This window comes from Micromonospora sp. RP3T (assembly GCF_003027925.1).
Lineage (GTDB): Bacteria > Actinomycetota > Actinomycetes > Mycobacteriales > Micromonosporaceae > Micromonospora.
This window is the reverse complement of record NZ_PYPS01000011.1, coordinates 115,343-173,013: the sequence shown is the minus strand read 5'-3', so window position 1 is coordinate 173,013 and position 57,671 is coordinate 115,343. Positions and strand designations below refer to the sequence as shown.

General features: G+C 73.2%; 52 protein-coding genes (2 of these 52 running past the window's edge). 25 read left to right on the top strand and 27 right to left on the bottom strand.

What is annotated here, in order from left to right:
* On the bottom strand, positions 1 to 690 hold the 5' end (the start) of the coding sequence (locus tag C8054_RS11875) for a peptide MFS transporter (protein ID WP_107156841.1). It extends 792 nt beyond the left edge of the window; only the first 690 of its 1,482 coding nucleotides appear in the window; the start codon lies at positions 688 to 690; its stop codon lies beyond the left edge, outside the window.
* A gap of 198 nt (positions 691 to 888) precedes the next feature.
* Between C8054_RS11875 and C8054_RS11870 the strand changes: the two genes are divergently transcribed.
* Positions 889 to 1,230: an RNA polymerase-binding protein RbpA gene (locus C8054_RS11870; protein WP_007460094.1), complete on the top strand. Its 342-nt coding sequence runs from the start codon at positions 889 to 891 to the stop codon at positions 1,228 to 1,230.
* Between the two features lie 69 nt (positions 1,231 to 1,299).
* Here the strand turns inward: C8054_RS11870 and C8054_RS11865 are convergent, their stop codons facing one another.
* From C8054_RS11865 to C8054_RS11825, 9 genes are all read right to left on the bottom strand, one after another.
* Positions 1,300 to 1,818 (bottom strand): FxsA family protein, encoded by a 519-nt coding sequence (locus tag C8054_RS11865; RefSeq protein WP_107156822.1) that lies wholly within the window; start codon positions 1,816 to 1,818, stop codon positions 1,300 to 1,302.
* A gap of 55 nt (positions 1,819 to 1,873) precedes the next feature.
* A complete protein-coding gene (locus tag C8054_RS11860) occupies positions 1,874 to 2,650 on the bottom strand; it encodes a polyprenol monophosphomannose synthase (RefSeq protein WP_107156821.1) in 777 nt (258 codons plus the stop codon).
* Between the two features lie 22 nt (positions 2,651 to 2,672).
* Complete coding sequence (gene lnt / locus C8054_RS11855) at positions 2,673 to 4,220, bottom strand: apolipoprotein N-acyltransferase (RefSeq protein WP_233219600.1); 1,548 nt, start codon at positions 4,218 to 4,220, stop codon at positions 2,673 to 2,675.
* A gap of 553 nt (positions 4,221 to 4,773) precedes the next feature.
* Positions 4,774 to 6,108, bottom strand: coding sequence for a glutamate mutase L (locus C8054_RS11850; RefSeq protein WP_107156820.1), 1,335 nt, complete (start codon positions 6,106 to 6,108; stop codon positions 4,774 to 4,776).
* Between the two features lie 46 nt (positions 6,109 to 6,154).
* Positions 6,155 to 6,553, bottom strand: coding sequence for a hotdog domain-containing protein (locus C8054_RS11845; RefSeq protein WP_107156819.1), 399 nt, complete (start codon positions 6,551 to 6,553; stop codon positions 6,155 to 6,157).
* Positions 6,550 to 7,308 (bottom strand): OAM dimerization domain-containing protein, encoded by a 759-nt coding sequence (locus C8054_RS11840; protein WP_107156818.1) that lies wholly within the window; start codon positions 7,306 to 7,308, stop codon positions 6,550 to 6,552. Before C8054_RS11840 ends, C8054_RS11845 begins: the two co-directional genes overlap by 4 nt.
* Positions 7,305 to 8,864: a lysine 5,6-aminomutase subunit alpha gene (locus C8054_RS11835; protein ID WP_107156817.1), complete on the bottom strand. Its 1,560-nt coding sequence runs from the start codon at positions 8,862 to 8,864 to the stop codon at positions 7,305 to 7,307. Before C8054_RS11835 ends, C8054_RS11840 begins: the two co-directional genes overlap by 4 nt.
* The gene (locus tag C8054_RS11830; RefSeq protein ID WP_107156839.1) at positions 8,861 to 10,432 is read right to left on the bottom strand and encodes an amidohydrolase; all 1,572 of its coding nucleotides are present in this window, start codon (positions 10,430 to 10,432) and stop codon (positions 8,861 to 8,863) included. The genes C8054_RS11835 and C8054_RS11830 overlap by 4 nt, the downstream gene beginning before the upstream one ends.
* 4 nt (positions 10,433 to 10,436) lie before the next feature.
* Entirely contained in the window at positions 10,437 to 11,486 is a 1,050-nt protein-coding gene (locus C8054_RS11825; RefSeq protein WP_199199709.1) for a zinc-binding alcohol dehydrogenase, read from the bottom strand.
* Positions 11,487 to 11,641: 155 nt separating this feature from the next.
* Here C8054_RS11825 and C8054_RS11820 point away from each other — a divergent pair, with 155 nt between their 5' ends.
* A complete protein-coding gene (locus C8054_RS11820) occupies positions 11,642 to 13,048 on the top strand; it encodes a KamA family radical SAM protein (RefSeq protein ID WP_107156815.1) in 1,407 nt (468 codons plus the stop codon).
* A 63-nt stretch (positions 13,049 to 13,111) separates the two neighbouring features.
* Here C8054_RS11820 and C8054_RS11815 read toward each other — a convergent pair whose 3' ends face one another.
* Positions 13,112 to 13,306, bottom strand: a complete 195-nt coding sequence (locus tag C8054_RS11815) for a CsbD family protein (RefSeq protein WP_091057359.1) — start codon at positions 13,304 to 13,306, stop codon at positions 13,112 to 13,114.
* A gap of 157 nt (positions 13,307 to 13,463) precedes the next feature.
* On the opposite strand from C8054_RS11815, the gene C8054_RS11810 reads away from it, so the two are divergent.
* Positions 13,464 to 14,075, top strand: coding sequence for a histidine phosphatase family protein (locus C8054_RS11810; protein WP_107156814.1), 612 nt, complete (start codon positions 13,464 to 13,466; stop codon positions 14,073 to 14,075).
* On the opposite strand, the gene C8054_RS11805 is transcribed toward C8054_RS11810, so the two are convergent.
* Genes C8054_RS11805 through C8054_RS11795 form a run of 3 tightly spaced genes read right to left on the bottom strand, consistent with a single transcriptional unit; the run spans position 14,005 to position 15,938 of the window.
* On the bottom strand, positions 14,005 to 14,511 hold the full coding sequence (locus C8054_RS11805; protein ID WP_107156813.1) for an Lrp/AsnC family transcriptional regulator: 507 nt from the start codon (positions 14,509 to 14,511) through the stop codon (positions 14,005 to 14,007). The two genes, C8054_RS11810 and C8054_RS11805, sit on opposite strands and share 71 nt — an antisense overlap.
* 59 nt (positions 14,512 to 14,570) lie before the next feature.
* Positions 14,571 to 14,786, bottom strand: coding sequence for a DUF433 domain-containing protein (locus tag C8054_RS11800; RefSeq protein ID WP_107156812.1), 216 nt, complete (start codon positions 14,784 to 14,786; stop codon positions 14,571 to 14,573).
* A gap of 9 nt (positions 14,787 to 14,795) precedes the next feature.
* The gene (locus C8054_RS11795) at positions 14,796 to 15,938 is read right to left on the bottom strand and encodes an acyl-CoA dehydrogenase family protein (RefSeq protein ID WP_107156811.1); all 1,143 of its coding nucleotides are present in this window, start codon (positions 15,936 to 15,938) and stop codon (positions 14,796 to 14,798) included.
* Positions 15,939 to 16,184: 246 nt separating this feature from the next.
* Between C8054_RS11795 and C8054_RS11790 the strand changes: the two genes are divergently transcribed.
* The 15 genes from C8054_RS11790 (at position 16,185) to C8054_RS11720 (ending at position 35,419) form a co-directional block, all read left to right on the top strand.
* Positions 16,185 to 16,655: a hypothetical protein gene (locus C8054_RS11790; RefSeq protein ID WP_199199707.1), complete on the top strand. Its 471-nt coding sequence runs from the start codon at positions 16,185 to 16,187 to the stop codon at positions 16,653 to 16,655.
* Positions 16,655 to 18,052 carry a hypothetical protein gene (locus tag C8054_RS11785; RefSeq protein WP_107156809.1) on the top strand — a complete coding sequence of 466 codons (1,398 nt, stop codon included), beginning with the start codon at positions 16,655 to 16,657 and terminating at the stop codon, positions 18,050 to 18,052. The genes C8054_RS11790 and C8054_RS11785 overlap by 1 nt, the downstream gene beginning before the upstream one ends.
* Positions 18,049 to 19,368 (top strand): VWA domain-containing protein, encoded by a 1,320-nt coding sequence (locus C8054_RS11780; protein ID WP_107156808.1) that lies wholly within the window; start codon positions 18,049 to 18,051, stop codon positions 19,366 to 19,368. Before C8054_RS11785 ends, C8054_RS11780 begins: the two co-directional genes overlap by 4 nt.
* A 13-nt stretch (positions 19,369 to 19,381) precedes the next feature.
* Entirely contained in the window at positions 19,382 to 20,494 is a 1,113-nt protein-coding gene (locus C8054_RS11775; protein WP_107156807.1) for an AAA family ATPase, read from the top strand.
* Complete coding sequence (locus C8054_RS11770) at positions 20,491 to 23,295, top strand: DUF5682 family protein (protein WP_107156806.1); 2,805 nt, start codon at positions 20,491 to 20,493, stop codon at positions 23,293 to 23,295. Before C8054_RS11775 ends, C8054_RS11770 begins: the two co-directional genes overlap by 4 nt.
* 107 nt (positions 23,296 to 23,402) lie before the next feature.
* Positions 23,403 to 23,783 carry a YccF domain-containing protein gene (locus tag C8054_RS11765; protein WP_199199704.1) on the top strand — a complete coding sequence of 127 codons (381 nt, stop codon included), beginning with the start codon at positions 23,403 to 23,405 and terminating at the stop codon, positions 23,781 to 23,783.
* Positions 23,784 to 23,966: 183 nt separating this feature from the next.
* Positions 23,967 to 24,737, top strand: a complete 771-nt coding sequence (locus C8054_RS11760; RefSeq protein ID WP_199199702.1) for an FkbM family methyltransferase — start codon at positions 23,967 to 23,969, stop codon at positions 24,735 to 24,737.
* A 225-nt stretch (positions 24,738 to 24,962) separates the two neighbouring features.
* Entirely contained in the window at positions 24,963 to 25,964 is a 1,002-nt protein-coding gene (locus C8054_RS11755) for a LacI family DNA-binding transcriptional regulator (RefSeq protein ID WP_107156804.1), read from the top strand.
* A 122-nt stretch (positions 25,965 to 26,086) separates the two neighbouring features.
* Positions 26,087 to 27,766 carry an ABC transporter substrate-binding protein gene (locus tag C8054_RS11750; protein ID WP_107156803.1) on the top strand — a complete coding sequence of 560 codons (1,680 nt, stop codon included), beginning with the start codon at positions 26,087 to 26,089 and terminating at the stop codon, positions 27,764 to 27,766.
* A gap of 92 nt (positions 27,767 to 27,858) precedes the next feature.
* Positions 27,859 to 28,950: an ABC transporter ATP-binding protein gene (locus C8054_RS11745; RefSeq protein WP_107156802.1), complete on the top strand. Its 1,092-nt coding sequence runs from the start codon at positions 27,859 to 27,861 to the stop codon at positions 28,948 to 28,950.
* Positions 28,947 to 29,924, top strand: coding sequence for an ABC transporter permease (locus C8054_RS11740; RefSeq protein ID WP_107156801.1), 978 nt, complete (start codon positions 28,947 to 28,949; stop codon positions 29,922 to 29,924). The genes C8054_RS11745 and C8054_RS11740 overlap by 4 nt, the downstream gene beginning before the upstream one ends.
* Positions 29,925 to 29,927: 3 nt before the next feature.
* Positions 29,928 to 30,962, top strand: a complete 1,035-nt coding sequence (locus C8054_RS11735) for an ABC transporter permease (protein ID WP_199199700.1) — start codon at positions 29,928 to 29,930, stop codon at positions 30,960 to 30,962.
* Positions 30,959 to 31,966 carry an ABC transporter ATP-binding protein gene (locus C8054_RS11730; protein WP_107156800.1) on the top strand — a complete coding sequence of 336 codons (1,008 nt, stop codon included), beginning with the start codon at positions 30,959 to 30,961 and terminating at the stop codon, positions 31,964 to 31,966. Before C8054_RS11735 ends, C8054_RS11730 begins: the two co-directional genes overlap by 4 nt.
* 34 nt (positions 31,967 to 32,000) lie before the next feature.
* Entirely contained in the window at positions 32,001 to 33,410 is a 1,410-nt protein-coding gene (locus C8054_RS11725; protein ID WP_107156799.1) for a GH1 family beta-glucosidase, read from the top strand.
* Positions 33,411 to 33,535: 125 nt separating this feature from the next.
* A complete protein-coding gene (locus C8054_RS11720; RefSeq protein ID WP_306766813.1) occupies positions 33,536 to 35,419 on the top strand; it encodes a ricin-type beta-trefoil lectin domain protein in 1,884 nt (627 codons plus the stop codon).
* A 68-nt stretch (positions 35,420 to 35,487) separates the two neighbouring features.
* On the opposite strand, the gene C8054_RS11715 is transcribed toward C8054_RS11720, so the two are convergent.
* Complete coding sequence (locus C8054_RS11715; protein ID WP_107156797.1) at positions 35,488 to 36,729, bottom strand: ROK family transcriptional regulator; 1,242 nt, start codon at positions 36,727 to 36,729, stop codon at positions 35,488 to 35,490.
* 117 nt (positions 36,730 to 36,846) lie between these two features.
* Here C8054_RS11715 and C8054_RS11710 point away from each other — a divergent pair, with 117 nt between their 5' ends.
* The 3 genes from C8054_RS11710 to C8054_RS11700 all read left to right on the top strand — a co-directional run bounded on the left by C8054_RS11710 (position 36,847) and on the right by C8054_RS11700 (position 40,702).
* A complete protein-coding gene (locus C8054_RS11710; RefSeq protein WP_107156796.1) occupies positions 36,847 to 38,208 on the top strand; it encodes a glycosyl hydrolase family 18 protein in 1,362 nt (453 codons plus the stop codon).
* Between the two features lie 224 nt (positions 38,209 to 38,432).
* Positions 38,433 to 39,836 (top strand): Si-specific NAD(P)(+) transhydrogenase, encoded by a 1,404-nt coding sequence (gene sthA / locus C8054_RS11705; protein ID WP_107156795.1) that lies wholly within the window; start codon positions 38,433 to 38,435, stop codon positions 39,834 to 39,836.
* A 5-nt stretch (positions 39,837 to 39,841) separates the two neighbouring features.
* On the top strand, positions 39,842 to 40,702 hold the full coding sequence (locus C8054_RS11700; RefSeq protein WP_233219596.1) for a class I SAM-dependent methyltransferase: 861 nt from the start codon (positions 39,842 to 39,844) through the stop codon (positions 40,700 to 40,702).
* 131 nt (positions 40,703 to 40,833) lie between these two features.
* Here C8054_RS11700 and C8054_RS11695 read toward each other — a convergent pair whose 3' ends face one another.
* The 6 genes from C8054_RS11695 to C8054_RS11670 all read right to left on the bottom strand — a co-directional run bounded on the left by C8054_RS11695 (position 40,834) and on the right by C8054_RS11670 (position 48,205).
* A complete protein-coding gene (locus C8054_RS11695) occupies positions 40,834 to 42,621 on the bottom strand; it encodes a gamma-glutamyltransferase family protein (RefSeq protein WP_107156793.1) in 1,788 nt (595 codons plus the stop codon).
* 36 nt (positions 42,622 to 42,657) lie between these two features.
* On the bottom strand, positions 42,658 to 43,695 hold the full coding sequence (locus tag C8054_RS11690) for an ABC transporter ATP-binding protein (protein ID WP_233219595.1): 1,038 nt from the start codon (positions 43,693 to 43,695) through the stop codon (positions 42,658 to 42,660).
* The gene (locus tag C8054_RS11685; RefSeq protein WP_107156836.1) at positions 43,692 to 44,672 is read right to left on the bottom strand and encodes an ABC transporter ATP-binding protein; all 981 of its coding nucleotides are present in this window, start codon (positions 44,670 to 44,672) and stop codon (positions 43,692 to 43,694) included. The genes C8054_RS11690 and C8054_RS11685 overlap by 4 nt, the downstream gene beginning before the upstream one ends.
* 167 nt (positions 44,673 to 44,839) lie before the next feature.
* Positions 44,840 to 45,721: an ABC transporter permease gene (locus C8054_RS11680; protein ID WP_107156792.1), complete on the bottom strand. Its 882-nt coding sequence runs from the start codon at positions 45,719 to 45,721 to the stop codon at positions 44,840 to 44,842.
* Entirely contained in the window at positions 45,718 to 46,662 is a 945-nt protein-coding gene (locus C8054_RS11675; RefSeq protein ID WP_107156791.1) for an ABC transporter permease, read from the bottom strand. The genes C8054_RS11680 and C8054_RS11675 overlap by 4 nt, the downstream gene beginning before the upstream one ends.
* 1 nt (position 46,663) lies before the next feature.
* Positions 46,664 to 48,205: an ABC transporter substrate-binding protein gene (locus C8054_RS11670; protein WP_107156790.1), complete on the bottom strand. Its 1,542-nt coding sequence runs from the start codon at positions 48,203 to 48,205 to the stop codon at positions 46,664 to 46,666.
* Positions 48,206 to 48,373: 168 nt separating this feature from the next.
* Here C8054_RS11670 and C8054_RS11665 point away from each other — a divergent pair, with 168 nt between their 5' ends.
* The gene (locus C8054_RS11665) at positions 48,374 to 50,002 is read left to right on the top strand and encodes an acyl-CoA dehydrogenase family protein (RefSeq protein ID WP_107156789.1); all 1,629 of its coding nucleotides are present in this window, start codon (positions 48,374 to 48,376) and stop codon (positions 50,000 to 50,002) included.
* Between the two features lie 2 nt (positions 50,003 to 50,004).
* A complete protein-coding gene (locus tag C8054_RS11660; RefSeq protein WP_107156788.1) occupies positions 50,005 to 50,826 on the top strand; it encodes an MOSC domain-containing protein in 822 nt (273 codons plus the stop codon).
* A gap of 91 nt (positions 50,827 to 50,917) precedes the next feature.
* Here C8054_RS11660 and C8054_RS11655 read toward each other — a convergent pair whose 3' ends face one another.
* Positions 50,918 to 51,478 carry a GNAT family N-acetyltransferase gene (locus tag C8054_RS11655; RefSeq protein ID WP_107156787.1) on the bottom strand — a complete coding sequence of 187 codons (561 nt, stop codon included), beginning with the start codon at positions 51,476 to 51,478 and terminating at the stop codon, positions 50,918 to 50,920.
* Positions 51,479 to 51,511: 33 nt separating this feature from the next.
* Here C8054_RS11655 and C8054_RS11650 point away from each other — a divergent pair, with 33 nt between their 5' ends.
* Complete coding sequence (locus C8054_RS11650; protein WP_107156786.1) at positions 51,512 to 52,729, top strand: MalY/PatB family protein; 1,218 nt, start codon at positions 51,512 to 51,514, stop codon at positions 52,727 to 52,729.
* An 18-nt stretch (positions 52,730 to 52,747) separates the two neighbouring features.
* On the opposite strand, the gene C8054_RS11645 is transcribed toward C8054_RS11650, so the two are convergent.
* Positions 52,748 to 53,332, bottom strand: a complete 585-nt coding sequence (locus C8054_RS11645) for a DUF664 domain-containing protein (RefSeq protein WP_107156785.1) — start codon at positions 53,330 to 53,332, stop codon at positions 52,748 to 52,750.
* Positions 53,333 to 53,421: 89 nt separating this feature from the next.
* On the opposite strand from C8054_RS11645, the gene C8054_RS11640 reads away from it, so the two are divergent.
* Positions 53,422 to 54,423, top strand: coding sequence for a YafY family protein (locus C8054_RS11640; RefSeq protein ID WP_306766812.1), 1,002 nt, complete (start codon positions 53,422 to 53,424; stop codon positions 54,421 to 54,423).
* A gap of 36 nt (positions 54,424 to 54,459) precedes the next feature.
* Here the strand turns inward: C8054_RS11640 and C8054_RS11635 are convergent, their stop codons facing one another.
* From C8054_RS11635 to C8054_RS11620, 4 genes are all read right to left on the bottom strand, one after another.
* A complete protein-coding gene (locus C8054_RS11635) occupies positions 54,460 to 54,771 on the bottom strand; it encodes an NIPSNAP family protein (RefSeq protein ID WP_107156783.1) in 312 nt (103 codons plus the stop codon).
* 23 nt (positions 54,772 to 54,794) lie between these two features.
* Entirely contained in the window at positions 54,795 to 55,601 is an 807-nt protein-coding gene (locus tag C8054_RS11630) for a TetR/AcrR family transcriptional regulator (protein ID WP_107156782.1), read from the bottom strand.
* Between the two features lie 100 nt (positions 55,602 to 55,701).
* Positions 55,702 to 57,003 carry an SWIM zinc finger family protein gene (locus C8054_RS11625; protein WP_107156781.1) on the bottom strand — a complete coding sequence of 434 codons (1,302 nt, stop codon included), beginning with the start codon at positions 57,001 to 57,003 and terminating at the stop codon, positions 55,702 to 55,704.
* On the bottom strand, positions 57,000 to 57,671 hold the final stretch of the coding sequence (locus tag C8054_RS11620) for a DEAD/DEAH box helicase (RefSeq protein WP_107156780.1). Its footprint extends 2,118 nt past the window's final position; 672 of the gene's 2,790 nt are visible here — the last part of the coding sequence; its start codon lies beyond the right edge, outside the window; it ends in the stop codon at positions 57,000 to 57,002. Before C8054_RS11620 ends, C8054_RS11625 begins: the two co-directional genes overlap by 4 nt.

Genomic DNA, 57,671 nt, shown 5'->3' with positions numbered 1-57,671 from the left:
GCGGGTCAGCGCCCGCCGCCGGTCGGCGCCGAGCAGCGGGTCGGCGGGGCGGGCGCCGGCGTCGCCCAGGTTACGGCGGCCGAGCACGTACTGCGCCACGCCGAAGGTCATGCCGACCGCGGCCGCGCCGAACCCCAGATGCCAGTTGATCTTCTCGCCGAGGAAGCCGGTGACCAGCGGCGCGATGAACGCGCCCAGGTTGATGCCCATGTAGAAGATCGAGAAGCCGGCGTCGCGGCGCGGCGAGTCCCGCTCGTACAGGTCACCGACCATGGTGGAGATGTTGGGTTTGAGCAGGCCGGTGCCGAGCACGATCAACGCCATGCCGGCGAACACGCTCCACCCGGTGGGCACCGCCATCACGTAGTGACCGGCAGCGATCACCACGCCGCCCCACAGCACGCTGCGCCGCGCCCCGAGCAGCCGGTCGGCGACCCAGCCGCCGGGCAGCGCCATCAGGTAGACCATCGCGTTGTACGTGCCGTACACGGCGTTGGCGGTGGACTCGCCGATGCCGAGACCGCCGTCGGCGACCGTCGCGGTCAGGTACAGCACCAGGATGGCCCGCATGCCGTAGAAACTGAACCGCTCCCACATCTCGGTGAGGAAGAGGGTGGACAGCGCCCGCGGGTGACCGAAGAAGGTCCGACCCGCGGGCGGTCGGGCCCCGACCTGCGCGTCACTGCTCATCGTCACCTCCGGCACGCGTGGTGGGTAACATCCCCGGTGACGGGCGAAACACTCCAGCCGATTCGGGCGGCTGCCCCGGCCGGTTACCCTTGACGTTCCCGACCCGCGGACGGCCCGACCGACGCGGGTGGGGAATGGGCGGGCGGTGACCGGCCGTTACACCTGAGGACCAGCACCACGAACGAGGGGAAGTCGATCATGGGCGAGCGTATGCTGCGCGGTAGCCGGCTGGGCGCGGTCAGCTACGAATCCGACCGCAACACGGAGCTCGCGCCGCGTCAGACCCGCGAGTACCTGTGCGCCAAGGGCCACCAGTTCGAGGTGCCGTTCGCCGTCGACGCGGAGGTCCCCACGACCTGGGAGTGCAAGTTCGACGGCAGCGTCGCCCGGCTGGTCGACGGCAACGAGCCGGAGCAGAAGAAGGCCAAGCCGCCGCGCACCCACTGGGACATGCTGCTGGAGCGGCGCTCCATCGCCGAGCTGGAGGACATCCTCGCCGAGCGGCTCCAGGAGGTCCGCACCCGCCGCGGGCGCGCCTGAGCACCGACAACGTCGAAACGCCCCCGGGGATCACCTCCCCGGGGGCGTTTCGTCACGTCTGGGCCGTTCTCAGCGGTCCACGATCTCACCCTCGATGGCCGGTCCCGGCCGCGGCGACTGCCCGGCCGGCGGCGACTGCGGCGACGGCGCGGGCTGCGGCGCACCCGGGTACACCCGCACCCGACGCGGACCGAACAGGTCACCGGCGACCATCGACGACACCCGCCGCTCCGCGCTACGGCGCACCCCACCACCGGCGAGGCGCCGCAGCGGCGGCACCAGCAGCAGCAGCCCCACCAGGCCGCTGACCAGCCCCGGCAACGCCAACAACAGCGCACCCGCCAACCCCACCAGGCCGTCGGTCACCTGCGGCCCCGGCGGCTGACCGGCCTGCGCGGCCGCCCGGAACCGCCGCCACGCCCGCATGCCCTCCCGGCGCAGCAGCACCAGACCCAGCAGCGACGCCGCGAACACCAGCAGCAGCGCCGCGCCGAACCCGACGGCCCGCCCGACCAGGACGAAAACGGCCAGCTCCAGCAACGTCAGCAGCAGCAGAGCCAACGGTACGAATTTCAGTCCTCGGCGCATCTCACCTCATCGGCCGCAAGTGTCGTCACGCCCCTCCAGCATGACACGCCCCCGCTCACGGCCACCGGGCCAACGCGTCCGGGCGGCCCCGCACCGCCGCCCGACGGTCCCGCACCCCCCACCGGGTGACCCGCCACAACGCCTCCGCCACGATCATCGGACTCATCTTGCTGTCGCCGTGTTCCCGCTCGGCGAACGTGATCGGCACCTCCACGATGCGCACCCCGGCGCGGTGCGCCAGCCGGGACAACTCCACCTGGAACGCGTACCCCTGCGACCGCACCGACCCCAGGTCGATGGCGTCCAGCACCGCCGAGCGGTACACCCGGTAACCGCCGGTGGCGTCGCTGACCGGCATGCCCAACGCCACCCGCGCGTACAGGTTGCCGACCCGCGACAACAGCAGCCGCCGCCACGGCCAGTTCACCACCCGCGCGCCGCGCGTCCACCGCGAGCCGATCACCACGTCGGCGTCGCGGGCGGCGGCCAGCAACGCCGGCAGGTCCTCCGGGGCGTGCGACCCGTCGGCGTCCATCTCCACCACCGCGTCGTAGCCGCGCTCCCGCGCCCACCCGAACCCGGCCAGGTAGGCCGCGCCGAGACCGTCCTTGCCGGGCCGGTGCAGCACGTGCACCTGCGGATCGACGCCGCAGATCGCCTCCGCGATGCCGCCGGTGCCGTCGGGGCTGTTGTCGTCGGCGACGAGCACGTCCACCGCGGGCGCCGCCGCGCGGACCCGGGCGACGATCCGCCGCACGTTGTCCGCCTCGTTGTAGGTGGGGATGACCACCAGGACCCGCCCCACCCCGGGATGGCCGGCTTGCGCACCCACCGTCGTACCGCCTCTCCTCGGCTCAGCCGGGGACGACCTCCCGGCGTCGACGCGCCACGGCCGCACCGAGCAGGGCCGCGACCGCGAACGCCGCGAACGCCGCCTCCGGCCACGCCCCGACCACGGTGGCCGGGGTACGCCCGTCCCCGAGTCGCATCTGCCGCACCACGACCTCGGCGGTGTTGAACCCGGTGGCACCGTCTACCCGCCCGTCCGGGGAAACGAACCCGGACACCCCCACCGTGGAGGCCATCAACGCGGCACGGCCGTGCTCGACGGCCCGCAACCGCACCATCGCCAACTGCTGGCGGGCCTCCGCCACGTCGAACGTGGCGTTGTTGGTCTGCACCACCAGCAGTTGCGCGCCGCCGGTGACGGTGTCCCGCACGATGCCGTCGTAGGCGACCTCGAAACAGATCACGTCGCCGAGCGTGGCCACCCCGGCGTCGAGCACCCCCGGCCGGTCACCGGGGACGAAATCGGACCGCACCCGGTCGACCTCGGCGCTGACCTTCCGGGCGATCGCCCGCAGCGGCACGTACTCGGCGAACGGCACCGGATGCCGCTTCGTGTACACCTGGCCCAGGTCGGGGCCGCTGCCGGGCCGCCACAGCAGGCCGGCGTTGCGGACCTGACCGGGGCCGGGACCCAGCAGCACGGCGCCGACCAGGATCGGCGCGCCGATCGCGTCGGCGGCCTGCGAGATGCGGTAACCGGCGCCCGGGTTACGCAGCGGGTCGATGTCGCTGGAGTTCTCCGGCCACACCACCAGGTCGGGACGCTGCGCCTCGCCGCGACCCACCCGCCCGGCCAACTCGACGGTGGCGTCGACGTGGTTGTTGAGCACCGCCTGCCGCTGGGCGTTGAAGTCCAGCCCGAGACGCGGCACGTTGCCCTGCACGATCGCCACGGTGACGGTGTTCCCGCCGCCGCGTACCCCGACCGGGACGGCCGCCCCGACGGCCAGCAACGCCACCAGCACGGCGGTCAGCGCGGCGACCGGCCGCCACCGCCCCGCCGGACGGCGCCAGTCCCGCCACGCCACGGCCAGCAGCAGCCCACCGGCGAACGCCACGGCGAACGTGACGAGCGGCGCGCCGCCGAGCGCGGCGAGCCGCAGCAGCGGCGACGTGTCCTGGCTGAACGCCAACCGCCCCCACGGGAACCCACCGAACGGCGTGCGGTCGCGCAGCGCCTCCTGCCCCACCCACAGCACCCCGGTCAGCAGCGGCCACCCCACCCGCCACCGGTCCGCCAGCGGCGACACCCAGGCCGTCGCGGCGCCCAGCAGCGCCAGGTAGCCGGCCTGCAACAGCGACAACAGCGCCCACGGCAGCCAGCCGGTGTGCAGGTTCGTCCATTCCAGCAGCGGCGCGAACAACGCCACCCCGGCCAGGAAACCCAACCCGGCGCCGGCACGCAGCCGCCGCCGGTGCGCCGCGGCGGCCAGCAACGCCACCCCGACCGGCGCGAGGGGCCACAGCCCGTACGGCGGGAACGCCACCAGCAACGCCAGCCCGGCCGACACCGCGGCCGGCACGGCCAGCCTCAGCGGCAGCGGACGCCCCACGGCGCCCGGGTGGCGTGCCCCGTCGGCGGCACGCGGCTGTTCCCGGTCGAGCGTCGTCACCGGCACCTCACCACGATCACGGGCCGAAGGCTACCCGGCCGCCGCGTCGAGGCGCCCGTAGGTGCCCCGGCGACGGAAATCGGGGCGCGGCCCAAGCCGCGCCCCGATGCTCCCAGGCCCTCCCCGGCCGGTGGGGCGAGGACGATCGGCACCGACCTTCGGACCGACCGGACGTGGACTGGCTGCCCCCGCCTGGCCGTTGTCTACTGGCCGTTCCTCTCACCCTGCCCGTACACCGGTAACCGCGACCGGTTCGCGCCGCCCCGCCGACCCCCGCCCGCTGGACCTGGCCGCCGCAACCTTCCGGTCACTCGGCCAGCGGACGAGAGGACGAAACGAACAACAGCCGCTTCCCGTGGTAGGACTCAAAGACGGTACGGCGTGCACCCCCGCCGCTGTCAACCCACCCCGGCCTGTCGTGTGTTGCGCCACGGCGTGTCGCGTCGGCGCGTCTCGATACGCCGACAGCCGACCGGGCCCGCCGGCGCAGCGCTCAGCCGGCCAGATGCCGACGCAACAGGGCCACCGCCGCACCCGGATGATCAGCGGCGAGCAGCCCACCGGCGGCCAGCACGTAGTCGACGTCGACGACGGCGCGCGCCGCCCGCGGCAGCGGCCACCCACCGGCGTGGTCACCGAGCACCGCCGCCAGCACACCGGCGGCGTCGACCGGCGCGGCGTGCCGCAACACCCCACCGGAGCCCACCATCACCCGCACGTCCCGCAGATCCCGGCCGGCGCGTTCACCGGTCGCCGCGCCCCGGGCATGCCGCCGCAACGCCACCGTCGCGGCGAGCCCGGCGATCCGCCGCTCCACGGCCCGATCGGCGTCGTCGGCGGGCAGGAACCCGGGATCCGCGGCCCGCACCGCCGCCGCAGCCGCCAGGCCGTCGACCTCCCCCACCGCGAGCAGCCGCTCCTCGGCGGCGGCCCGCACCACACCCGGGGCGCTCCACCGCATCCCCAGGTCCCCCTCGACGGTGCGGGCCCGCCACAGCGTGCCGGCGACCTCCTGGCCCGGTCCGCTGTCCCGCTCGTCGGGCGTGAGCACCGAATAGACGTCGGTGGTGGCGCCACCGACGTCGACGACGGCCAGGTCCCCGCCGAGCGCGTCGGCGAGAACCTCCACCCCGGTGAGCACCGCATCCGGGGTGGCCGCCCGCACCAACCGGGCGAAACGACCACCACGGGACAACTTCTTACCACCGATGACGTGCCGCAGGAACACCTCCCGGATCGCCGCGCGGGCCGGACCGGGCGTCAGCACCCCGATCCGCGGCAACACGTTGTCCGCGACGGTCACCGGCACCCCCGCCGCGGACAACGACGCACCCAGCTCGCCCCGCACGTCGACGTTGCCGGCGAGCACCACCGGCACCCGCCAACGCGCCCGCGCCAACCGCGTCGCGTTGTGGGTGAGGGTGTCCGCGTCACCGCCGTCCGTGCCGCCGACGAGCAACACCACGTCGGGCCGGGCCGCGCGCAACGCCGCCAGCTCGGCCCGCCCGAGCCGCCCGGCTGCCACGTGCACCACGTTCGCCCCGGCGGACAACCCGACCCGCCGGCCCGCCTGCGCCGTCACCAACGGCTCGTAGCCGACCACGGCCAGCCGCAGCCCACCCCCCGCCGACGAACACACATACCAGGGCACGTCCCCACCGGCCAGCCCCGCGGTGGCGGCGCCCACCGCCGCGTCCAGACCGTGCAACACGTCGGTGCCCACCGTGGTCGGCGCGGCCGCCGCGCCGACCAGCCGACCACCGTCGAGATCCACCACCGCGGCCTTCGTGTACGTCGACCCGACATCGGCGCAGACGACGAGGCTCACGCGCCGCCGCCCTTCGTCAGCGACTCCCGGCGCCGCACAACCGTGCTCACGCCGCAGGAGGGACGACCACCGTGCCGGTGGCGGTGACCGCCACGACCGGCTCGGCGAGCACCTCGGCGGCCGACTCCCCCCGATCCGGTCGCCCCCGACACACCACCCGCGCCTCGAAGTCGATGGTGCGGCTGCGGGTGCCCACCCGGGTCACCGTCGCCGTCACCTCCAGCACGTCACCAGCCTTCATCGGCGCCCGGAACTGCACGTCGGAATAGGACGCGAACAGCCCCTCGTCGCCGTCGGTACGAATGCACACCTCGGTCGCCACGTCCCCGAACAACCCCAACGCGTACGCCCCGTCCACCAGGTTCCCGGCGTAGTGGGCGTGCGAGTACGGCACATACCGGCGGTGCGTGACGCTCAACCCCACCCGGGGATCCTGCTCACTCAACTGCTCGCCCTCCTGGAAGTGATCAACGCGTGCACGAGGTAACTGGCCACCTCGCCCGGAGTCGTCCCGCGACCGAAGATCCGGTCCACGCCCAACTCGCCGGTCATCGTCTCGTCGAAACGCGGCCCACCCACGATCAGCAAGGGCCGCTTCCCGGCCGGCATCGCCTCCCGGAACGCCGCCGACATCTCCCGCGTGTTGTGCAGATGCGCGTCACGCTGCGTCACCACCTGCGACACCAGCACCGCGTCCGCCTTCTCCTTCCGGGCCGCCTCGACCAGCTCCGGCACACTCACCTGCGCGCCCAGGTTGCTGACCCGCAACTCCCGGTAGTACTCCAGGCCCTTCTCCCCGGCGATGCCCTTCACGTTCAGGATCGCGTCGATGCCCACCGTGTGCGCGTCCGTGCCGATACATGCCCCCACCACCGACAACTTACGACGCATCCGCTGCTTCACCACCGCGTTGACCTCCTTGGCCGACAGCAGCGGAAAGTCCCGCTCCACCACCTGCACCTTCTCCAGGTCGACCAGATGGTTCACCCGCCCATACACCACGAAGAACGTGAACCCGTCCCCGATCGGCTTGGCGTGCACCAGCATCGCCGGATCCATGCCCATCCTGTTCGCCAACTGCACCGCCGCGCCCTCGGCCCGCTTGTCGTGCGGCACCGGCAACGTGAACGACACCTGCACCATGCCGTCACCCGTGGTGTCCCCGTACGGCCGCACCACCGACTTCCCGCGCTCGCTCATGCCGGCTGCTCCAGGATCTCCGTCGCCGGGTTGAAGTAGTCACCCTCGTGCCGCGCCACACCGTCCAGGCCCTTGCCCCGGTCCGCCGGCCGCTTCATGATCCCGAACGTGCCCTCGGCGATCGCCGTCAACAACGACTGCTCCCCGATCCGCTCCAACAACTCCACCGCCTCACCCAACACCCGATGCGCCCGCTGCTGGATGAACCCGCCCGGCGCCGGCACGAAATCCTCGTGCAACCCACCCGCCGCGCCCAACACGTACCGCACGTTCTGCAACGCGACGTCCCGGTCCGACAGCCACGGCGTCACCACCGCCTCCGTCATCATCCCCACCAGCAGAATGCCCTGCCCCGTCATGGTCCCGACCAGGTTGAAGAACCCGTCCAACAGGTTCCCCCGGAACACGTCCCCGGTCATGTGCTTCGTCGGCGGCATCCACTTCAACGGCGCGTCCGGGAACAACTCCCGCGCCAACAAGGCGTGCGCCAACTCCAACCGGAACGACTCCGGCACATCCGGATTGATCTCGAACGCGTGCCCCAGCCCCAACAACCCGTCCGACAACCCCGCCTCGTGCGCGAAGAACTCGTTGAGCAATTGCGACACCGTCACCGTGTGCGCCTCGTCCACCGCATCCGCAGTGGTCAGGTAGTTGTCCTCACCGGTGTTGATGATGATCCCCGCCCGCGCGTGCACCTGCCGCGAGAACCGCTGATCCACGAACGTCCGGATCGGGTTGATGTCCCGGAACAGAATCCCGTACATCGAGTCGTTGAGCATCATGTCCAGCCGCTCCAGGCCCGCGAGCGTGGCCATCTCCGGCATGCACAACCCCGACGCGTAGTTCGTCAACCGCACGTACCGGCCCAACTCCCGCGACGTCTCGTCCAACGCCGCCCGCATCAACCGGAAGTTCTCCTGCGTCGCGTACGTACCCGCGAACCCCTCCCGGGTCGCCCCCTCCGGCACGTAGTCCAACAACGACTGCCCCGTCGACCGGATCACCGCGATCACGTCCGCGCCCGCCCGCGCCGCCGCCTGCGCCTGCGGAATGTCCTCGTAGATGTCCCCCGTCGCCACGATCAGATAGATCCACGGCCGCTGCTTCGGATCCCCGTGCCGCTTCACCAACCGGTCCCGCTCCGCGCGCCGCCGGTCGATCTGCCGGACCCCCGCCGCGACCGCCTTCCGGGCCGCCCGCCGCGCCGCCGTCGCCGCCTTGCCCGACGGCACCCCGAACCGCACCGACCCCGCCGCCGCCTTCTGCGCCAGCAACGTCACATCCGAGACGCCCTCCCGCGCCAACGCGTCGAACACCGGCACCGCCACCCCGTGGCCCAGACCCACATCCGCCACCACCGCGTCCACCAGACGGTTCACCCACGGAATACCGTCCGGGTCCGCGCCCGACACCCCGGCCAGCCGCAGCACCGCCCGCTCCACCGACACCGTGGTGTGGCTGCGCGCCAGATCCACCACCGGCTGCCCCGCCCGACGCGCCAACTCCCGCGCCCGCGACACCAGCACCGGATCCAGCCCAAGCTTCCCTGTCACGAAGACCCTTCCTGATAGATCACGTCACCGCGCAACACCGTCGCCCGACACACCGGCAGCGGCGTCGGATCATCCGGCCCCCGCAACTCCGGATCCGCCGCCAACACCACCGGCAACCCCCGGTCCACCCCGGCCGGCGCATCCCACACCGCGAACGTCGCCGGCGCCCCCAACGCCAGCACCCCCTCGCTGTCCAGATGCACCGCCCGCCACCCGCCACGGGTGTGCGCCGCGAACGCCGCCCGCACACTCATCCGCTGCGACGGATTGTGATGCGCCGCCGCCGCCCGCACCGAACCCCACGGATCCAACGGCGTCACCGGCGAATCCGAACCGAACGCCAACGCCACCCCCACCCCGTGCATCGCACCCATCGGATTCGACTCCAACGACCGGGACAAACCCAACCGCGACTCATACATCCGACCCGCGCCACCCCACAACCTGTCGAACGCCGGCTGCATCGACGCCACGATCCCGAACTCCACGAACCCGGCGATCAACCGCTTACTCATGATCTCCGCGTGCTCCACCCGGTGCCGCGCCGCCCGCAACCGCTCCGTGCCCACCTTCTCCGCCGCCGCCGCGAACCCCGCCAACACCGTGCCGATCGCCGCGTCCCCGATCGCGTGGAACCCGCCCTGCATCCCGTGCGCCGCACAGTCCAACAAATGATCACGAACCTGCTCCGCCGACACGTACCCGTGCCCACACGCCCCCGGCTCCCCGTCCAGGTACGCCGCCGACACGTGCGCCGTCCGCGACCCCAACGCCCCGTCCGCGAACAGATCCCCACCGGCGCCCACCGCACCCAACTCCCGGGCCTTCGCCGCACCCAGCAACTCACCCCAGTACCCGTACACCTCCGGCACCCCCGCCCCCGAGATGCCCAACAAACCGGTGAAGTCCTCCTCATCCGAAATGCCCGGACCACCGCACTCGTGCACCGCCGCGATACCCAACGACGCCGCATGCCCCAACGCCCGCCGCTGCGCCGCCACCCGCTGCGCCCGCGTCACCGACCCGAACGCCGCCGCCCGCACCACATGATGAGCGTCCCGCCGCAACCAACCCGACGGGTCGTACCCCGCCACCGACGACACCTCCGGACACGCCGCCAGCAACGCCGCCGACACCAACGCCGAATGGATCGACGCCTGCGACAGATACACCCGCCGCCCACCCGCCGCCCGATCCACCGCCGCCGCGTCCGGCACCACCGGCGTCACCCACGTCGACTCGTCCCAACCGTGCCCCAACACCACCGCGTCACCCGGCAACCCCACCGCGAACGCCGACACCGCGTCCAACAGCTCCCCGGCCGACCGCACCCCCGACAGATCCAGCCCCGACAACGCCAGACCGGTATCCGTCGCGTGCACGTGCGCGTCCACGAACGCCGGCGTCACCAACGCGCCGTCCAACTCCACCACCCGGTCCGCGGACGGCGCCTCCGCGTCCGCACCCAACCAGGCGATCCGCCCGTCCCGCACCAACAACGCCGTCGCGCTCGGCTCGGCCGGACAATGCAACACTCCACCGCGGTACAGCGTCGAGGGATTCGTCATGACCTCAGTCTGCCGCCAGCCGCGCCTCGAACAGACCACGGACCCCCGGCTCGGCCCGCAACAACTCCAACGCCAGCTCCGCGTGCCCCGGCACGAACCCGTTCCCCACCAGCATCGTCACGTCCGCCGCCAGCCCCTCCGCCCCCAACGCCGCCGCCGCGAAACTCGTCGCCATCGAGAAGAAGATCACCGTCCCGCCGTCCGCCGTGGCCAACACCGCGCCGTGCTCACACCCCGGCACGTCCACGCACACCACCGTCACGTCCGCCGGCACCCCCAACGCCGTGGTCACCGCCGACGACAACCCCACCGGATCCCGCGCGTCCGCCAGCGCCACCGCGTCGGCCAACCCGGCCGCCGTCAGCGCGTCCCGCTCCGCCGCCACCGGCACCACCCCGACCGTACGACCCGCGCCCGCGCGCCGCGCCGCCGCCAGGGACAACGACCCGCTCTTACCGGCCCCACCGATCACCGCCACCGACACCGGACGCGCGTCACCCTCCCGGGCCCGCCGCGCCACTTGCTCGGCCACCACCCGCGCCGTCAACGCCGGCGCCCCGCACACGTCCAGCACGGCCAGGGACAGCTCCGGATGCAGATCCGCCGGCAACACCGCGGCGATCGACCGGGCGAACAGGATCGCGTACCCGTCACACGGCACCTGCTCGCTGCGCCCGTCCCACCGTTCCAGGCCGTCGGAGATCGTCAACGGCGTCAGCGTCAACGACACCAGCGTGGCCACCCGGTCGCCCGCGCGCAGCCCCAGCGGGGACCGGCGGCCCGCCTCCTCCACCGTGCCGATCAGCATCCCGCCCGACCCGGTCACCGGGTTCTGCATCTTCCCCCGGGTCGAGATGATCTCCAGCACCTCGGCGCGGACCTTCTCGCCGTCCCCGCCGTGCTTCTCCGCCAACTGCCGGAAACTCGCCGCGTCCAGGTTCAGCCGCTCCACCCGGATCCGCACCTCGTTCGCCGCGATCCGCGGGTCGGCGTCCAGCCGCCAGGCCGCCTGCGGCAGCACCCCCGCCGGTTCCACGACTCGGTGCAGACCCACCGGTGACGTCACGCCGACCCCCTACGTTCAGCCGCCCGAACCCCGGGGTGGGGTTCGCGTCGCGGGAAAACTTACGGCAGACTAATTTCTTCACCGCAGATTTTCCAGTAGCCTTCGCAAGGTTGATCAACCCGCACCGCAGACGAGGAGGGGCCGTGACCCAGACCCAACCGGTGGAGACCATCCCGACGCCCCGCTCCACGCCGGTCGCCGTCCCCACCGCCGGACAGCCCTACGAATACCGGCGCGCCCCCCTGGTCGAGCCCGACTGGACCCGCTTCCCCGGCTGGCACCACGTCACCCGCGAACAGTGGGAGAACGCCCAGTGGCAGCGCGTCAACTGCGTCAAGAACATCAAGCAGCTCCGCGCCGTCCTCGGCGACACCGTCGACGAGACCTTCTACGCCGACCTCGAAGCGGACCAGAAGGCCCTGGCCACCATGTCCATGCTGGTGCCGCCACAAATGATCAACACGATGGTGCCGTTCGCGCCCATGACCACCGAGGCGCTGCTCGCCGACCCGATCCGCCGCTACATGATCCCGGTCGCCTCCGACCGGCGCACCGACTGGCCCTCACACCCCTACGCCAGCCGCGACAGCCTCCACGAGCACGACATGTGGGTCGCCGAAGGTCTCACCCACCGCTACCCCACCAAGGTCCTCGCCGAGCTGCTCTCCACCTGCCCGCAGTACTGCGGCCACTGCACCCGCATGGACCTCGTCGGCAACTCCACCCCCGCCGTCGACAAGCTCAAGCTGACGCTCAAGCCCGTCGACCGCTACGACGCCCACATCGCCTACCTCAAGGCCCACCCCGGCGTACGCGACGTGGTCGTCTCCGGCGGCGACGTCGCCAACGTGCCCTGGCGCAACCTTGAGTCCTACCTCATGCGCCTGCTGGAGATCGAAACCATCCGCGACATCCGGCTCGCCACCAAGGCCCTGATGGGCCTGCCCCAGCACTGGCTCCAGCCCGACGTCGTGGAGGGCCTCGAACGCGTCGCCCGCACCGCCGCCCGACGCGGCGTCAACCTCGCCATCCACACCCACGTCAACCACGCCCAGTCGCTGACCCCGCTGGTCGCCAGGGCCGCCCAGACCGCCCTCGACGTCGGCGTCCGCGACGTCCGCAACCAGGGCGTGCTGATGCGCGGCGTCAACGCCACCAACGCCGACCTGCTCGACCTCTGCTTCGCGCTCCAGGGCGAGACGGGCATCCTGCCGTACTACTTCTACATGTGCGACATGATCCCCAACGCCGAGCACTGGCGGGTCCCGGTCTGGCACGCCCAGCAGCTCCAGCACGACATCATGGGCTACCTGCCCGGCTACGCCACCCCGCGCATCGTCTGCGACGTGCCCTTCGTCGGCAAGCGCTGGGTGCACATGCTCACCGACTACGACCGTGAGCGCGGCATCTCCTACTGGACGAAGAACTACCGCACCTCGATCGAGTCCGCCGACCTGGAGGCGCTCAACAAGCGCTACGCCTACTACGACCCGATCGACACGCTGCCCGAGGCCGGCCAGTCCTGGTGGCACGCCCACCGCGACGACTGATCCGCGTCGACACACACCCGAAGGCGGGCCACCGGCACTCCGGTGGCCCGCCTTCGTCAGTCGTCACTTCTCGAACGCGTCCTTGACGTCGCGGCCGGCCTGCTTCACGTTCTCCCCGGCCTGCTTGGCGCGCGCCGTGCTCTGCTCGCTGGCGCCCTCAGCCCGCAACCGCTCGTTGTCGGTCACGTCGCCGATGCGCTCCTTGGCCATGCCGCTCATCTCCTGGGCCTTGTTCTTCGCCTTGTCGGTGAAGCTCATGTCGCCCTCCTCGTCTGGGCTGCGCGTTCCCTCGTCGCGTCCCCGGTGCGTTGGGTCGCAAACACGTGCGAGGGCACACCACTGCTAAGGCATCCTAGGACAATAGGGTGTAGGCGGGCGCCGGGCGGGTCGGGTGCCCGCGTGGTTGACTGAGCCGATGAACGAGATCCTGCTGGTACGGCACGGCGAGACCACCTGGAGCGCCAGCCACCGGCACACCTCGTACACCGATCTGGAGCTGACCGCCGACGGCGAGCGGCAGGCCCGCGCGCTCGCTCCCCTGCTCGCCGGCCGGCGCTTCGCACGGGTGCTGTCCAGCCCCCGGCAACGGGCCACCCGCACCGCGCTGCTGGCCGGGCTCACCGTCGACGCCACCGACCCCGAGCTGGCCGAGTGGAACTACGGCGAGTACGAGGGCCGCACCACCGCGGCCATCCAGCAGGAACGACCGGGCTGGAGCATCTGGACCGACGGCGGCCCCGGCGGGGAGTCACCGGAGGCCGTCGGCGCCCGCCTCGACCGCGTGCTGGACCGGGTCACCCCGCTGCTGGAACACGGCACCGTCGCGCTGGTCGGGCACGGCCACAGCCTGCGGGTGCTCGGGGCACGCTGGATCGGGCTGCCGCCGTCGGCCGGCGGGCTGCTGCGGCTGGACACCGCCACGCTCAGCGTGCTCGGTCATGAGCACGGCCGGCGGGTCATCCAGCGGTGGAACCTGCCGGCTCCGACGACGACCGGGAACGGCCCCGACCAGGCAGCTCGCCACTGATCTTCGGCGGCCGGTTCTCGTAGGGCGTGGACAGCACCACTGTGGTGCGGGTGGTGACGTTAGCAGCGATGCGGATCTCCTGCAGCAGCCGTTCCAGGTCGGCCGGGCCGGCCACCCGCACCAGCAGGAGGTAGAAATCCTCCCCCGCGACCGAGTAGCAGGAATCGATCTCGGGCAGGTGGGCCAGCCGCTCCGGCGCGTCGTCGGGCTGCGACGGGTCGAACGGCCGGATCGCCACGAAGGCGGTCAACGGCAGCTCCAGCGCCTCGAACGACACGCGGGCGGCGTACCCCTTGATCACGCCGCGCTGCTCCAGCCGGCGGACCCGCTGGTGCACCGCGGACACCGACAGGCCCACCCGCTCGGCCAGATCCGTGTACGACAGGCGACCGTCCCCGGTCAGCGCGGCCACGATCGCGCGGTCGATCTCCTCCACGCGCTGCAACCTACCGGAGATAGCGCTCCCACGCCGTACCCGCCTCGCCGCGGTGACGCTCAGCGGGCCGTGCGGTCGCGGACCGCGTCGGCGGCGTAGTTCAGCACCTCGACCATGTCCTCCTCGTCGAGGAACGGCAGATCGGTGAGGATGTCCGTGACGGACATGCCGTCGGCCAGCATGGCCAGCAGCGTGGCCACCGGGACGCGGGACTGCCGCACGCAGGGCGCGCCGCCCATCACGTCGGGGTCGGCGGTGATCCGGGGGAAGGTCACCGCGACAGGTTAGCCCTTCGCCAGGTCGCGGGAGATGACCAGCCGCTGGATCTGGTTGGTGCCCTCGACGATCTGCAGCACCTTCGCCTCGCGCATGTACCGCTCGACCGGATGGTCGGCGACGTAGCCGGCGCCGCCGAGCACCTGCACCGCGTCGGTGGTCACCCGCATCGCCAGGTCGGTGGCGAACAGCTTCGCCTTCGCCGCCTCGATCGAGTACGGCCGGCCCGCGTCGCGCAGCCGCGCGGCGGCCAACAGCAGCGCGCGGGCCGCGGAGATGCCGGTGGCGTGGTCGGCGAGCATGAAGCCGAGGCCCTGGAAGTCGACGATGGCGCGGCCGAACTGCTGCCGCTGGCGCGCGTAGTCGACCGCGTAGTCCAGCGCGGCCTGCGCCAGGCCGACCGCGCAGGCGGCGATGCCGAGGCGGCCGGAGTCCAGCGCCGACATCGCGATGGTGAAGCCGGCGCCCTCGCCGCCGATCAGCCGCTCGGCCGGCACCCGGGCGTCGTCGAACGCGATCTGCGCGACCGGGGAGGCGTGCAGGCCCATGGTGCGCTCGGCGGCCTGCGGCGCGATGCCGGGCGTGGCCCGGTCGGCCAGCAGGCAGGAGATGCCCTTCGGGCCGGGCCCGCCGGTGCGGCAGAAGATGTTGTAGAAGTCGGCGACCCGGGCATGGGTGATCCACGCCTTGGTGCCGGTCACCACGTAGTCGTCGCCGTCGCGGACCGCGCGGGTGGCCAGCGACGCCGCGTCCGACCCGCCCTGCGGCTCGGAGAGGCAGTACGCCCCGAGCAGCTCCCCGCCGATCATGTCGGGCAGCAGCTTGCGCTGCTCGTCGGTGCCGAACTGCGCGAGGGGGTAGCAGGACAGCGTGTGCACGCTGACCGCCTCGGCCACGGCCAGCCACCGGCTGGCGAGGATCTCCAGCACCTGGAGGTAGACCTCGTACGGCTGGGCGGCGCCGCCGTGCTCCTCGGCGTACGGCAGGCCGAGCAGGCCGGCCCGGCCCAGTGTGCGCAGCACGTCCCGGGGGAACTCGGCCCGCTCCTCGAAGCCGGCGGCCTTCGGTGCCAACTCCCGGTCGGCGAGCTCGGTGGCGAGCTCCAGCAGGTCGTGTGCCTCGTCGGTGGGCAGGATCCGGTCGACGTTCATAGCGCGATGAGCTCCAGGGGTGGGTGAGCCGGTGCGGCGTCCGGGTCCGGACCATGCCAGCTTAACGGTCGTTTGGGCGGTGGTGGGAGTCCGCGTCGCTGTCGTACCCGTGGTCCATGATCCTTGTCGTCACAGCGGCACGGAGCACGGGCCGGCGACGGCGTTCCGGCGTGCCCGGCGACGTCCACCGGCGGGAAGGTCGAAACGATGACGGAGCCGACGGACGCCGCACGGCGACGACGGAGCGTGCTGCGGGTCGCGCCCCCGGCGCGGGCCCGCAAGCTGGCCAAGGTGCCCTTCGTGGAGCTGGCCGACGGCCGGCTGCAGGGGGTGGTGTCCAGCGGGTCCGACGTGGAACGGGTCTACGTCTCCTCGGTGGCCGCCGGCAGCCACGCGGTCAACTGCAGCACCAACAACAACCGCCCCTGCGGCGGCCTGCGCGGCAGCCTGCTCTGCAAGCACCTGCACGCGCTGGCCGACGAGGCGGTGCTCCAGTACGGCGTCGAGCAGGTCGCCCGCTACCTGCGCATCGACGCCGGCGACGGCGTCGACAGCGGCGTCGCGCTGCTGGCCCGCACCGACGCGCGGCACGAGCCGGGGCCGGCGGCGGTGGTGTTCAGCCGCTTCCTGCGCCACCTGGCCTACCTGGAGGTCGCGCCGAGCACCGCGCCGGTACCCGAGCTGCACTGGTTCCCGGCCACCGCGGCGGTGCGCTGATGCTCGCCACGCAGCTCACCCAACTCGACGACGACGCACCCGCCGGCCTGGCCGAGGCACTCGCCGTGGTCGACGGCGTCGACGACTCGCTGACCCGCGGGCTGGCCCGGCCGGGCGAGCCGGACGCCGCCGCCTGGGCGGCGCTGGCCGCCGCGGTCGACGGCACCCCGCTGGCCGAGCGCACTGCCGAGGCGGTACGCGCCGCGACCACCGGCGCGCTCACCGAGGACCACCTGGCCGTCCTCGCCGGCGCCCGCGCCGCGCTGCTCGGCGCCGTCCACGACGCGCTGCTGGACCGGCTCGACACCGCGCTGCACCGCTCCCGCGCCCCGTGGCCCGCCGCGCCGTCGGCCGCGCCGGGCGCCACTCCCGCCCTGGCCGGGGCGCGCGCCTGGCTGCACGAGCTGACGCTCGCCGGCTGGCGCGGCGCCGACCACGAGCTGCTCTCCGGCGCCGCCGGGCCGGTGGAGGCCACGCTCGCCGAGCCCGCCCAGCGCCGCCTCGCGGTGCTCCTCGACGGTCTCGCCGCCGAGCTGCGCGCCGGCCTGCCGGTGACCGCCGCGACGCCGGTGCCCACCCGCCGGTGGGCCGACCTGTGGACCCGGGCCGTGCTGCTCGCCGCCGGCGCCGCCACCGAGGCCGCCCCGGCGGAGACGGTGTCCGGCCGGCTGCTGCCGCTCGGCGTCGACGTGCACGAGCACGACACCGCGTTCCAGGCGCAGCTGCACGCCCTGCTCGAACCGGCCGCCGGCGGTCCGGGCCGCCTCGTCCGGGTCACCGTCGTCGCGGCCAAGGTCGCCACGATCGTCGGCCCGGCCGGCTGGCGGCTGCTGGAGGCGTACCCGATACTGCTCAAGGCCCTCGCCGAGCGGCGGGCCGTGACCGTCACCGACCTGCCCGCGCACGGCGGCGACCTGCACTGGGTCGAGGAGCGCGCCGTGCTCGGCGACCCCGCCGACCCGTTCGCCACCGCCCGGGTGCTGCTCGCCGACGCGACCGCGCCGGCCACCCCGCCGCTGCAACGCCACCCCGCCGCGCTCGCCGAACCGGTCCTGGTCGAGGGCCGCGTCGTCCGCGGCGACGACGGCGACCCGGTGGTCGCGCTCGACGGCCGGACGATCCCGCTGGCCGTCGACCGGCTGCCCGCCGCCGGACCGCTCACCCCGGCGCTCGTCAACGCCGCCACGGCGTGCCTCGGCCTGCTCCGCTGGGACGACGACCGCTGGCTGCTGCAACCACTCGCCGTGCGGGCCACCGTCAAACGGCAGACCGTCGAGGCGCACAACGGCGACTGGGCGTGCGGCGTCACCGACCCCAAGGTGGCCAAGGCCGAGGCGCGGGCCGGCGACGCGGTGGCCGTGCTGCGCGAACGCGCCGGAAGGTTGCTGCGCCGATGACCGCCGACCGCGACCACGCCAACCGCCGCCAGGTGCTCTACTGGCGACTGCTCGCCCGCCTGTTCCACCCCGACGAGCAGCCCGCGCTGGAATCCGCCAGCGTCGCCGTCGTCGACGACCTCGACCTGCCCACCGCGCTGCTGGACCCGGCCGTCTCCGTCGACACCGTCGTCCAGCGCTTCCCGGCGCTCGCCGACGAGCTGCGCGACCTGCTCACCCCCGGCCCCGACGCCCCGGCCGGCCCGTTCCAGCCCACCGAGACCGAGGTACGCCGGGCCGCGCTGGCCTCGAAGCTGCTGCTCAACGTGTTCGCCACCGGCGCCGGTGAGGTCAGCGCCGGGCAACTGGCCCGCTGGCAGGCCGACGCCGGCTGGTTCGAGCAGGCCTGCGGCGCCGCCCCCGGAGAGCTGCGCAAGGAAGGGTCCGGCCTCGGCGCCACACTCGCCGGCCTGGAGGGCGACCTGGTCCGCCGCATGCGCCTGCGGGAGGTCCTCGCCGACCCGGCGCTGGCCGCCCGGCTCACCCCGAGCATGTCCCTGATCGAGCAGCTCCTGCGCGACAAGTCGAACCTGTCCGGGGTGGCGCTGGCCAACGCCAAGTCACTGATCCGCCGCTACGTCGACCAGGTCGCCGAGGTGCTGCGCACCCAGGTCGCGCAGACCACCGTCGGCACGGTCGACCGCTCGGTGCCACCCAAGCGGGTCTTCCGCAACCTCGACCTCGACCGCACGATCTGGCAGAACCTCACCAACTGGAGCCCCGACGACGAACGCCTCTACGTCGACCGGCTCTACTACCGGCAGACCGCGCGGCGCACCACGCCGTCGCGACTCATCGTGGTGGTCGACCAGTCCGGCTCGATGGTCGACTCGATGGTCAACTGCACCATCCTCGCCTCCATCTTCGCCGGGCTGCCCAAGGTCGACGTGCACCTCATCGCGTACGACACCCGGGCGCTGGACCTCACCCCGTGGGTGCACGACCCGTTCGAGGTGCTGCTGCGCACCAACCTCGGCGGCGGCAACGACGGCCCGGTCGCCATGGCCCTGGCCCGCCCCAAGATCGTCGAGCCCCGCAACACGGTCATGGTCTGGATCTCCGACTTCTACGAGTTCGACCGCTCCCAGCCGCTGTTCGACGGCATCGAGGCCGTGCACCGCTCCGGGGTGAAGTTCATCCCGGTCGGCTCCGTCAACAGCTCCGGCAACCAGAGCGTCAACCCCTGGTTCCGGCAACGCCTCAAGGACCTGGGCACCCCCGTCATCTCCGGCCACATCCGCAAGCTCGTCGTCGAGCTGAAGAACTTCCTCACCTAGGAGAGCACCCCTGATGTCCGACATGCTCCGCGCCCCCGCCGAGGTCACCTACGCCGACGAGCTGGCCTACCTCGAGTCGGTCGACACCGGGCCGAAGCCGTTCTCCTGGCGTCTGAGCCCCCGCATGGTCCGGCTGTTCGTGCTCGGCTCCGAACGCGCCGACGGCCTCGACCGGGAGATCCCGCAGAAGTGGTTCGGCGACCGCAGCTTCGTCGAACGCAGCATCGTCACGCTCGCCTCCGACCGGGGCCTGTTGCTCATCGGCGACCCCGGCACCGGCAAGAGCTGGCTCGCCGAGCTGCTCTCGGCCGCGATCTGCGGCAACTCCACACTCGTCGTGCAGGGCACCGCCGGCACCACCGAGGACCACATCAAATACTCCTGGAACGTCTCCATGGTCATCGCCCGCGGCCAGTCCCGCGAGTCGATGATCCCCTCGCCGATCATGACCGCGATGGAGCGCGGCGTCATCGGCCGCTTCGAGGAGCTGACCCGCTCCACCAGCGACGTGCAGGACGCCCTCATCTCCATCCTGTCCGAGAAGTACGTCGCCATCCCCGAGCTGGACCAGGACAACATCGTCTTCGCCCAGCCCGGCTTCTCGATCATCGCCACCGCGAACAGCCGCGACCGGGGCGTCAACGACCTCTCCTCCGCGCTCAAGCGCCGGTTCAACTTCGTCCGCATCCCGGTGGTCACCAACAAGCGCAGCGAAGCCGAAATCGTCCGCTTCCGCACCGAGGAGCTGCTGCGCCGGCACCGCATCGAGCTGGAGGTCCCGCCCACCCTGCTCGACATCCTGCTGCAGAGCTTCGCCGACCTGCGCGCCGCCGCGTCCGCCGCCACCAGCGACGACGAGAAGCTCGAGTCGGCGCTGTCCACCGCCGAGCAGATCGGCGTGCTGGAGGACGCCGTCCTGCACAGCCAGTTCTTCGGCGACCGCACCCTGCGCGCCGGGACGCTCGCCGGGTCGCTGGTCGGCTCGCTGGCCCGACGCAGCCCGGAAGACCTGGCCATCCTCAACAAGTACCTGCACGGCGTCGTCGAGCCCCGGGCCAAGGCCGACGGCGGCGAGTGGGACGGCTTCCTCGACGGCGGCCGCCAGGCGATCGCGGCGCTGTCATGACCGCACCCGCCCCGACCGGCCTCTTCGGCGCGCTGCGCGAGCAGCTCACCGACGCCGCCGCCGCGTTCGCCGAGTCCCCCGACGCGCTCGCCGGGATCCTCGCCGGCATGGTCGACGACGTCGACCGGGCCCTCGGCGAACGCCTGGAGATCTTCCCGGTCTGCCACCACTCCCCCGCGTCCGCGCTGGCCATGGCCCGGCGACTACGCGCCCGCCCACCCAAGGTCATCTACCTCGAACTCTGCGAGGACCTGCGCCCCCTCCTCGACGAGCTGCGCAACTGCCGCCTCCCGGTGGCCGTGCAGGCGTTCGCCACCGAACTCGACGGCTTCCCCGCCGAGTGGAGCCCGCTGAGCGTCATCGCCCCGATCACCGAGGCCTCCGCGGAATACCAGGCCATCGCGTACGCGCTGGACACGCCCGGCGTCGAGCTGGTGCTGGTGGACCGCTCCACCGACCACGTCTTCCAGTGGACCCCGCGCGACGGCCAACCGGCCGACCCCGACCCGACACCAGCCGCCGACGAGGACGCCGCGCTGCACGGCGACGCGGTCGGCGTGGAGATCGGCGACCTGCGCCCCCGCTTCGCCGAACTGGAAGCCCACCTGCTGCACCACGGCAAGGTCCGGCACTGGTCGGAGTGGTGGGACCAGTACGTCGAACGCCCCCTCGCCGACGCCGACCACGACACCTACCGGCAGGTCATGGTGCTGATCGGCAGCCTGTTCCGGCGGCTGCGCCCCACCCGGTCGGCCCGCGACGACCGCGACGAGGACCGGGAACGCCACATGTGGACGCGGATGCGCCAGCACCTCGCCGCCTCCGGCGTCGACCCGGCCGACTGCCTCCACGTCTGCGGCGCGTTCCACGCCGCCAGCCACGTCGAACAGTTCGGCCTCGACTCCACCGCCCCGGACTTCCCGATCAGCCCCCGCACCGGCACCCGCTGGCGCTACGGCCTCATCCCGTCCAGCCACTCCGCCATCGAGGCGCAGTTCGGCCTCGCCCCCGGTACCGTCTCCATCGCGGCCGCGAACTGGGCCGCTGCGGTCGGCCGCACCCGGCTCACGCCGTACCGGCTGGCCGGACAGCAGACCGGCAAGAAGGGCCGTCGCACCCGGGCGACCCCGACGGCCACCTCGCCCGACGAGACCGCCGACCGGCTCAGCGGCTTCCTCGCCGCGCCACCGGCGCTCGACGCGCTGGACGAGGCGGAACTGCGCGGCTGGTGCGTCGACATCGTCCGACTCGCCCGCCGCAACGGCTACCTCGCCAGCACCGCCGACGCGATCGCCGTGTTCGAGACCTCGATCCTGCTGGCCAACCTGCGCAACCGGGCCAGGCCGACCCCCTACGACTTCGCCGACGCCGCGGTCACCTGCATCGAGAAGGACGTGGTGCCGGGCCGGCGCGACGTCCGCCGGCTCTGCGAGATCCTGCTCGGCGGCGACCGCATCGGCCAGGTCGGATACGACTCGCTGCCACCGCTGGCCCGCGACGTGCTCGACCGGCTCCGCCCGCTCGGGCTCGACCTGGAGCGGCGAACCGTGCAGCGGGCGCTGCTCGACCTGCGCGCCGACCCGGCGCTGGCACCCTGCTCCGACCTGCTGTGGATGCTGCGCCACCTGCTGCCCGCCGACGCGGTCCGCCCGATCATGGGCGAGCGCCGCCTCGGCCACCGCTCCACCCAGGAGAGCTGGGACCTCGCCCTCGGCCGCAACCAACGCGCCCTCATCGAGCTGGGCTACGAGGGCGTCACGGTCGAGCAGGTGCTGGAACAGCGGCTGCGGCGCGCGGTCCGCGGCCCGGACGCCACCGCCGCCCGCGCGCTCGCCGCCGTCGAGGACGCCATCCGCCTGCTCGACAGTCCCCGACTCGTCGACGAACTCGGCGCGCGGGCGGTGGAGCTGCTCGCCGCCGAACGCACCGTCGACGACGCGCCGGAGGTGCTGCGCCGCATCCGGCGGCTGCTCGCCCACCACCGCACCACGGCGTCGACGCTGCCGGCCTGGTGTCAGGCGTTCGTCACCACCGGGTACGCCCACTACTGCACACTGCTGCCCACCGCGTTCGTCGACGAGGCCACCGGCGTCCGCCAGGTCGGCGCCATGCTCGGCTTCCTGTTCCACATGGAGAGCCTCGCGCTGTCACTGGGCTGCGACCGGTCCCAGCTCGAACTGGCCGTCGCCCAGGCCCACCCCGAGGCGCCGGCCAAGCTGGCGCTGCTCTGGGCCGCCCGCCACCAGCTCGGCCTGCTGCCGCTGGCCCAACTCCGGGAGCACTGCGCCGAGTTGCTGGGCAACCCGCTGGTGGTGCCGGCGTTCCCGCAGTACCTGTCCGGGTTCGTGCACGCCCTCGATCCGGTGCCGGGGCTGGCGCCGTTCGTGGTGGAGACCATGTCGGCCGCGTTCGCCGGGCTGCCGGACCCGGTGCTGCTGCCGTGGTTGCCCACCCTGATCACCACGCTGCGGGAGCACGGCCCGGAGCTGGTGCCACTGCTGGTCCGGGAGGCGGAACGCACCTTCCCCGCCACGCTGCCCGAGCTGGACGCCTGGACACCGCCGTGGGCCGCCGCGCCGGCCACGCCGACGTCCGCCCCGGTGGTCGCGGCCGGGCCGGTGCACCGCCTGCTGACCGGGCACCCGGACGCCACCGACGCGGTGGCCGCGTTGCTCGGTTGCGGCGGGCCGTGGCGCTCCCCCACCGACGGCGGACCACCGCCACCCGACGCCGCCTCGGTGCTGCTCGCCGCTCATCCGGCGACCGCAGACGCGGTGGCGGCCCTCCTGGCGGCCACCTGACGGCACGCCCACGCCGACCGTACGTGGCGGCCGCGGTGTCGGACCGACGGCACGTGGCCGTCACGCCGGCGGTGGGAGAGCTTGCCGGCGGCGGGCACCATGGAGTGGTGATCCGCTTCCTGCTGAACCTGTTGTGGCTCGTCTTCGGCGGCGGCATCGTCCTGGCCCTGGGCTACGGCGTGGCCGCCCTGATCTGCTTCGTCCTGGTCGTCACCATCCCGTTCGGCGTGGCCTCGCTGCGCCTGGCCTCGTACGCGCTGTGGCCGTTCGGGCGCACGCTCGTGCCGAAGCCGGGCGCCGGCGTCCCGTCCGGGCTGGCGAACGTGCTCTGGGTGCTGCTGGCCGGCTGGTGGCTGGCCCTGTCGCACATCCTCGCCGGGGTCGCGCTCTGCGTGACGATCATCGGCATCCCGTTCGGGGTGGCCAACTTCAAGCTGGTCCCGGCCGCGCTCTGGCCGCTCGGCCAGGAGGTAGTCGAAACGCCCTGACCGAGCCGTTCCGCCCGCCCTCGGGCAGCTCCCGCTTCTGGTCGGCCCTTTCGAGCTGATGGCAGAAACGACTCAGAGCCCGTCGCCGGCTCACACCCGCTAGAGCATCCTAGGAGGATAGTGTGATCGGTGGAAAGACTGAACGCGGCTCGCCTTTCGGTACGGGTGACTACGGTCGGTGAGATGAGGGGTCGGAACGGGGTGATCGAGGCGCTCAAGACGGATCCGGCGCTGGCCGGACTGCGCCGCTCGCTGGACTTCTACCACGGTGACCCGGCCCGTGAGGCCGCGTTGGACGCGTTCTACCGGCCGCTGGTGCGCGCCGGCGACCTGGTCCTCGACATCGGTGCGCACGTGGGTGACCGACTGGCCAGCTTCCGTCGGCTCGGCGCCCGGGTGGTGGCCGTGGAGCCGCAGCCGCTCTGCGCGCGGGTGCTGCGCGCCCTGCACGCCGGCGACGAGGCGGTCACCGTGGTGGAGGCGGCCTGCGGGTTGACCACCGGACCGGTGCGGCTGCACGTGAACTCCGCCAACCCGACCGTCTCCACCGCCTCCCCCGGCTTCGTCCGGGCCGCCGGGCAGGCCGCCGGCTGGGCGGGTGAGACCTGGGACGCCGAGATCGAGGTGGCCGGCACCACCCTGGACGCGCTCGTCGCCGAGCACGGCGTACCGGCGTTCATCAAGATCGACGTGGAGGGTTTCGAGGACGCGGTGCTGGCCGGGCTGAGCCGGCCGGTGCCGGCCCTGTCGTTCGAGTTCACCACCATCGCGCGGGACCTGGCCGGGCGCTGCCTGGACCGGCTCACGGCGCTGGGCTTCACCGGGTTCGCCGTGGCACTCGGCGACGAGATGGGGTTCGCGCTGCCCGGCTGGCGGTCGGCCGCCGAGGTGACGGCGTACCTGTGCGCGGTGCCGCACGAGGCGAACGCCGGCGACGTGTACGCGCGGAGCTGACTTCGGTCCACATCGGACGACCGCCCTGCCATCGCATCGACGCTGCTCACCGGCTTGATCCACGCATCCGCTGCCCCACCGCTTTTTTCAGGGTTCGAACTTAGCCGTGGTTTGTTACCTGGCCGTTATTGACGGGACCGGCGCCACTTCGGTTGACTGCCACGGAACCGCTACCGCAACCGGTTCCGAAACATCCCGCTCACCCCTGCGACCCGGGAGCGTCACGTGCCGATCACCATCGCCGACGTCGCCACCCGGGCCGGGGTGAGCAAGACGACCGTCTCGCGGGTGCTCAACGGCAAGGGCGAGGTGCACATCCGCACCGCCGACCGGGTCCGCGCCGTGATCAGCGACCTCGGGTACGTGCCCAGCGCCCGCGCGGTCGGCCTGGCCCGGGGGCGTACCCGGGTGGTCGGCATGCTGGTGCCGGCGCTGACCTGGCCGTGGATGGGCGAGGTGCTCCAGGGCGCGGCCGACACGGTGGAGGCCGCCGGCTACGGCATGCTGCTGTTCACCTGCACCCACGGCGACGAGTCGATGCGCCGCTTCGCCTCCCAGGTCTCCGCGAAGTCCTTCGACGGCCTGCTCGTGGTCGAACCCGAGGGCACCCTGGACTACATCACCGGGCTGCACCGCCGTGGCCTGCCGGTGATCCTGATCGACGACCGCGGTCACCAGCCCGGCTTCCCGTCGGTGCGGACCACCAACGAGGCCGGCGCGCGGGCCGCCGCCGCGCACCTGCTGGCGCTCGGCCGCCGGCGACCACTCGTCATCACCGGCCTGCGCCGGTTCGGCTGCACCCGGGAACGGCTCGCCGGCTTCGCCGGCGGCTACGCCGACGCCGGCGTACCCATCGAGCCGGCGCGGGTGGTGGAGGGCGACTTCACGTTCGAGTGCGGGCGCGCGGCGGTGCGCCGGCTGCTCGCCCACGGCGTGCCGTTCGACGCGGTCTTCGCGCACAACGACCTCTCCGCCGCCGGCGCGCTCCAGGCGCTGCGCGACGCCGGCCGACGCGTCCCGCAGGACGTGGCGGTGGTCGGCTTCGACGACCTGCCGCTGGCCGGGCACACCCACCCGCCGCTCAGCTCGGTGCACCAGCCGCTCCGGGAGATGGGCGCGGCCGCCGCCCGGCTCCTCATCGCCCACCTCACCGGCACGCCGCTGCCGGACACCCCGACCGTCATCCCCACCGGCTTCGCCGCCCGCGCCTCCACCCGCGTCACCTGAGCAGTCACCCCCGCCGAACCCGGCGACCACGCCGACGGGCCCGCCCGCCGGTGGCACCACCGCACACCCTCCATCCACCACATCCCGCCCGAGGACATGCGGGACCACCGAGGGAGACCTCCATGAGAAGAAGGCACCTCCTCGCCGTCGCGCTGGCCGGCGCGATGGTCACCACCACGGTCGCCGCGTGCGGCGACAGCCCGAACGCGAACAAGAAGAGCGGCCAGGCCGCGACCGTGCTGAACGTCGGCATGCCCAACGGCCCGCAGGCGGAGAACAACAACCCGTTCCTGACCACCTCGGCCGCGGCGTCGCTGGGCTACCGCTGGCAGATCTACGAGCCGCTGATGATGTGGAACCCGGTCAAGCCGGCGGACCCGTTCAAGCCGTGGCTGGCCAGCAAGGCCGAGTGGTCGCCGGACTACAAGTCCGTGAAGGTGACCGTCCGCGACAACGCCACCTGGTCGGACGGGCAGAAGGTCACCGCCGAGGACGTGGCGTTCACCTACAACCTGGTCAAGAAGTTCCCGGCGCTCAACGACCAGGGCGTGCCGTACACGGACGCGGTCGCGACCGGCAACGAGGTCACCATCTCGATGTCCAGCCCGCAGTTCGTCAACCAGCAGAAGGTGCTGTGGCGGGTGCCGATCGTGCCGAAGCACCTGTGGGAGAAGATCGCCGACCCGACCACCGACCCGGTGAAGCAGCCGGTCGGCAGCGGGCCGTACACGCTCAAGTCGTTCACGCCGGCCACCACCACGCTGACCGTGCGGGACAAGGGCTACTGGCAGGACGCGCCGAAGGTGAAGGAGCTGCGTTTCACCTCGTACACCGACAACAGCGCGCAGACCACCGCGCTGGCCAACGGCGAGTCGGAGTGGAGCTTCGTCTTCATCCCCAACTACCAGACCGTGTTCGTGGCCAAGGACCAGAAGAACCACAAGGTGTGGGCGCCGCCGGTGCTGGGCATCCACGGCCTCTACCTGAACACCACGAAGAAGCCGTTCGACGACCCGACCCTGCGTAAGGCGATGAACATGGTCGTCGACCGGGCGGACATCTTCACCACCGCCGAGGCCGCGTACTTCCACCCCGAGGTCAAGAGCGTGACCGGGCTGCCCAGCCCGGCCGGGGACCCGTTCATCGCGGCGGAGTACAAGGGCCAGGAGCACAAGGTCGACGTCGAGGGCGCCAAGGCGCTGCTCACCGGCGCGGGCTACAAGCTCGACGGCACCACGCTCAAGGACAAGGGCGGCAAGCCGGTGACGATCAAGCTGACCGACCCGGCCGGCTGGTCCGACTACCAGACCAGCCTGGAGATCGTGAAGGACAACCTGTCCAAGATCGGCATCGCGGCGACCATCGACAAGGCCAACCAGGACGCCTGGTTCCGCAACGTGGAGCAGGGCAACTTCGACGCCACGTTCCGATGGACCGAGAGCGGCGCGACGCCGTACGACATCTACCGGACGATCATGGACGGCCGGGTGCTCAAGCCGATCGGCACCGCCTCGCCGGCCGGCAACTTCGGCCGCTTCGAGGACAAGGCGGCTACCGACGCGCTGATCGCGTACGCCAACGCCACCGACGACGCCGCCCGCACCACCGCGCTCGCCACGCTCCAGAAGATCTTCGTCGAGCAGGTGCCGATGATCCCGGTCGGCGCGGACAACATCGGCGGCGCGTACAGCGCGAAGAACTGGACCGGCTGGCCGGACGACTCGAACCCGTACGGCGCGCTCCAGCCCACCCAGCCCAACGCGGTGGACGTGGTGCTGCACCTCAAGCCGACCGCCGGCTGACCCGGCGTCGTCTCCCCGGCCGGCCCGCCCGCCGGCCGGCCGGGGAGACGACGCCCGCCCCTCACCCCGGCAACCCCAGACAGGAATTCGGCATGACGACGACCGAGAGCGCCCCGGCGCCGGCCGACGAGGTGGTGCTGGAGGCCGTCGGCCTGACCAAGCACTTCCCGGTCCGCCGGCGGCTGCGCGACCTCCTCTCCCGGACCTCGGCGGTGGTGCACGCCGTCGACGACGTCTCGATCGCGCTGCGCCGCGGCCGGGTGACCGCGCTGGTCGGCGAGTCCGGCTCCGGCAAGTCCACGGTGGCCCGGCTGCTGGCCCAGCTCTATCCGCGCACCGCCGGCGACATCCGGCTGCACGGCGTCCCGATCCGGGTCCGCGGCGGCCGGCGCTTCCGGGCGTACGTGCGCCGGGTGCAGCTGATCCTGCAGGACCCGTTCGCCTCGTTGAACCCGGTGCACACCGTGCGCTACCACCTCACCCGGTCGCTGCGCATCCACGGCAACGCCGGCGACGGCGCGGACGGGCTGGAGAAGGCCCTCGCGGACCTGCTCACCCGGGTCAGCCTCACCCCGCCCGAGCGCTACCTCGACGCGTTCCCGCACGAGTTGTCCGGCGGCCAGCGCCAGCGCGTCGCCATCGCCCGGGCGCTCGGCGCGGACCCGGAGGTGCTGCTCGCCGACGAGCCGGTCTCCATGCTGGACGTCTCGATCCGCCTCGGCGTGCTCAACCTGCTCCAGGACCTCAAGGACCGGCTGAACCTGGCCATCCTCTACATCACCCACGACATCGCCTCGGCCCGCTACTTCGCCGACGAGACGATCGTCATGTACGCCGGGCGGATGGTCGAGGGCGGCGACAGCGAGACGGTCACCCAGCGGCCGGCGCACCCGTACACCCGGTTGCTCATCGATTCGGCACCGGACCCGGAGCGGATCACCGGCGCGGGCGCGGACGCCGACCCGGCGACCGAGCGCGGGCACGGTGAGCCGCCGAGCCTGATCCGCCCGCCGGCCGGCTGCCGGTTCCACCCGCGCTGCCCGCACGCCATGCCCCGGTGCGCCACCGACCTTCCGCCGCCGATCCCGATCGACGACCGGGCCGGGCACTGGGCGGCGTGCTGGCTGTTCGACCCGGCCACCGTGGCGGCGGAGGCAACCGTGCCCGAGGAGGTGGCCCGGTGAGGTTCCTGCTGCAACGGATGGCCTTCTACCTGTTCACCGCCTGGGCGGCGATCACGCTCAACTTCTTCATCCCCCGGATCGTGCCGGGCGACCCGGTGCAGTCGCTGATCTCCCGTAACCAGGGTCGGATCAGCGCCGACGCGATCGCCTCGCTGCGGGTGCTGTTCGGGCTGGACTCTGACCGCAGCCTGTGGGAGCAGTACGTCGCCTACTGGGGACAGCTCCTGCACGGCGACCTGGGCCTGTCGTTCACGTTCTTCCCGGCGCCGGTGTCGGAGGTGATCGGGAGCAGCCTGCCGTGGACGGTCGGCCTGGTCGGCGTCACCACCGTGGTCAGCTTCCTGCTCGGCACCGCGCTGGGCGTGGGCGCCGGCTGGCGACGCGGCTCGTGGATCGACGGGCTGCTGCCGGCCACCACGTTCCTCTCCTCGATCCCCTACTTCTGGCTGGGTCTGGTGGCGATCGCGTTGTTCGCCGGGCCGGGCAGCTTCTTCCCCTCCTCCGGCGGCTACGAGCCGGGCCTGGTGCCGGCGTTCGACGCGTACTTCATCCCGAGCGCGCTGCAGCACAGCATCCTGCCCGCGGCGACCATCCTGGTCTCCTCGATGAGCGGCTGGATCCTCAGCATGCGCAACATGATGGTCACCGTCGCCAGCGAGGACTACATCACGGTGGCGCACGCCAAGGGGCTCTCCGAGCGCCGGGTGGCGCTCAGTTACGCCGCGCGCAACGCGTTGCTGCCCAACGTCTCCGGCTTCGCGTTGTCGCTGGGCTTCATCGTCGGCGGCACGCTGCTGGTGGAGATCGTCTTCTCCTATCCGGGTCTGGGGTTCCAGCTCTTCCAGGCCGTCGGCAGCAAGGACTACCCGCTCATGCAGGGCATCTTCCTGATCATCACGATCTCGGTGCTGGTGGCGAACCTGCTCGCCGACGTCGCGTACCTGCTCCTCGACCCGCGGACCCGAAAGAGCTGAGCGATGACAATCTCCCCGTCGAGCATCGAGCAGGTCATCCCCGGTCAGGGCGCGATGGCGCAGCCGTCGGCCCGGGCGCGGCGCCGCCGGTTCCGCTTCGTGGCCAACGCCAAGGCCGCGACCGGCCTGGCCCTCCTCGGCGTGTACGTGCTGCTGGCGGTGATCGGGCCGTGGATCGCGCCGTACGACCCGGACGCGCGGAGCGCGGACGTGCTCCAGGCGCCGTCGACCCGGCACTGGTTCGGCACCACCCACCTCGGGCAGGACATCTTCAGCCAGATCCTGGTGGGCGCGCGCAGCGTGATGGTGGTGGGCCTGATCGCCGGCGTGCTGGCCACGATCCTGTCCGTCCTGATCGGGGTGACCGCCGGCTACCTGGGCGGCGCGGCCGACGAGGGCCTCTCCGCGCTGTCCAACGTGTTCCTGGTGATCCCGGCGCTGCCGCTGATCATCATCGTGGCGTCGCTCGTCGACCAGGCCGGCGACCTGCTGGTCGCGCTGATCATCGGGCTCACGTCGTGGGCGTGGGGCGCCCGGGTGCTGCGCGCCCAGACGCTGTCGCTGCGGCGCCGCGACTACGTCGAGGCGGCGCGGGCCAACGGCGAGCGGACCTGGCGGATCATCGGCTTCGAGGTCCTGCCGAACCTGACCGCGATCATCGCCTCCGGCTTCGTCGGCACGGTGATCTTCGCGGTGATGTCGGAGATCACCCTGGCGTTCATCGGCATCTCGTCGGTCAGCTCCTGGAACTGGGGCACCATCCTGTTCTGGGCCCAGGGCCAGCAGGCGCTCGCGCAGGGCGCGTGGTGGTGGTTCGTGCCGGCCGGGCTGGCCATCGCGCTGCTCGGCACCGCGCTCGCGCTGATCAACTTCGGCATCGACGAGTTCGTCAGCCCTCGGCTACGCACCGGCGGCCGGACCCGGATCCGCACCGCGGACGGCCGCACGGTGCGGATGCGGGTCGGCTTCACCCCGGTGCTGGCCCCGACGGCGGCCCCCGTCGAGATGCAGGACACCCGAAAGGACCAGACCCGATGAGCGACCAGGTGCTGGAGATCCGCGGGCTGTGCGTCGACTACGGCGTCGGCGCGGACGCGGTGCGGGCGGTCCGCGACGTGGACCTGACGTTGCACCGCGGTGAGGTGCTCGGCCTGGCCGGGGAGAGCGGCAGCGGCAAGTCCACCCTGGCGTACGGGCTGACCCGACTGCTGCCGCCGCCCGGCGTGGTCAGCGGCGGCCAGGTGATCTACCACCCGACCGACGGCCCGCCGGTGGACGTGCTGACGCTGAGCCCCGCCCGGCTGCGCGAGTTCCGCTGGGCGGAGACGTCGATCGTGTTCCAGGGCGCGATGAACTCGCTCAACCCGGTGCACCGGGTCTCCACCCAACTCCTCGACGTGATCAAGGCGCACGAGCCGAAGAGCACCGCGGCCGGCCGGCGGGCCCGCGCGAAGGACCTGCTGCGCCTGGTCGGCATCGCCGCCGACCGGCTGGACAGCTACCCGCACCAGCTCTCCGGCGGCATGCGGCAACGCGTCATGATCGCCATGGCGCTGGCGCTGGAGCCGCAACTGGTCATCATGGACGAGCCGACCACCGCGCTGGACGTGGTGATGCAACGGCAGATCCTCGGCCAGCTCACCGAGCTGCGCGAGCGGCTCGGCTTCGCGGTGCTGTTCATCACCCACGACCTGTCGCTGCTGGTGGAGTTCTCCGACCGGATCGCCATCATGTACGGCGGCCGGATCGTCGAGGAGGCGCCCGCCGCCCGGCTGTACGCCGAGCCGCTGCACCCGTACACCGAGGGGTTGCTGCACTCGTTCCCGGCGCTGCACGGGCCGCGCCGGGAGCTGACCGGCATCCCCGGCTCCCCACCGGACCTGCGCGCCATGCCGGCCGGCTGCGCGTTCCACCCGCGCTGCCCGAAGGCGTTCGCGCCGTGCGACGAGCGCCTGCCGGTGCTGGGCCCACCCGGTGTCGACGATCCGACCCGGGCCGTCGCGTGCTGGCTGCACCCGGCCGTCGCCCCCCTGCCCCGCTGAGAAGTCCGAGCCCACCGCTACCGCGAGGAGAACCATGGACACCGACCTCAACCGCCCGAGCCTCGATCAGGCCGACCCGATCGACACGCTGCCGCCGACCTTCCGGTGGGGGGTGGCGACGTCGTCGTACCAGATCGAGGGCGCGGTGGCCGAGGACGGTCGCACGCCGTCGATCTGGGACACCTTCTGCCGGGTCCCGGGGGCGGTGGCCAACGGCGACCACGGCGACGTGGCCTGCGACCACTACCACCGGATGCCGCAGGACGTGGCGCTCATCGCCGACCTGGGGCTGGACACGTACCGGTTCTCGGTGGCCTGGCCGCGGGTGCAGCCGGGCGGGCGCGGGCCGGCCAACGCGGCCGGGTTGGGCTTCTACGACCGGCTGGTGGACGAGCTGCTCGGCCGCGGCGTGGACCCGTGGGTGACGCTCTACCACTGGGACCTGCCGCAGGAGTTGGAGGACGCCGGCGGCTGGCCGAACCGGGACACCGCGTACCGCTTCGCCGACTACGCGGAGCTGGTCTTCGCCGCGCTCGGCGACCGGGTCCGCACCTGGACCACGCTCAACGAGCCGTGGTGCTCGGCGATGCTCGGGTACGCCTACGGCGACCACGCCCCCGGCCGGCGGAACCTGGGCGACGGCATAGCCGCCGCGCACCACCTGCTGCTCGGGCACGGGCTGGCCACCCGGCGGCTGCGCGCGGCGGCGCAGACACCGATCGAGCTGGGGCTGACCGTGAACCTGTCCACCGCCGACCCGGCGACCGACAGCGCGGCGGACCGGGACGCGGCGCGGGCGGCGGACGGGCTGGGCAACCGGCTCTACCTGGACCCGGTGCTGCGCGGGTCGTACCCGCCGGACGTGATCGACGACCTGGCCGCCGAGGGGGTGCGGATCCCGGTCGAGGACGGGGATCTGGACGTCATCGCCACCCCGATCGACGTGCTGGGCGTGAACTACTACTTCGGGCAGCTGCACTCCGGCGTGGACGAGCAGGGCCGGGAGCGCGACGACGACGGCAAGCCGGTGCGCCGGGTGGTCCGCCGGGACCTGCCGCGCACCGCGATGGACTGGGAGATCGTCCCCGAGTCCTTCACCGACCTGCTGGTGCGGCTGCACCGCGACTACCCGGGCGTGCCGATGGTGATCACCGAGAACGGCGCGGCGTTCGACGACGAGCCGGACGCGGAGGGGTTCGTGGCCGACGACGACCGGGTCGGCTACCTGACCGAGCACCTGCGGGCGGTGGCCCGGGCCCGGCAGGCGGGCGCGGACGTGCGGGGCTACTTCGCCTGGTCGCTGCTGGACAACTTCGAGTGGGCGTACGGCTACGACAAGCGGTTCGGCATCGTCCGGGTGGACTACGACACCCAGCGCCGCACCCCGAAGCGCAGCGCGCTGTGGTACCGCGACACCGTCCGGCGGGCGCGCGAGCGGCGCTGATCCGGCGTGCGGGGCGGTCGCGCGGGAGCTTCCCGGGCGACCGCCCCTTTCTTTCATGTCTTGACATAAGCCCGGAACAACGGTTCGCTCATTTACGGATGTCTATTCATCCGGAAGGAGCACCCGTGTCCCCCACCACCGTTGCCCACCTCGCCGGCCGCGTCGCCCTGACGCTCTGCCTCACCGCCGGCGCCCTCGCCCCCACCACCGCGGCCCACGCCGCCGGTGAACGCGTCGACGTCTGGCTCACCACCACCTCCGACAGCGGCGGCCGGACCGTCACCCGCGGGCTGCAACAGCAGAGCCCGCTCGCCTTCGCCGCCACCAGCCCCGGCGCCACGCACACCATCACCGTCGACGAGAACACCCGCTACCAGCCGTTCGAGGGCGCCGGCGCGTCCATCACCGACACCACCGCGTACCTGCTGCGGGGCGGTCCGGTCAGCGCGGCCACCCGGGACGCGGTGATGCGCAAGCTGTTCAGCCCCACCGACGGGATCGGGCTGTCGTTCGTCCGCAACCCGGTCGGCGCGTCCGACCTGTCCCGGCCCGGCAACGTGTCCCTCGACGACACCTGCTGCGACCTCACCGACTTCGGCGCGACCGGCTACGACACGAACGTCGAGCTGCTCACCGCGCAGGCCCGTCAGCTCAACCCGGCGCTGCGGGTGATGGTGGTGCCGTGGAGCGCGCCCGGCTGGATGAAGGACAACGGCCGGATGGACCAGATGGGCTGGCTGAAGTGGGAGCACTACGCCACCTACGCGCAGTACCTGGTCCGGACGCTTCAGGCGTACGCGGCGCGCGGCGTGACCGTCGACTACCTGTCGGTGCAGAACGAGCCGAACTGCTGCCAGGCCGGCAATCCCACCGCGATGGACTATCCCGGCATGAGCTGGAACGCCTCCGGCCTGACGGAACTGACCAAGAACTTCGTCTACCCGGCGTTGCGCGCCGCCGGGATCAGCACGAAGGTGCTGGTGCACGACTGGAACTACGGCGACTACGGCACCATCGGCTCCGGGCTGCTCGCCGACAGCGCGGTCCGCACCGACCCGCTCTTCGGCGGCATCGCCTGGCACGGCTACTTCGGTGACCCGGCGGTCGGCAGCCAGGTGCGCGCGCAGTACCCGGCGGTGCCGCAGTTCAGCACCGAGCACTCCGGAGGCACCTGGATCACCAACCAGCACAACGAGGACATGGCCGACATCGTGAACTACGCCCGGAACTGGAGCCGCAGCGTGGTGAAGTGGAGCCTCGCGGTCAACCAGAACATGGGCCCGCACAACGGCGGCTGCGGCACCTGCACCGGCCTGATCACCGTGCAGGAGGGCGGCGCCCGGGCCGGCCAGGTCGACTACACGATCGAGTACTACACCACCGGCCACCTGACCAGATTCGTCCGGCCCGGAGCGACCCGGATCGACTCCACCGCCAACGGCACGGTGCAGAACGTGGCGTACCGCAACCCGGACGGCTCCAAGGCGCTGCTGGCGCACAACGGCGGCACGTCCGCGCAGTCGGTCCGGGTGGTGTGGGGCGGGCAGTCCTTCAGCTATACGCTGCCGGCCCGCACCACCGCCACGTTCACCTGGTCCGGCACCCAGTCCGGCGGCGGCGCGACGCCGACCGGCCCGGTCACCGGCATCGGCGGGAAGTGCCTGGACGTCACCGACAACACCAGCGCCGACGGCACGCCGGTACAGATCTGGAGCTGCACCGGGGCGGTCAACCAACGCTGGACCCGCGCTGCCGACGGGACGCTGCGCGCGCTCGGCAAGTGTCTGGACGTGGCCGGCGGCGGCACCGCCGACGGCACGAGGGTGCAACTCTGGACCTGCAACGGCAGCGCCGCCCAGCAGTGGACCGCGACCGCCGGGCGGGACCTGGTGAACCCGCAGGCGGACAAGTGCCTCGACGTCACCGGCAACACGTCCGCCGACGGAGCGAAGACCCAGGTGTGGAGCTGCACCGGCGGCGCCAACCAGAAGTGGACGCCGCCCTCCTGACCCCACGGGTGGCCGGGCCGGCGGTGACGCCGGTCCGGCCGCCGCCGTCGGTGACGCCGGCCGGCCGGTCAGCGGCCCGGCGACCGCCGCGCCGGGGCCGGCCGGGCCGCCGGCTCGCGGCGCACGCCGCCGTCGCGCAGCAGCCGGGCCATCGGCAGGGTGGCCGCGCCCATCGCGACCGCGTCCGGTCCGAGCCGGCACAGCTCGACCGAGGTCTGCGCGTACGGCTGGCGCAGCGCGTGCCGCGCGGTCGCCTCGCGGATCGCCGGCAGATGGCGCTCGCCCAGCGCCAGCCCGGCCCAGCCGCCCAGCACCACCCGCTCCGGGTTGAACAGGTTCACCAGGTTGGCCAGGCCGGCGCCGAGGTAGCCGACCGTCTCGTCGATCACGGTGGCGGCGGTGCGGCTGCCGGCGCGCAACAGCTCACCGAACGCGCTCTCCTCGTCTCCGCCGGGCGCCGGGCGGCCCCGGTTGGCCCGCCGGAACCGGTCGAGCACCCCCTCCGCCCCGACGTACGCCTCGAGGCAGCCGAGGTTGCCGCAGCGGCAGCGCCGGCCCCCGTACACGATGGTGGTGTGGCCCCACTCGCCGGCGCTGCTGTGCGCGCCGCGGTAGCCGACGCCGTCGGCGACCACGCAGGCCCCGACACCGGACCCGACCAGGACGACCACCGCGTGCCGGACGCCCCGGCCGGCGCCGAACCACATCTCGGCCTGGCCGAGCGTCTTGGCGCCGTTGTCGATGTGCACCGGCACGTCGGTGCCGGCGCGCAGCATCGCGCCGAGCGGGACGGCGTCCCAGCCGAGCGTCTGCGCGTGCACCACCGCGTCGGCGGCGCGCTCGACCGTGCCGGAGACCGCGACGCCGAAGCCGAGCACCGCGGCCGGGTCGACGCCCGCCTGTTCGGTCACCGCGGCGAGGCCGTGCAGCAGGTGCGTGGCGACCTGTCCCGGGTCGGGCTCGGCGGCGGCGATCGGGTACTCCGCCTTGGCCAGCGCGGTCATGGTCAGGTCGAACAGCTCGACCTGCACCCGGGTCTCGCCCACGTCGGCGCCGACCAGGTAGCCGTGGCCGGGGGCGACCCGCAGCAGCACCCGGGGACGACCGCCGTCGGACTCCACCGAGCCGGCCTCCTCGACCAGCCCTTCGGTGATCATCTCGCCGACCAGGTTGCTCACGCTGGCCAGGCTCAACGCGGTGGACTGACCCAGCTCGTGCCGGCTGAGCGGGCCGTCCAGCCAGATCCGGGTGAGCAGGACCGACCGGTTGGCCCGGCGCATGTCGCGCACCGTGGTGCGTCTGGCGTCCACGTCCGCCGCCGTCCTTCCTGTATTTCACGTCCTGAACGAAGTGCTGACAGACTACTGCGCATTTACACTTAACAAAGTTAACTGATAACCTCCGCCGCATCGATGAGGAGGTATGTCATGCGACTCGGACGTGGGACGACCGCTCTACTCGGTGGCGTCGCGCTGCTCGCCGCCACCGTGGCCCTGCCCGCCGCCGGTGGCTTCGCCGCCGCCGCGAACCCCACCGCGCTGGTGGCCTGCGACGCGCCCACCTGGGCCGAGGGCGTCACCTGGACCGCCGGCAGCCGGGCCAGCTACGCCGGCCGGCTCTACCAGGCGTTGGTCACGCACACGCCGCCGGTCGGCGCGGGCTGGACGCCGGCCGCCGTACCGGCGCTCTGGACCGACCTCGGCGCCTGCACCGGCGGCACCCCGTCACCCAGCCCGACCACCCGGCCACCCTCGCCCACGCCCAGCCCCACCGCGTCCCCCTCCCCCACCCGGACCCCCACGCCGACCCCGACCGCGACGTCCACGCCGGGCGGTGACACCTGCGCGCCGCGGTCCCGGCCGACCGGCAAGGTGCTCCAGGGCTACTGGGAGAACTGGGACGGCGCGGCCAACGGCGTGCACCCCGGACTCGGCTGGATCCCGGTCACCGACGCCCGGATCACCGGCCACGGCTACAACGTGGTCACCGCCGCGTTCCCGGTCATCCGCGCCGACGGCACCGTGCTCTGGGAGGACGGCATGGACGCCGGCGTCCGGGTGCCCACCCCGGCGCAGGTCTGCCAGGCCAAGGCCGCCGGCCTGACCGTGCTGCTCTCCATCGGCGGCGCCGCCGCCGGCATCGACCTCAGCTCCGCCGCCGTCGCCGACCGGTTCGTCGCCACCGTGGTGCCGATCCTCAAACGGCACAACTTCGACGGCATCGACATCGACATCGAGACCGGGCTGACCGGCAGTGGGAACATCAACCAGCTCTCGCCGTCGCAGGCCAACCTGATCCGGATCATCGACGGGGTGCTGGCCCAGATGCCGGCCGGGTTCGGGCTCACCATGGCGCCGGAGACCGCGTACGTCACCGGCGGTAGCGTCACCTACGGCTCGATCTGGGGCGCGTACCTGCCGATCGTGAAGAAGTACGCCGACAACGGCCGGCTGTGGTGGCTGAACATGCAGTACTACAACGGCTCCATGTACGGCTGCGCCGGTGACTCGTACCCGGCCGGCACCGTGCAGGGCTTCACCGTGCAGACGCAGTGCCTGAACAACGGGCTCACCGTCCAGGGCGTCACCATCCGCGTCCCGTACGACAAGCAGGTCCCCGGCCTGCCGGCGCAGCCCGGCGCGGGCGGCGGCTACCTGAGCCCGTCGCTGGTCAGCCAGGCCTGGCAGTCCGTGCCGGGACTCAAGGGGCTGATGACCTGGTCGATCAACTGGGACGGGTCCAAGGGCTGGACGTTCGGCGACAACGTCCGGGCGCTCCAGGGCCGCTGAGCCGGTCCGGGGCCCCGCCGACCCGCGGGGCCCCGGACCCGGTCAACCGACCTTGATCTGCTTCGGCGTGGTCTTCGAGTCGAGGTGAGGCCGGGCGGCGAGCAGCGGCGCGAGAAGCAGGATCAGCGGTACGCGGCGGCGCATCCGCGCACCGTACGGGAATGATCCACTTCTGGGGATCCCTCCGCTGGCGTCCGCCGCGACATGCTGCCAGGCTGTCGGGCGTGTATGACTACGACCTGCTGGTGCTGGGCTCCGGACCGAGTGGACAGAAGGCGGCGATCGCCGCGGCCAAGCTGGGCCGTCGCGTCGCCGTCGTGGACCGTCGCGACATGCTCGGCGGGGTGTGCATCAACACCGGCACCGTGCCGTCCAAGACGCTGCGCGAGGCGGTCCTCTACCTGACCGGGCTGAGCCAGCGTGACCTCTACGGAAGCAGCTACCGGGTCAAGGAGGACATCACCGTCGCCGACCTGGCCGCCCGGACCCAGCACGTGATCGGCCGGCAGACCGACGTGATCCGCGACCAGCTGGCCCGCAACCGGGTCACGATGATCACCGGCACCGGCCGGTTCGCCGACGCGCACGCGGTCTGGGTCGACGCCGGCTCCGGCCGGGAGACCCGGGTCAGCTTCGACAAGGCGGTCATCGCCGCCGGCACCCGCCCGGCCCGCCCGGACAGCGTCGACTTCGACGACCGGACGATCGTCGACTCCGACGGCGTCATCAACCTGCAGGCCGTGCCGCGCAGCATGGTCGTCGTCGGCGCCGGCGTGATCGGGATGGAGTACGCGTCGATGTTCGCCGCGCTCGGCACCAAGGTGACGGTGGTGGAGCGCCGCGAACGGATGCTCGACTTCTGCGACGAGGAGATCGTCGAGTCGCTCAAGTACCACCTGCGGGACCTGTCCGTGACGTTCCGCTTCGGCGAGGAGGTGGCGTCGGTGGAGAAGCACCGCACCGCCGCGCTCTGCGTGCTGCGCAGCGGCAAGAAGATCGTCGCCGACACAGTGATGTACTCCGCCGGCCGCCAGGGGCAGACCGACGAACTCGCGCTCGAGGCGGCCGGGCTCACCGCCGACCACCGCGGCCGGATCCAGGTCGACGCCGACTACCGCACCGCGGTCGAGAACATCTACGCCGTCGGCGACGTCATCGGCTTCCCGGCGCTCGCCTCCACCTCGATGGAACAGGGCCGCCTGGCCGCGCAGCACGCCTGCGGGGAACCGGCCCGCGCGATGCCGGAACTACAGCCGATCGGCATCTACACCATCCCGGAGATCAGCTTCGTCGGGAAGACCGAGGACGAGCTGACCGACAGCTCCACCCCGTTCGAGGTGGGCATCGCCCGCTACCGGGAACTGGCCCGGGGGCAGATCGTCGGCGACCCGTACGGCATGTTGAAGCTTCTCGTCTCGCCGGCGGACGGGCGGCTGCTCGGCGTGCACGTGTTCGGCACCGGCGCCACCGAGATCGTCCACATCGGGCAGGCGGTGATGGGCTGCGGCGGGACGGTCGACTACCTGCTCGACGCGGTGTTCAACTATCCGACGCTGGCCGAGGCGTACAAGGTGGCGGCGTTGGACGCCGCCAACAAGATCCGCAACATCACCCGGATCGACGGCTGAGCGAGGTGCGGGCGAGCCGGACCGCGGTGCTGGTGTGCCAGGGCCGTGCCGCCGCCGACGGGCGGCTCGCCCCCGGGCGCTTCACCGACCCGACCGCCGCGCCGATGCTGCGCCCGGACGAGCGCGTCGCCGTCGACCGGGTTCGCGCCGGCGCGGCGCCGACCGGCTGGCGGCCCCGGGTCGACTACGAGAGCGTCCGCGCCTGCGCCGAGCTGATGGCGCCCCGCACGGTCGCCGTCGACGACGCCGTCCGGGAGCGGCTCGGCCCGCAGGTGGTGATCCTCGGCGCGGGGCTGGACGGGCGCGCGTGGCGGATGCCGGAACTCGCCGGGGCGGCCGTCTTCGAGGTCGACCAGCCGGCCAGCCAGCGGGACAAGCGCGACCGGGCCGGCGCGCTGCCCGGGGACCCGCCCCGGTTCGTCCCGGTGGACTTCGGCCGGGACCGGCTGGGCGAGGCGCTGGCCGCCGCCGGGCACCGTGCCGACACGCCGACGACCTGGGTCTGGGAGGGCGTCGTGCCGTACCTGACCCGGGCGCAGGTGTCGGCCACGGTCGAGGCGGTGGCCGCCCGTTCCGCGCCCGGCAGCCGGCTCGTGGTCAACTACCAGACGCCCGCGGTGACCACCACGCTCGGGCGGGTGCTGGCCCGGCTGCTGGCGGCCACCACCGGCCGGTCGAGCGTCTGGGCGGACGAGCCGTGGCGCTCGACAAGGACCCCGGCCGCGATGGCCGCCCTGCTCACCCGCAACGGCTTCACCGTCACCCGGACCGAGCACCTGCTCGACGCCGCCCGCCGCCTGGGCACCCCCACCCACCACCCCCGCTCCCTCCGCCACAGCCACCTCACGGTCGCCGACCACCCCTGACCTCCCGCCCCCTCTCTTCCCGCGATCTTGCAGTTGCGGCCCGATGTGAGCCCGGTTTGTCCGCGATACCGGGGCCGAATCTGCAAGATCGACGCGGCGAGGGAGGAGCGGGGACGGGCCGGGACGGGGGGTCAGCGGCCGGTGGCGTAGTTCTGGGCGCCTCGGGGGTTGGCGGCGGCGGACAGGACACCCGTGCGGGGGTCGCGGGTGACGGCGCACAGGCGGCCCAGGCTCCACGGGTCGGCGCGGCGCACGGTGTGGCCCTTCGCGCGCAACGCGGCCAGCACGTCCGGGTCGAGCCGGTCCTCCACCACCAGCACGCCCGGCTCGACCTCGCGCGGGTAGAACGACGCCGGCAGGCTGGTGGTGTGCCACGCCGGCGCGTCGATCGCCTCCTGCAACTCCTGCCCGCCGACGAGGTGGCGCAGCAGGAACAGCAACTGCCACTGGTCCTGCTGGTCGCCGCCGGGCGTGCCGCAGGCCAGCACCGGCTCGCCGGCACGCAGCACCAACGTCGGGCTCAACGTGGTACGCGGACGCCGGCCCGGCCGCAGCGACGACGCCAGCCCCTCCTCCAGCCAGCACATCTGCAGCCGGCTGCCCAGCGGGAAGCCCAGCTCCGGGATGACGGGCGAACTCTGCAACCAGCCGCCGCTCGGGGTGGCCGAGATGATGTTGCCCCACCGGTCCACCACGTCGACGTGGCAGGTGTCGCCGCGGGTCACCCCGTCCGCGCGTACCGTCGGTTCGCCGGTGCTCGGGTCCGGCGGGGCGGGCCGCCGGGCGGCGTGCGCGCCCAGGTGCGCCGGGAGCCGGGGCGACGCGCCCGCCGGATGACCGGGGCGCAGCCCGGTCGCGGCGCGCTCGCCGATCAGCGCGGCCCGCTCAGCGGCGTACGCCGACGAGAGCAGCGCCGCGCCCGGCACGTCGGTGTCGCCGTACCACGCCTCCCGGTCGGCGAAGGCGAGCTTCAACGCCTCGGCCTGGGCGTGGACGCCGTCCACCGTGGACGGGTCCAGCGCCCGGGGATCGTCGAGCGCGTCGAGCGTCGCCAACGCCTGCAACAGCACCGGGCCCTGACCCCAGAAACCGGTCTTCGCCACGGTGTGCCCCCGCCAGTCGAGCGTGACCGGCTCCTCCCAGGTGGCCGACCAGCCGGCCAGGTCGTCGCCGGTGACCAGGCCGGCGTGCGGGCGACCACTGGAGTCACGGAACGGGCGGCGACTGAACCTGTCGATCGCCTCGGCGACAAAACCCTCCCGCCAGGCGCGCCGGGCCGCCTCGATCTGCGCCACCCGGTCCGCCCCGGCATTCCGCCCGGCAGCGACCAGGCGGCGCAGCGTCTCCGCGTACGCCGGGTTGGTGACCATCTCCCCCGGCGTGGGCGGGCGGCCATCGCGCAGCCAGAGCCGCGCGGAGGTCGGCCAGTGCTCGGTGAACAGCGACCGGACCCGCGCCACGGTCTGCCCGGCGGCGCCGACCAGCGGATGACCGGCGGCGGCGTAGCCGATCGCCGGTTCCAGCACCTCCTCGAGCGGGCGGGTGCCGTGGTCGCGCAACAGGAGCAGCCAGGCGTCCACCGCGCCGGGCACCACGGCGGCGAGCGGGCCGGCGCCGGGCACCAGGTCCAGACCGAGCGCGCGGAAGTGCGCGACGGTGGCGCCGGCCGGGGCCGGGCCCTGGCCGCAGAGCACCCGCGGGGTGGGATCGCCGGCCGTGGCCAGGATCGCCGGCACCTCGCCGCCGGGGCCGTTGAGGTGCGGCTCGACCACGTGCAGCACGAAACCGGCGGCGACCGCGGCGTCGAACGCGTTGCCGCCGCGCTCCAGCACGCCCATCGCGGACTGGCTGGCCAGCCAGTGCGTCGAGGAGACCATGCCGAACGTGCCGCGCAGCGTCGGCCGGGTGGTGAACGTCATCGGGCGGCTCCTGCGTGCGACGGCGGCCCGGTGAGCCTACGCCGCGCCGGTGTCGGCGCGCGCCGCGCCGCCGTCCCGGTCCGGCCCGCCGGCGGCAGGGTGCCGCGCGCCGTCCAGCGGGAACAGGCAGGCGGCGTGCTGGCCGGGGCCGACCTCGACCAACGCCGGATCGGTCCCGGCACACGCGTCGCGGGCCTGCGGGCAGCGGGTACGGAAGCGGCAACCGCTGGGCGGGTCCACCGGGCTGGGGATGTCGCCGGAGAGCACGATGCGCCGGCGTTCCCGCTCGACGCGGGGATCGGCCACCGGCACCGCCGACAGCAGCGCCGCCGTGTACGGGTGCGCCGGCCGCTGGTAGATCCGCTCCGGAGGGCCGGTCTCCACGATGCGGCCCAGGTACATCACCGCGATCCGGTCGCTCATGTGCTCGACGGCCGCCAGGTCGTGCGCGATGAACAGGTAGGTCAGCCCGAGATCGCGTTGCAGCCGTCGGAGCAGGTTCATGATCTGCGCCTGGACGCTCAGGTCCAGCGAGGCGATCGGTTCGTCCAGCACGATCAGGTCCGGCTCGCCGGCCAGCGCGCGGGCCACCCCCACCCGTTGACGCTGGCCGCCGGACAGCTCGTGCGGGTGCCGGTCGGCGGTCTCCGGCCGCAGCCCGACCAGTTCCAGCAGCTCCGCCACCCGGGACCGGCGGGCCGCGGCGGAGGTGGCCAGCCGGTGCACCACAAGCGGCTCGGCGACGCTGTCCGCGACCGTACGGCGCGGGTCCAGCGACGCCTGCGGGTCCTGGAACACCATCGCCACGTGCCGGCGCATGCCGCGCAGTCGACGCCGGGACAGCCCTGTCACGTCCGCGCCGGCCACCCGGACCCGGCCGGCGGTCGGGTCGACCAGCCGCATCAACGCCAGGCCGGCGGTGGACTTACCGCTGCCGGACTCACCGACCAGGCCGAGCGTCTCGCCCCGGCGGACGGCCAGGGTGACGCCGTCCACGGCGCGGACCACGCCGGCCGGGGTCGGGAAGTGCACCGCCAGGTCGTCCAGTTCGGCGACCACGTCCGCCGCTGTCATGGCGTCTCTCCCGGATAGAAGGTGCGGACGGTGTGCCCGTCGCCGACCGGCGTCAGCGGGGGCAGCTCGTGCTCGCACCGAGGGTCGGCGCGCACCGGGCAGCGCGGCCAGAACGCGCAGCCCGGCGGCAGGTCGAGCGGGCTCGGCGGGGCGCCCGGAATCGTCACCAGATCCTCGCCCCGGCGGGCCGGGTCCGGCCGCGCCGCGAGCAACGCCCGGGTGTACGGGTGCGTCGGCGCGTCGAACACCGCGTCGACCGGACCCTGCTCGACGATCCGCCCCCCGTACATCACCGCGACGGTGTCCGCGATGCCGGCGACCACGCCCAGGTCGTGGGTGACCCAGACGACCGCGGTGCCGAGCCGCTGCTGGAGGTCGGCGACCAGCTCGACGATCTGCGCCTGGGTGGTGACGTCGAGCGCGGTGGTCGGCTCGTCGGCGATCAGCAGGTCCGGCTCGCACGCCAGCGCCATGGCGATGACGACCCGCTGGCGCATGCCGCCGGAGAACTGGTGCGGGAACGCGTCGACCCGCTGCGCGGCGGACGGGATGCCGACCAGGTCGAGCAGCTCCACCGCCCGGGTTCGGGCGGCGCGTCGGGTCAGCCCGAGGTGCGCCTCGGCCGCCTCGGTGACCTGCCGGCCGACCGGAAGCACCGGGTTGAGCGAGGTCATCGGATCCTGGAACACGAACCCGACGTGCCGGCCGCGCAGCCTGCGCCGGCGGTCGTCGGGCAGCGCGCTCAGCTCGGTGTCGAGCAGCCGGACCCGGCCGGTGACCGTGGCCGCGCGTGGCGCCAGGCCGGTCGCCGCGAGCAGCGTCATGCTCTTGCCGCTGCCCGACTCGCCCACCAGCGCGAACGTCTCGCCGGCCCGTACCTGCCAGGACACGCCGGCCACGGCGCGGGCCGGCCCGCGCCTCGTGCCGACAGTGACGGTGAGGTCCTCGACGGAGAACACGACATCGCCGCTGGTCATGCGGTGCTGGCTGGGCATGCGCTCGTGGCCCTCGCTTCGCTCGGTGCGCTCGCTCAAGCGGTGCTGGCTGGGCATGCGCTCGTGGCCCTCGCTTCGCTCGGTGCGCTCGCTCAAGCGGTGCTGGCTGGGCATGCGCTCGTGGCCCTCGCTTCGCTCGGTGCGCTCGCTCATGCGGTGCTCCTGCGGGCCTCGCTGAGGGTGAGCTGGCGGGGGTCGAGCACGTCGCGCAACGCGTCACCGACCAGGTTGAACGCGAGCACGGTCAGGAAGATCGCCGCGCCCGGGAACACACCCAGCCACCAGGCGTCGGTGACGAAACCCCGCCCGTCGAAGAGCATCCGACCCCAGGCCGGCGCCGGCGGCTGGATGCCCAGCCCGAGGAAGGACAGCGCCGCCTCGGACAGGATCGCGAACGCCAGCGACAGCGACGTCTGCACGATCAGCGGCGCGGCGATGTTGGGCAGCACGTGCCGGCGCATGATGCGCAGGTCGGACGCGCCGATCGAGACGGCGGCCCGGACGAAGACCTGCTCGCGGACGGCCAGCACGCCGGCACGGGTGATCCGGGCGAAGATGGGCGTGTAGACCACGCCGATGGCGACCATGGCGGTGAGCAGGCCGGGCCCGAGCACCGCCACGATGGCCACCGCCAGCAGCAGCACCGGGAACGCGAACAGCACGTCCATGCAGCGCATCAGCACGCTGTCCAGCCAGCCCCGGTAGTAGCCGGCGAACAGGCCGAGCGTCACGCCGGCGACCAGCGCGATCCCGACGCTGACCACGCCGACCTGGAGCGAGACGCGCGCCGCGACCAGCACCCGGCTGAGCACGTCCCGGCCCAGCTCGTCGGTGCCGAACGGGTGCGCCCCGCTGGGCGGTCGCAACATCGCGTCGACGTCGACGTCGTTGACGCCGGACGGGGCCAGCCAGGGACCGGCGACGCCCACCACGACCAGCAGCAGCAGGACCAGCGTGCCGCCGACGGCGAGCGGGTCGCGGCGCAGCGCGTCCAGCACGCGACGCCTGGTGCTCTCGGACGCGCCGCTCACTTGACCGTGATCCTCGGGTCGAGGCGGGCGTAGAGAATGTCCACCAGCAGGTTGACCAGCAGGAACAGCGCGGCCACGAGCAGCACGGCGCCCTGCAGGACCGGATAGTCGCGGGCCTGGACCGCGTCGAACGTGAGCCGGCCGATGCCGGGCCAGGCGAACAGCACCTCGATGACGATCACGCCGCCGAGCAGGCTGGCCAGTTGCACCGCGACCACGGTGACGACCGGGATCAGCGCGTTGCGCAGCACGTGTCGCAGGATCACCACCCGGTTGCGCAGCCCCTTCGCCTCGGCGGTGCGCACGTAATCGGCGGAGAGGACCTCCAGCACCGAGGAGCGGATGAACCGGGTGAGGATCGACGCGGTGACCAGGCCGACGGTGACCGCCGGCAGCGCCACGTGCGACGCCCACCGGCCCGGGTCCTCGGTGAGCGCCACGTAACCCGACGGCGGCAGCCAGCCCAGCACACCGGCGAAGAGGATGATGCCCATGATGCCCATCCAGAAGTCGGGCACCGAGACGCCGAACTGGCTGAACACGCGCGCCGCGTGGTCGACCGCCGAGCCGCTGCGCACCGCCGCGACGATGCCCAGCGGGAACGCCACCAGCAGCGCGAACACCACCGCGGTGAGCGCCAGCGACAGCGTCGCCGGCAGTCGATCCAGCACGATCCGGCTGACCGGCTGCCCGGTGCGGAAGCTGACCCCGAGGTCGCCGGTGAGCGCGTGGCCGAGGTAGCTGGCGTACTGCACGGGCAGCGGCTGGTCCAGGCCGGCGCGGGCCCGCAGCGCCTCGTACGTCTGCGGGTCGAAGCGGGTGCCGAGCGCCACCCGCACCGGGTCGCCCGGCACCAGTTGCAGCAGCAGGAAGACCACCAGGGTCACCCCGAGCAGCACGACCGCGGACTGGAGGACCCGCCGCAGGACGAAGCGGGTCATCTCACTTGCCGAGGGCGACCGTGCGGAACCGGATCGCCCGGTCGCTGCGGACGTCATAGCCGGAGACCTTCTTCGACCAGCCCTGCACCACGTCCGGGTTGTAGAGGTAGAGGTAGCTGGCGTCGTCGACGATCTGCTTCGCCGCCTGGTCGTACGCCTGCTTGCGGGCGGCCTGGTCGGTCTCGGTCCGGGCGGCGTCGAGCAGCTTGTCCACGGCCGGGTTGGCGTACTTGTGGAAGTTGAACGTGCCGCCGCTGTGGTGCTGGGCGTAGTAGAACTCGTCCGGGTCGACGTTGCCCAGCCAGCCGAGCATGAACCCGTCGAAGTTCCCCTTGGCCTGCTCGTCGAGCCACTGGGCGAAGTCCAGCGTACGGATCTTCACGGTGATCCCGACGTCCTTGAGCTGCGCGGCGATGACCTGGGCGGCGGTGACCGTCTCCGGGTACTCACTCGTGACCATCAGGTCCATGGTGAGGTTGCCGACGCCGGCCTGGCCGAGCATCTGCTTCGCCTTGGCCGGGTCGTGCGAGAAGGGCGCGTAGTCGTAGAAGAACGCGCTGTCGCGCGGGATGGCGGCCTGGTTGACCGTGGCGAGACCGAACTTGGCCGCCTTGGTGATCGCCTCCCGGTCCAGCGCGTAGCCGATCGCGCGGCGGACCTCGGGGTTGTCGAACGGCTTGCGGGCCTCGTTGAGCGCCACGTACCAGTAGTCCGTCGACGGCGCGGTCTTCACCACCGGGTCGTCGCCGTCGCGCAACGACGTCACCTGCTGCGGCGGCAGGTTGTCGGTCCACTGCACCTGGCCGCTGCGCAGGTTCTGCAGCGCGACGGTCGGGTCCTTGACGAACGTGAAGGTGACGCCGTCGAGCTTCGGCTTGTCGCCCCAGTAGGTGTCGTTGCGGACCAGCTTGATGCTGTCGCCGGAGGTGTAGCCGGCGACCTTGAACGGGCCGCTGCCGACCGGCGCGGTCTTCACCTTGCCGGACTCCACGTTGGACTTCTCCACGATCGCCACGCCCTTGAAGCCGCCCAGGTTGGCCAGCAGGTTGGGGGTGGGCGCGGTCAGCGTCACCACGACGGTGGCCGGGTCGGGGCCGGTCACCGACTTGACGGTGGCGAACTTGTAGGCGGTGTTCAGCTTCTGCTTGATGATCCGCTCGTAGGAGTAGACGACGTCCTCCGAGGTCAGCGGCGAACCGTCGGAGAACTTCGCCCCGTCGCGCAGGGTGAACGTCCAGGTGAGCTGGTCGGCGCTGGTGGTCCACTTGGTGGCCAGCGACGGCACCATCTTCAGGTCGGCGTCCGGCTCGACGAGCGTGTCGTAGACGTTCTCCAGGACCTGGAAGCTGTAGTAGGCGGACGTCTTGTGCGGGTCGAGCTGGTCCGGTTCGCCGCCGATCGCGGCGTTGAGGACGCCCCCCGCGCCCCCGGTGCTCCCGCCGCCGTCGCCGACGTCGACGGCCTCGCCGCCGCTGCATCCGGACAGGACACCGGCCGCGAGCGTGAGTGCCGCGCCGATCACGCCGAGCTTGTTCCTGGACATTGGCCCCCCTACCGCTTTCCGAACAAAAGAAAGTTTCGGCCACTCTTCTCGCCGAGCGGGATGATGTCAAACGAATCGAGCCGAATCGACCGGTCGACGCGCGGTTGCCGGTCGGGGCTGACCGGTGGTTCAATCCACCTTCCGCCACCGCGTGCTGGGAGTGCCGCCGTGACCACACACGAGGTCGTCAACCAGGTCCCGCCGCTGGTCGGCCACGACACCGCCGACGATCCGGCGCTGCTCGACGGTCTGGCCCGGGAGGGCGCCGGCTGGGCCGCCGCCGGGCTGCGCGAGCTGGGCCGGCTGGCCGGCGGCGAGGCGGCCACCGAGCACGGCCGGCTGGCCAACGAGCACCCGCCGGTGCTGCGCACCCACGACCGCCACGGCCACCGCGTCGACGAGGTGGAGTTCCACCCCTCCTGGCACGAGCTGATGCGTACCGCGGTCGGGCACGGCCTGCACGCCGCGCCGTGGGCCGACGACCGGCCCGGCGCGCACGTGGCCCGCGCCGCCGGCTTCTACGTCTGGCGGCCCGACGCCGGGCACGGCTGCCCGATCTCGATGACCTACGCGGCGGTGCCGGCGCTGCGGCACAGCCCCGAGCTGGCCGCGCGCTACGAGCCACTGCTGACCAGCACCGAGTACGACTTCGGGCTACGCCCGCCGGAGAGCAAGCGCGGCCTGCTGGCCGGCATGTCGATGACCGAGAAGCAGGGCGGCTCGGACGTGCGCGCCAACACCACCACCGCCCGGCCCGAACCGGACGGCAGCTACCGGCTGGTCGGGCACAAGTGGTTCACCTCCGCGCCGATGTGCGACCTGTTCCTCACGCTCGCCCAGGCGCCGGACGGCCTCACCTGCTTCCTGGTCCCCCGGGTACTGCCCGACGGCGGTCGCAACCCGATGCGGCTGATGCGGCTGAAGGACAAGCTCGGCAACCGCTCCAACGCCTCCGCCGAGATCGAGTACGAACACGCGGTGGCGTGGCGCGTCGGCGACGAGGGCCGCGGCGTGCGCACCATCATCGACATGGTCAACCTGACCCGCCTGGACTGCGTGATCGGCGCGGCGGCCGGCATGCGCCAGGGCGTGACCACCGCCGTGCACCACGCCATCCACCGGCGGGCGTTCGGCCGCTACCTGGCCGAGCAGCCGCTGATGCGTAACGTGCTGGCCGACCTGGCGGTGGAATCCGAGGCGGCCACCGTGCTGATGACACGGCTGGCCGGCGCCACCGACCGGTCGGCGCGTGGCGACACCGGCGAGACCGCGTTCAAGCGCCTGGCGCTGGCCGTCGGGAAGTACTGGGTGTGCAAACGCTGGCCGGGGCACGCCGCCGAGGCGCTGGAGTGCCTGGGCGGCAACGGCTACGTCGAGGAATCAGGCATGCCGCGGCTGTTCCGCGAGTCGCCGCTGAACTCCATCTGGGAGGGCTCCGGCAACGTCGCCGCGCTGGACGTGCTGCGCGCGCTCACCCGGGAGCCGCAGGTGCTGGCCGCGTACGAGGCGGAGGTGGCCGCCGCGGCCGGCGCTGACCCGCGCCTCGACGCGGCGGTCCGCGCGGTGCGCGACGAGCTGGCCGACCACACCGACCTGGAGCTGCGGGCCCGCCGCGTGGTGGAGCGGCTCGCGCTGGTGCTCCAGGGCGCGCTGCTGGTCCGGCACGGCCACCCGGCGGTCGCGGACGCGTTCTGCGCGTCCCGGCTGGGCGGCGACCACGGTCAGGCGTACGGGACGCTGCCCGGCGGGCTCGATCTCGCCGCGATCATCGACCGGGCCACCCCGAAGGTCGGCTGACCGTGCGACTCGTCTCGGCCCACATCCACCCGGTGAAGTCGCTGGCCGGCGTGGACGTCGACCGGGCCACGGTCGAGCCGTGGGGGCTGCGCCACGACCGACGCTGGGTGCTGCTGCAGCCGGACGGCGCGGTGCTCACCGCCCGCACCGCGCCCCGGATGCTCGGGCTGACCGCCGTGCCCGGCGTCGACTCGCTGACGCTCACCGACCGGGCCGGCGGTTCGTTGGTCGTCCCCGAGCCGGTGGCCGGGTCCCCGGCCGCCACCACGCTGTCCCGGCTGGACTCGGTGCGCCTGGCCACCGCCGAGGCGCACGACTGGCTCACCGAGCGCCTGGCCTGCCCGGTGCGGCTGGGCTGGCTGGACGACCCGCGCCGCCGCCCGGTGTCGGAGGCGCACGGAGGCCGCCCCGGCGACCCGCTGAACCTCGCCGACGCCGGCCCGCTGCTGGCCGCCACGCTGCCGTCGCTGCGCCGGCTGCGGGACTGGATCGTCGAGGGCGCGCGGGAGCGGGGCGAGCCGGCGCCGGACCCGCTGCCGATGGCCCGGTTCCGGCCCACCGTGGTGCTCGACGGCCCGGTCGCGCCGTTCGCCGAGGACGGTTGGACCCGGGTGCGCATCGGCGCGGTCGACTTCCGGGTCGCCGAACGCTGCGACCGCTGCTCGCTCACCCTGATCGACCCGGTGACGCTCACCAGCGGCCGGGAGCCGATCCGCACGCTGGCGCGGCACCGCCGGCGCGACGGCAAGGTGTGGTTCGGCATCCGACTGATCCCGGTCGGCGCCGGCGAGATCCGGGTCGGCGACCCGGTCACCGCCGGCTGACCGCCCCCGGGGCCCGGGCCGCACCCGGCCGGCTCAGCCCGTACGGGCCGCACCCGGCCGGCTCAGCCCGTACGGCCGGCACGCGGGCGGCTCAGCCCGTGCGGAGACGCCACTCGTCGGCGAGGACGGCGAAGACGAGCTGGTCGGCCCACCCGTCACGGAACCGGTAGCTGCGCACGTGCCGCGCCTCCCGGCGCATGCCGAGCCGGGCCAGCAGCCGGGCGGACGCCTCGTTGCCGGCGTGGCACCGGCCCGTCACCCGGTGCAGCCCGAACGGGCCGAACCCCCAGTCCAGCAGCGCGCCGGCCGCCTCGGTGGCCAGGCCCCGGCCGCCGTGGTCGGGATGGAAGACGTACCCCAGCTCGGCGGTACGGTCGGCGCGGCTGCGCCAGACCAGCTCCACCGTGCCGATCACCCGGTCGCCGGCGACCGCGGCCAGCGTCAGGCAGTCGCCCTCCGCGCGCAGCGCGTCCTCGCCCACCATCGCGGCCACCGACGCCCGGGACTGCTCCCGGGTACGCGGCTGCGCGCCGAGCGTCCAGCGGCACACGTCGGGTCGGCGCTGCCAGGCGTGCACGTCGTCCAGGTCGTCGGGCGTGACCGGGCGCAGCAGCAGTCGCGGCGTCCGCAGTGGATACGTCGGGCGGGCCATCGGGCGATGGTAGAGCCGCCTAGGGTGAACGGTATGCGCGTTTCCGCCGACGACCGCAACCCGCTCACCCGGCTGACGCTGGATCAGCTCCGGCAGCGCACCAGCGTCAAGTGGCGGCTGCACCCGCCGGACGTGCTCCCGCTCTGGGTGGCCGAGCAGGACGTGCCGCTCGCGCCGCCGGTGGCCGACGCGCTGCGCCGCGCGGTCGAGCTGGGCGACACCGGTTACGCGCACGGAACGGGCTACGCGGAGGCGCTCGCCGGGTTCGCGGCGCGGCGCTGGGACTGGCCGGACTTCCCGGTCGGGCGCAGCACGCTGGTGCCCGACGTGATGATGGGCGTGGTCGAGGTGCTGCGGCTGGTCACCGAACCGGAGGACGCGGTGGTGGTCTGCCCGCCCGTCTACCCGCCGTTCTACGCGTTCGTCTCGCACGCCGACCGGCGGGTGCTGGAGGCCCCGCTCGGGCCGGACGGACGGCTCGACCTCGCCGCGCTGGGCGAGGCGTTCCGCCGGGCCCGGCTGTTCGGCGCACGGCCCGCGTTCCTGCTCTGCAATCCGCACAACCCGACCGGCGTGGTGCACCGCCGCGACGAGCTGGCCGCCGTCGCCGAGCTGGCCGCGCGGCACGGCGTCCGGGTCGTCTCCGACGAGATCCACGCCCCGCTGGCGCTCGCCGGCGCGCGGTTCACCCCCTACCTGACCGTCCCCGGTTCCGGGAACGCGTTCGCGCTGCTGTCGGCGTCCAAGGCGTGGAACCTCGCCGGTCTCAAGGCGGCGGTGGTGGTGGCCGGGCCGGACGCCGCCGCCGACCTGGCCCGGATGCCGGAGGAGGTCGGCCACGGTCCCAGTCACCTGGGGGTGCTCGCGCACACCGCCGCGTTCGCCGCCGGCGGGCCGTGGCTGGACCAGCTCCTCGACGGCCTCGACGCCAACCGCGCGTTGCTCGGGACGCTGCTCGCCGAGCACCTGCCCACGGTGTCCTGGCAGCCGCCGGACGGCACCTACCTCGCCTGGCTGGACTGCACCCGGCTCGGCGTGCCCACCGAGACGCCGGGCGACGGGCCGGGCGTGGTCACCGACCTGTCCGGCCCGGCGCGGATGTTCCTCGACGACGCTCGGGTGGCGCTCAGCTCCGGGCACGTCTTCGGCACCGGCGGCGCGGGCTTCGTCCGGCTCAACTTCGCCACCTCGCCCGCCGTGCTGACCGAGGCGGTGACCCGGATGGGCCGGGCCGTCGCCGCGCCGGGGTGAGGGCGGGCCCGCGCCGGGTCAGGTGGTGCTCCGCCGGTCGAGCGTCTCGCGCAGGATCTCCGCGTGCCCGGCGTGCTGCCGGGTCTCGGCGATGACGTGCATCAGCACCGCGCGCACGCTCAGCACCGTGCCGGGCTCGTGCCAGGGCACGTCCGGCACCGGATGCGCCGCCGACAGGTCGGCCAGGCCGGCGACGATCTCCTCGGTCCGGGCGGCGACCCGCGCGTACCGGTCGAGGACGGCGGGCAGTGTGTCCTCGGGCAGCATCTGGAACGTCCGCTCCCGTTCGATCGCCCAGCGCGGCAGTTCGCGCGCCGTGCCGGCCAGGAATTCCGCCCAGGTCACGCCGTCGGGCAGGGTGAAGGTCATCACCGCCGGGCCCTCGACCACGAACCGCAGCCAGGCCTCCTCGCCGGACGCGACGTGCTTGAGCACCCCGCCCAGGCAGAGCGCGCTCACGGTGGGGCGCTCCCCAGCCTGGGCGTCGGTCAGGTCGCGCACCGTGGCGGTCAGCGCGGCGCGGGCGCCGGCGAGCGCCCGGAGCAGGTCGGTCCGCTCGGCGTCGAGCGTGGTGGGCGGCGCGGTCGGGGCGGTCACGGTCATCGGTTCCTTCCGGTCGGCGATCGGTACCGGCCCACGCTCGCAGGCGTAGCGGTCAGTTCCTGTCCGCTACCGGGGGCAGAATGCGGCCCATGTCGACGACGTCCGCCCGCCTGCTCGCCCTGCTGTCCCTGTTGCAGGCCCGTCGCGACTGGCCGGGCGCGGTGCTGGCCGAACGGCTCGGGGTGAGCGCGCGGACCGTGCGCCGCGACGTCGACCGGCTGCGCGGGCTGGGCTACCCGATCGCCGCCACCAAGGGCCCGGACGGCGGCTACCGGCTGGGCGCCGGGGCGGCGCTGCCGCCGCTGCTCTTCGACGACGAGCAGGCCGTGGCGCTCACCGTGGCGTTGCAGACCGCGGCGACCACCGTGACCGGCATCGAGGAGTCCGCCTCGCGGGCGCTGACCACGGTCCGGCAGGTCATGCCGACGCGGCTGCGTCACCGCGTCGACGCCCTGCGGGTGGTCGCGGTGGAGAAGTCCGGCGGCCCGGCCCGGCCCCGGGTCGAGCCGGGCCTGCTGGTGACGCTCAGCGCCGCCGTGCACGCCCGCGAGGTGCTGCGCTTCGACTACCCGGCCGGGCCGGCGGCCGATCCACCGCACGGCCTGCCGCCGCCACGCCGGGTCCAGCCGCACCACCTGGTCACCTGGGGCGGGCGCTGGTACCTCGTCGCCTGGGACCTGGAGCGCGACGACTGGCGCACGTTCCGCGTCGACCGGATCAGTCCGCGCACCCCGACCGGCCCCCGGTTCACGCCCCGGGAGCTTCCCGGCGGCGACGTGGCGGCGTACGTCGCCGGCCGGTTCCACGGCGCCGGTGACTGGCCGTGCCGGGGGGAGGTGATCCTCGACCTGCCCGCCCGGACGGTCTCCACCTGGACCCCCGACGGTGTGGTCGAGGAGCTCGGCCCGGACCGCTGCCGGCTGATGCTCGGTGCCTGGTCCTGGCCCGGCCTGGCCGCCCTGCTCGGCCGGTACGACGCCGACATCGAGGTGGTCGGGCCGCCCGAGCTGCGGGACGCGTTCGCCCGCCTGGCCCGGCGTTACGCCGCCGCGGCCGTCGACACCCGGGACGCCGGGCCGGGTGTCCGGTGACCACTGCCGCCGTCGCCCCGCAGCGCGGCGACGGCGTCAGTCGGTCGGCAGGAGCGGGCGCATGAACGTGCGGTCGTACCGCAGCACGCACCCCGACTCGTCGCGGATCCGGTCGGCCGCGACGAACTCCGGGTCCACGCCGAACCGGGAGCGGTACCGCTCGTACGCCGCCAGGCTCTCGAAGCTGAACAGCGCCTCGGCCCGGTCGCTGGCGCCCTCGGCGGGCAGGAAGTAACCGTGGTGCACGCCGCCGTGCCGGGCCACCAGCGTCATCCAGGCGCGGGCGAACCGTTCGAACGCCTCGATCCGGGTGGGATCGATGGTGTAGTGCACGACGCACGTGATCATGCGGCCACCCTAGCGGCGCGCGGTCACCGCCCGCCGTCGCGCGGGGGCGAGCCGAGCGGGCCGGCCCCGCCCGTGCGCTCGGCGACCACCACCGCGATGCCGTCCAGCACCCGCCGCAGCCCGAACTCGAAGGCGTACTCCGGGCCGTAGGCCGCGCCGTGCGCCGCCCCGGCCGCCGAGCCGACCCGGGCCGCGATCGGGTAGCTGCCCGAGGTCATGAACTTCTCCAGCCACGGGCCGTGGATCTGCCACCACTGCCCGTCGGTCATCCCGGTCTCGCGTTCCAGCTGCGCGCCGTCGTGGTCGGCGCGGGCGATGCTCTTGACGTGCCCGAGGACCAGGGTGAGCACGGCGTCCATCTCCACGTCGTCCAGCCCGATGTCGGCCACCGCGCGCAGCTCGTAGTCGTACTTGGCAAGCGTGTGGGGGCCGAGCACCGGTCGGCTGGTCTCGGCGCGCAGCAGCCACGGGTGGGCGCGGTAGAGCGCCAGGTTGTCCCGGGCGATCCGGTCCAGCCGGCCGCGCCAGCCGCCCGGCACGTCGGCCGGACGCGGCATGTCGCCGTAGACGGTGTCGACCATGACGTCGAGCAGCTCCGACTTGCCGGGCACGTAGGTGTAGACCGACATGGTGCCGGCGCCCAGCGCCTCGCTGACCCGCCGCATGGTGAGCGCGTCGATGCCCTCGGCGTCGGCGATCTCGACGGCCGCCCGCACGATCCGGTCGACGCTGAGCCCCGGGCCGGTGCCGCGGCTGGTGGGTTCCCGGGTGCGCCAGAGGATGGCCAGGCTGCGTGCGGGATCGGCCTTGCCGCTGCGCTCCTTCGACATAGTGGCTCCATCCTACCGGTGGCTTACCGTATGGCGTACGGGCCGGCCGTCGAGGCGGCCGGCCGGAGCGGGACCCTCCGGCCGGCCGCCGGTCCAGGATTCAGTCCTTCGACAGGTCCAGCAGCGCGTCGGCCGGATCCGGTCCGGGCGGGCCCGCCGGCCACCACCGTCCGGACCGCCTGCGGAACGGATACCAGCGGCCGTCCGGGCCGTAACGCACCTGCACGTCCCGGCCCACGGTCCAGCGGTTGCGCCAGTTCCGCACCTCCGGCGTCGTGCCGCCGATCCCGCCGGCCTCGCGCAGCGCGTCGGTGGCCCGGGACACCAGCTCCTTCGGCGGGCTGAACACCGCGTCGACAGCGGCCAGGCCGGCGGCGCCGGCGTACTCCCAGGCCCTGATCGCCAGCGGCAGGTCGGCGGCCCGGCCGCTGGCCTCGCCGAGGCGGCGCGCGGCCCGCGAGCGCGGCATCCGCGACGCCAGCCGCACGGCGTCCGACCAGGCGTCGGGCTCCGGCGCGAGCACCTCGGCCGCGTCGGCGGTGAGCAGGCGCCGGGCCCGGGACGCGGCATCCGCGGCGAGCACGCCCAGCGCTTCGGCGTCCAGGCCGGGCGCGTCGTGCGGGGCCAGCAGCGGCGTGAGCGCCATCGGCTCGTCGCGGACCGCCGGCGGCGGTCCGGGCAGGGCGGCCGGGACGGTCGCGTACGCCTCCTCGGCCCGGACGCCGACGGCGTCCGCCGCGCCGGCGGCGACCGCGCGACCGGCGTTGCGCGTGCGCAGCTCCTCGATCAGCTCCGGTTCCGCCCGGCCCCGCATCAGTAGCAGCACGAACGGATCCCGGTCCAGCAGCCAGGACGTCTGGTAGGACAGCGCGGCGGCGTGCCGGCAGGGATGGTCCCAGGACGGGCAGTCGCACGAGGGCTCCAGATCGCCGTAGCCGGGCAGGAGCCGCACCCCGGCGTCGTCGGCGGTGGTCACCAGGTCCTGCGGCATGTCCCGGTCGAGCAGCGCGGCGATGTGCCCGGCCCGGGCGGCGACCCGGTCCAGCAGGCGGTCCCACTCCGCGTCGGCGAGCGTGGAGATCCGGACCTCGGTGTGGTGCGGGGTGTACTGGTCGCCGTCGTGCACCGGCGCGGAGATCCGCCCGGGGCTCACCGTGATCGGCCCGACCTGACCGGCGAACGCGTACCGCCGGCCCTTCCTGAGCTGTTCCGGGTCGAGCGCGGTGAGTTCCATCGACTCGATCCAGGCGTTGCCCCACCAGGTGTCGGCGAACTTCCGGCCGATCCGTCGGCCCGGCCCGAACGCCGGGAAGCTGCGGGCCCGCCCGTCGTCCTCGACCGGCCCGGCCGTCTCGTCGTCCGGCTCGTCGTCGAACTCGACGTCGAAGTCCACGTCCGTCATCCCTCGTCGCGTAGCCGCACGAGCCGGAGCAGCTCGGCGTCGGACAGTTCGGTCAGCGCGGTCTCGCCGCCGGTGAGCACCGCGTCGGCCAGTTCCCGCTTGGACTCCAGCAGCGCGGCGATCCGGTCCTCCAGGGTGCCCTGGGCGATCAGTCGGTGCACCTGCACCGGCCGGGTCTGCCCGATCCGGTACGCCCGGTCGGTGGCCTGCTCCTCCACCGCCGGGTTCCACCACCTGTCGTAGTGGATGACGTGGTCGGCCCGGGTCAGGTTGAGACCGGTGCCGGCCGCCCGGAGGGAGAGCAGGAACACCGGCGCCGCGCCGGCCTGGAACCGGCGGACCATCTCCTCGCGCTGCGGCACCGGCGTGCCGCCGTGCAGCAGTTGCGCCGGCACGCCCCGCTCGGTCAGGTGCCGCTCCAGCAGCCGGGCCATCCGCACGTACTGGGTGAAGACCAGGGCGCCGCCGTCCTCGGCGAGGATGGTCTCCAGCAGGTCGTCGAGGAGCTGCAACTTCTCCGAACGGCCGGAGAGCTCGCCGTGCGGCTCCTTCAGGTAGTGCGCCGGATGGTTGCACACCTGCTTCAGCCCGACGAGCAGCTTCAGCACCAACCCCCGGCGGGCGATGCCGGTCGGGTTGGCGCGAATCTCGCCCATCACCTCGTCGAC

Coding starts and splice junctions, on each gene's coding strand:
- C8054_RS11870 (WP_007460094.1), top strand. CDS start 889: ATGGGCGAGCGTATGCTGCGCGGTAGCCGGCTGGGCGCGGTCAGCTAC.
- C8054_RS11865 (WP_107156822.1), bottom strand. CDS start 1,818: ATGCGCCGAGGACTGAAATTCGTACCGTTGGCTCTGCTGCTGCTGACG.
- C8054_RS11840 (WP_107156818.1), bottom strand. CDS start 7,308: ATGAGCGAGCGCGGGAAGTCGGTGGTGCGGCCGTACGGGGACACCACG.
- C8054_RS11830 (WP_107156839.1), bottom strand. CDS start 10,432: ATGACGAATCCCTCGACGCTGTACCGCGGTGGAGTGTTGCATTGTCCG.
- C8054_RS11815 (WP_091057359.1), bottom strand. CDS start 13,306: ATGAGCTTCACCGACAAGGCGAAGAACAAGGCCCAGGAGATGAGCGGC.
- C8054_RS11810 (WP_107156814.1), top strand. CDS start 13,464: ATGAACGAGATCCTGCTGGTACGGCACGGCGAGACCACCTGGAGCGCC.
- C8054_RS11795 (WP_107156811.1), bottom strand. CDS start 15,938: ATGAACGTCGACCGGATCCTGCCCACCGACGAGGCACACGACCTGCTG.
- C8054_RS11785 (WP_107156809.1), top strand. CDS start 16,655: ATGCTCGCCACGCAGCTCACCCAACTCGACGACGACGCACCCGCCGGC.
- C8054_RS11780 (WP_107156808.1), top strand. CDS start 18,049: ATGACCGCCGACCGCGACCACGCCAACCGCCGCCAGGTGCTCTACTGG.
- C8054_RS11775 (WP_107156807.1), top strand. CDS start 19,382: ATGTCCGACATGCTCCGCGCCCCCGCCGAGGTCACCTACGCCGACGAG.
- C8054_RS11770 (WP_107156806.1), top strand. CDS start 20,491: ATGACCGCACCCGCCCCGACCGGCCTCTTCGGCGCGCTGCGCGAGCAG.
- C8054_RS11760 (WP_199199702.1), top strand. CDS start 23,967: ATGAGGGGTCGGAACGGGGTGATCGAGGCGCTCAAGACGGATCCGGCG.
- C8054_RS11750 (WP_107156803.1), top strand. CDS start 26,087: ATGAGAAGAAGGCACCTCCTCGCCGTCGCGCTGGCCGGCGCGATGGTC.
- C8054_RS11745 (WP_107156802.1), top strand. CDS start 27,859: ATGACGACGACCGAGAGCGCCCCGGCGCCGGCCGACGAGGTGGTGCTG.
- C8054_RS11735 (WP_199199700.1), top strand. CDS start 29,928: ATGACAATCTCCCCGTCGAGCATCGAGCAGGTCATCCCCGGTCAGGGC.
- C8054_RS11730 (WP_107156800.1), top strand. CDS start 30,959: ATGAGCGACCAGGTGCTGGAGATCCGCGGGCTGTGCGTCGACTACGGC.
- C8054_RS11725 (WP_107156799.1), top strand. CDS start 32,001: ATGGACACCGACCTCAACCGCCCGAGCCTCGATCAGGCCGACCCGATC.
- C8054_RS11710 (WP_107156796.1), top strand. CDS start 36,847: ATGCGACTCGGACGTGGGACGACCGCTCTACTCGGTGGCGTCGCGCTG.
- C8054_RS11695 (WP_107156793.1), bottom strand. CDS start 42,621: ATGACGTTCACCACCCGGCCGACGCTGCGCGGCACGTTCGGCATGGTC.
- C8054_RS11690 (WP_233219595.1), bottom strand. CDS start 43,695: ATGACAGCGGCGGACGTGGTCGCCGAACTGGACGACCTGGCGGTGCAC.
- C8054_RS11685 (WP_107156836.1), bottom strand. CDS start 44,672: ATGACCAGCGGCGATGTCGTGTTCTCCGTCGAGGACCTCACCGTCACT.
- C8054_RS11675 (WP_107156791.1), bottom strand. CDS start 46,662: ATGACCCGCTTCGTCCTGCGGCGGGTCCTCCAGTCCGCGGTCGTGCTG.
- C8054_RS11670 (WP_107156790.1), bottom strand. CDS start 48,205: ATGTCCAGGAACAAGCTCGGCGTGATCGGCGCGGCACTCACGCTCGCG.
- C8054_RS11655 (WP_107156787.1), bottom strand. CDS start 51,478: ATGGCCCGCCCGACGTATCCACTGCGGACGCCGCGACTGCTGCTGCGC.
- C8054_RS11650 (WP_107156786.1), top strand. CDS start 51,512: ATGCGCGTTTCCGCCGACGACCGCAACCCGCTCACCCGGCTGACGCTG.
- C8054_RS11645 (WP_107156785.1), bottom strand. CDS start 53,332: ATGACCGTGACCGCCCCGACCGCGCCGCCCACCACGCTCGACGCCGAG.
- C8054_RS11640 (WP_306766812.1), top strand. CDS start 53,422: ATGTCGACGACGTCCGCCCGCCTGCTCGCCCTGCTGTCCCTGTTGCAG.
- C8054_RS11635 (WP_107156783.1), bottom strand. CDS start 54,771: ATGATCACGTGCGTCGTGCACTACACCATCGATCCCACCCGGATCGAG.
- C8054_RS11630 (WP_107156782.1), bottom strand. CDS start 55,601: ATGTCGAAGGAGCGCAGCGGCAAGGCCGATCCCGCACGCAGCCTGGCC.
- C8054_RS11625 (WP_107156781.1), bottom strand. CDS start 57,003: ATGACGGACGTGGACTTCGACGTCGAGTTCGACGACGAGCCGGACGAC.